Below are 56,950 nucleotides of genomic sequence, written 5' to 3' on the forward strand. Positions count from 1 at the left end.
AGCCGCGCCGCGTGCGCAGGGGCGGGGCTCGAAGCGGGCGCACCGGTGGGAGCCGGCGGCGTTCCGTCGGCGGGCGGCTCTGTTTCACGGATACCCTTGACAGGTGACCGACGCCCAAGAGACCGCAGCAGACCCGGACCTGCGCACCATGGGGGACCCGCGGCGAGAACCGTGGGAGTCGCAGCCCCCGGACGGTGTCACCCCGGCGCCGATCCCCTTGCTCGAACCGCGTGAGGGCATCCCGCCCGTCGTGGCGGACGAGGAGGCGCTCGCCGAGGTCGTGGCCGCGTTCGCCGCGGGCAGCGGCCCGGTCGCCGTCGACGCGGAGCGCGCCTCCGGCTACCGCTACGGGCAGCGCGCCTACCTGGTCCAGCTGCGGCGCGCGGGCGCGGGCACGGCGCTGATCGACCCGGTCGGCTGCCCCGACCTCACCGCGCTCGACAAGGCGATCGGCGACGCCGAGTGGATCCTGCACGCCGCCACCCAGGACCTGCCGTGCCTGCGGGAGATAGGCATGCGCCCCGCCCGGCTGTTCGACACCGAGCTGGCGGGCCGGCTCGCCGGCTACCCCCGCGTCGGGCTCGGCGCCATGGTCGAGACCGTGCTCGGCTACGCCCTGGAGAAGGGGCACTCCGCCGTCGACTGGTCGACCCGCCCGCTGCCCGAGCCCTGGCTGCGGTACGCGGCGCTCGACGTGGAGCTCCTCGTCGACCTGCGGGACGCGCTGGAGAAGGAGCTGGACCGGCAGGGCAAGCTCGACTGGGCCCTCCAGGAGTTCCACGCCATCGCCACCGCGCCGCCCGCCCCGCCGCGCAAGGACCCCTGGCGCCGTACCTCCGGCATGCACAAGGTGCGCAGACGCCGGCAGATGGCGGTCGTGCGCGAGCTGTGGACGGCCCGCGACCGTATCGCGCAGCGCCGCGACGTCTCCCCCGGCAAGGTGCTCGGCGACGCCGCGATCGTGGAGGCGGCGCTCGCGCTCCCGCCCAATGTGCACGCGCTCGGCGCGCTGCCCGGCTTCGGGCACCGCACGGGCAAGCGCCAGCTCGAACAGTGGCAGGCGGCCGTGGACCGCGCCCGCGCCCTGTCCGAGCGCGAGCTGCCGCAGCCGGGCCAGGCCCTCCAGGGCCCGCCTCCGCCGCGCTCCTGGGCCGACAAGGACCCGCAGGCCGCGGCGCGGCTCTCGGCCGCGCGGGCCGCGGTGACGGCCCTCGCGGATGAGCTGCACCTGCCGCAGGAGAACCTGATCACGCCGGACACCGTGCGCCGGCTGTGCTGGGAGCCGCCGGCGCCCGCCACCGCCGACGCGGTGGCCGAGGCCCTGCGCGGGTACGGTGCGCGGCCCTGGCAGGTGGAGCTGGTGACGCCGCTGCTGGTCGAGGCGGTGGCGGCGGACTGAGCCGCCCCGCACGCCGCGGCTCTGCCCGGTGCCCCGCGCCGCCCGGCGAAGCCGCGGCAGCGGTCTTTCCGCGGCCGTGCCGGGCGCGGTGCACCGGCCGGGCCCGCCGGTCGCGGATGTGAGGTTCGACGCTCGCCATGATGGGGGTGGGCAGGTTAATTACTCGCGAGTAGCATGAGCGGCGGCGTGCCACTGCGCGCGTCGCAGTCGTGCCACCCCGCACCCTGGAGGAGAGCCATCGTGCCTCGTACCGTCAGGGACGTCGTCTTCGTCGACGGCGTCCGCACCCCGTTCGGCAAGGCGGGCCCGAAGGGCATCTACCACGAGACCCGCGCCGACGATCTCGTCGTGAAGTCCATCCGGGAGCTGCTGCGGCGCAACCCGGACCTCGACCCCGCCCGTATCGACGAGGTCGCCGTCGCCGCCACCACCCAGATCGGCGACCAGGGCCTGACCATCGGCCGCACCGCGGCCATCCTCGCGGGCCTGCCGACCTCCGTGCCCGGCTACGCCATCGACCGCATGTGCGCGGGGGCGCTCACCGCCGTCACCACCACCGCGGGCTCCATCGCCTTCGGTGCGTACGACGTCGTCGTCGCCGGCGGCGTCGAGCACATGGGCAGGCACCCGATGGGCGAGGGCGTCGACCCCAACCCGCGGTTCGTCTCCGAGAAGCTCGTCGACGAGTCTGCCCTCTTCATGGGCATGACCGCAGAAAACCTGCACGACCGCTTCCCGCACCTGACGAAGGCGCGCAGCGACGAGTACGCCGTGCGCTCCCAGGAGAAGGCGGCCAAGGCGTACGCCAACGGCAGGATCCAGCAGGACCTGGTGCCGATCTCGGTGCGCCGCACCTCGCCCGAGGGCGGCGAGACCGGCTGGGGCCTCGCCACGGCCGACGAGCCGATGCGCCCCGGCACCACGCTGGAGATGCTCGCCGGGCTCAAGACCCCCTTCCGCCCGCACGGGCGCGTCACCGCGGGCAACGCGGCCGGCCTCAACGACGGCGCCACCGCCTCCCTGATCGCCGCCGAGGACTTCGCGCGCGAGCAGGGCCTCCCGGTGAAGATGCGCCTCGTCTCCTACGCCTTCGCCGGCGTCGAGCCCGAGGTCATGGGGTACGGGCCGATCCCGGCGACCGAGAAGGCCCTCGCCAAGGCGGGCCTGGCCATCTCCGACATCGGCCTCTTCGAGATCAACGAGGCCTTCGCCGTGCAGGTCCTCGCGTTCCTCGACCACTACGGCATCGCCGACGACGACGAGCGCGTCAACCAGTACGGCGGCGCCATCGCCTTCGGCCACCCCCTCGCCTCCTCCGGCGTCCGGCTGATGACGCAGCTGGCCCGGCAGTTCGAGGAGCACCCGCACGTACGCTACGGCCTGACGACGATGTGCGTCGGCTTCGGCATGGGCGCCACGGTCATCTGGGAGAACCCGCACTTCGACGGAGGCAGCAAGTGAGCGACATCGCCGAACTGCTGAAGGGCGCGGCCGAGGTCTTCCCCGACGAGGTCGTCACCGAGGCGCACGTACGCCACCTCGACCTGCCGGCGGGCGCCGGGCGCTTCGCGCTGATCACCCTGGACAACGGCTTCGACCACACGAAGCCCACCAGCTTCGGGCCGCAGTCGCTCGCCCGTATCGACGCGGCGATCGACCAGGTCGAGAAGGAGGCGGCGGAGGGCACGATCGTCGGTGTCGGCGTCACGGGCAAGCCGTTCGTGTTCGCCGTCGGCGCCGACCTCAAGGGCGTCGGGCTGCTCTCCAGCCGCGAGGAGGCCGCGGCCGTCGGACGGGCGGGCCACGACGTGTTCGCGCGGCTCGGCTCGCTCGCCGTGCCGACCTTCGCGTACTACAACGGCGCGGCCATGGGCGGCGGCGTCGAGATCGGCCTGCACTGCCAGTACCGCACGGTCTCCGCCTCCATCGCCGCGTTCTCCTTCCCCGAGGTCTTCCTCGGCCTTGTGCCCGGCTGGGGCGGCTGCGTGCTGCTGCCGAACCTGATCGGCGCGGGTCCCGCGGTCAACGTCGTCATCGAGAACGCGCTCAACCAGAACCGGCAGCTCAAGGGCGCCCAGGTGCTGGAACTCGGCATCGCGGACGCGCTGTTCGAGGCCGCGGACTTCCTGGAGCAGTCGCTCACCTGGACCGCCGCCGTCCTCAAGGGCGAACTGGAGGTGCGGCGCCCGGAGATCGACCGCGGCGAGGCGTGGGACCAGGCCGTCGAGTGGGGCAGGGCCGTCGCGGACTCCAAGGTGCACGGCGCGGCGCCCGCCGCCTACCGGGCCCTCGATATCATCGCCCGGGCCAAGGACGGCGACCTGCGCGCCGGGTTCGAGGCCGAGACCGAGGCGCTCGCCGACCTCGTGATGGGTGGCGAACTGCGCTCCGGCATCTACGCCTTCAACCTGGTGCAGGGCCGCGCGAAGCGGCCGGTCGGCGCGCCGGACAAGAACCTCGCACGGCCCGTCAACAAGGTCGGCGTGGTCGGCGCGGGCCTGATGGCCTCGCAGCTCGCGCTGTTGTTCGTGCGCCGCCTCCAGGTGCCCGTGGTCCTCACCGACATCGACCAGGAGCGCATCGACAAGGGCGTCGGCTACGTCCACGCCGAGGTCGACAAGCTCCTCGGCAAGGGCAGGATCGACCAGGACACCGCGAACCGGCTCAAGGGCCTGGTCACCGGCGTGCTCGACAAGGCCGAGGGGTTCGCCGACGCGGACTTCGTCATCGAGGCCGTGTTCGAGGAGATGGGCGTCAAGCAGCAGGTGTTCGCCGAGGTCGAGGCCGTCGTGCCGGAGACCGCGATCCTCGCGACCAACACCTCGTCCCTGTCGGTCGGCGAGATGGCATCCAAGCTCGCCCACCCCGAGCGGGTCGTCGGCTTCCACTTCTTCAACCCGGTCGCCGTGCTGCCGCTGCTCGAGGTCGTACGCGGCGCGGCGACCGACGACGCGTCGCTCGCGACCGCGTTCGCCGTGGCGAAGAAGCTGCGCAAGACGGCGGTGCTGGTGAAGGACGCCCCGGCGTTCGTCGTCAACCGCATCCTCACCCGCTTCATGGGCGAGATCCAGAACACCATCGACGAGGGCACCCCGGTGGAGGTCGCCGAGCGCGCCGTCGAGCCGCTCGGCCTGCCGATGTCCCCGCTGGTGCTGCTCGAACTCGTGGGCCCGGCCATCGGGCTGCACGTCTCCGAGACGCTGCACTCCGCCTTCCCCGAGCGCTTCACCGTGTCGGGGAACCTGCGCGCGGTCGTCGAGGCGGGCAAGCGCGGCTTCTACACGTACGACTCGGGGAAGCCGGAGCTCGACCCGGAGATCCTGGCCCTGATGACGCAGGGCGACACGGCCCTGACGGAGGACCAGGTGCGGGCGCGCGTGCTGGACGCGGTCGCGCAGGAGGTCGGGCTCATGCTCGACGAGGGCGTCGTCGCGGAGGCGCAGGACATCGACCTGTGCCTGATCACCGGCGCGGGCTGGCCCTTCCACCTGGGCGGCATCACGCCGTACCTGGACCGGGAGGGCGTCTCGGAGCGCGTCAACGGCCGCCGCTTCCTGGCGCCCGGCGTGGCGAGCGTCCCCGCGTAGGGGACGGGCCCCCGCGCCTGCGGCCGGCCGCCGCGTGCACCGCGCACGCGGCGGCCGCCGCGTCTCCGGCGGGGCCCGGCGCCCGGCCGGGGCTCAGGCGCGCAGCGCCGGGTGGTCGGCGACCACCGTCGCGCTGCCCGGGGCGATCTCGGTGAAGCCCGCGTCCTGGACGACCGGGAGGCCGGCGGCCGGCAGCGAGCGCCAGGCGGCGGGCGTCGCCACCCGCGCGGCCAGCGGGAAGCCCGCCTCGCGCCAGGCCTTGCGCTCCGCTTCCCGCAGGCCCCACCAGGCGAGTTGGGCGCCGTGGCCCGCCTGGGCGCACGCCTTGCCCGCCGACATCTCCAGATGCGGGTTGAGCCAGAGGACCGGGACGGACGGCGCGGGCGGCGCGGGGGGCTCGGGCTCGGCGAGTTCGGTGCCGGAGACCTGGAGCCGCGCCAGGTCCTTCGGCCAGCCGTCGAGCGGGACCGGCGGGAAGACGCGGACCTCGGCGGGGTCGGCGGTCCGCGTGCCGGTCACGGTGATGCCGGGCAGCGCCCCGGCCCTGCGCCACTCCGCGCCGCGCGCCCTGCGGACCACCTTGCGGATGCGGGCGTCCTGCCAGTCGCGCACGGCGGCGGCCCACTCGCCCTCGCCGAGCGAGCGGTCGTCGGACAGGAGCGTGAGGACGGCGCGCGCCGCGGTCTCCAGGGCGTCGGTGCGCGAGGGCGGTGCCGCGCGCTCGATGCGCAGCACCAGCGGCAGCACGAACTGGGGCGCCGCGTCCCGCGGATCTGTCTCCCCGCCGGGCTCGGTGTTCGGGTCAGTGGTCACCCGTCGATTCTCGCAGGTGCTTTCTTGGCGGAATCAATGCCTCCGGGTGAGTATGCCTCCATGAAAAGCGACCTCTTCGCCACCGAGCACCTCGTCCAGCCGGCCACCGCGCCCGGCATGACGCTCCAGAACGCCAAATCGGTCCGGTACGTCGTCAACGGCGAGATGCACGCACGGCAGGGGGCCATGGTCGCCTTCCGCGGCAACCTCCAGTTCGAGCGGAAGGGCCAGGGCGTCGGCGGGCTGCTCAAGCGGGCCCTGACCGGTGAGGGCCTGCCGCTCATGGCCGTCAGGGGCCAGGGCGAGGCGTGGTTCGCGCACGAGGCGGCCAACTGCTTCATCGTGGAGATCGAGCAGGGCGACGCGCTGACGATAAACGGCCGCAACGTCCTCTGCTTCGACCCGACCCTCAGCTACGAGATCAAGATGGTCAAGGGCGCGGGCATGACGGGCGGCGGCCTCTTCAACAGCCTCTTCACCGGCTACGGGAAGCTCGCGGTGATCTGCGAGGGCGACCCGATCGTGATCCCGGTCTCCGCGCAGCAGCCGGTCTACGTCGACACCGACGCGGTCGTCGGCTGGAGCGCCCAGCTGGCCACGTCCCTGCACCGCTCGCAGTCCTTCGGATCCATGATCACCGGCGGTTCTGGGGAGGCCGTGCAGCTGATGCTCCAGGGCGACGGCTTCGTGATCATCAGGCCGAGCGAGGCCACCCCCGCGCAGAGCGGCGCCCACTGAGGGGGCCTGCCCCCGGACGTACCCTGGGCGCATGGACGAGACGAAGGGCGCCGCGGTGTACGCGGACTGCGTGCAGTGCGGGGAGCCGACCGAGTACCCGGAGACGACGCGCGGCGCCACGCTCTGTCCGGTCTGCGAGTGGCAGGAGGGCCAGCGGTCGGCCTGCTCGGGCTGACCCGCGGGGTCCGAGCCGAGGCGCGCGTCAGCCGAGCGCGAGCAGCCTCTCCCGCGCCGCCGCCACGTCGAAGCCGGCCCGCGGACAGCGCGGGTCGAGTGCTTCGAGGTGCTCGCGCAGCAGCGTGGAGACCGCCCAGTCCCGGTACCACTTGCGGTCGGCCGGGACCAGGTACCAGGGTGCCGCCTCGGTGCCGCAGCGGGTCAGCGCCGTCTCGTAGGCCCGGTGGAACTCCGGCCACAGCGCCCGGTCGGCGAGGTCGCCCTCGCTGAACTTCCAGTGCTTCTCCGGGGTGTCGAGCCTGGCCAGCAGGCGCTCCTGCTGCTCCGCGCGGCTGATGTGCAGGAAGACCTTGACCACGGTCGTGCCGTGGTCGGCGAGGGACCGCTCGAACCGGTTGATCTGCCCGTACCTGCGGCGGATCTCCCGGTGGCCCACCAGGTCGTGCACCCGGGCCACCAGCACGTCCTCGTAGTGGGACCTGTTGAAGATCCCGATCTCGCCCGGCTGCGGCAGGGCGCGCCTGATGCGCCAGAGGAAGGAGTGGCTCAGCTCCTCGCGGGTCGGCTCCTTGAAGGACCTGATCCGGCAGCCCGCCGGGTTGAAGAGGCCGATCACATGCTTGACGGTGCCGTCCTTGCCGCTGGTGTCCATGCCCTGGAGCACCAGCAGCACCCGCCGGATGCCGCCCGCCGTGCTCGCCGCGTACAGCCGCTCCTGGAGGCTGCCGAGCGGCTCGGCGAGCGCCGCGGTCGCCGCCCGGCCCGCGGCCTTGCCCCGGGGCCCGCCGGGCGTCGCACGCGGGTCGTGGGCGGCGAGGTCGACCGCCTCGCCCGGCGGCAGCCGCAGCAGGTCCGAGAGCCGCGGCGCGCGGGCACCGCCGTCCTTGCCGCCCTTGTGCTTCCCGCCCATGGCGCGTCCTTCCTCCCGGTACCCGGCCTGCATCGAGGATGCGACGGGAGGGCCGGGCGCGCGAGCCGCGCGCCGGGCCCTCCCGCTTCGGGCGCGGGGCTCAGGCGAGCGACGCGCTCAGCGTGATCGTGGTGCCGGAGAGCGCCTGGCTCACCGGGCAGTTCGCCTTGGCGTCCTCGGCGGCCTTCACGAAGCCCGCCTCGTCGAGGCCGGGGACCTCGCCCTGCACCGTGAGGTGGATGCCGGTGATGCCGGTGCCGGGCTGGAAGGTGACCTCGGCCTGTGTGGTGAGCCGGGTCGGCGGCGTGCCCGCCTTGTCGAGGCCGTTGGACAGCGCCATGGAGAAGCAGCTGGAGTGGGCGGCCGCGATCAGCTCCTCGGGGCTGGTCCTGCCGTTCGCCGCCTCGGCGCGCGACGGCCAGGACACCGCCTGCTCGCCGATGCCGGAGGAGTCGAACGTGACGGTGCCGGCACCCTGGAGGAGGTTGCCCTCCCAGACGGTGTGTGCCTGGCGCGTGGTGGCCATGGTGGAACCCTTTCTCTGGTTGCGTACGGCTCCGGACGGTTACGTACGGCTTCAGAACCTACCCGGTGTCCGCTACCGTCCGGTGATCAGCTCCCCGGCTTCCCTGGCCAGGGCCGTGAGCCGGGAGATCGCACGGAAGTACTTCTTGCGGTAGCCGCCTGCCAGCATCTCCTCGCCGAACAGCCGGTCGAAGGGCACGCCCGAGGCGACGACCGGTATCTCCCGGTCGTAGAGCCGGTCGGCGAGCACCACGAGGCGCAGCGCCTTCGACTGGTCGGGCACCGGGCCGACCCCGGTCAGGCAGACGGCGCGCAGCCCGTCCGTCAGCGCCCCGTAGCGGCTCGGGTGGACGCTCGCGAGGTGGTCGAGGAGGTCGGGGAAGGCGTCGAGGCTCGCCCCGTCGGTGCGCCGGGCTGCGGCCGTGACCTGCTCGGGCGTCCACGGCTCCGGCGCCTTGGGCAGGCCGCGGTGGCGGTAGTCTTCGCCGTCGATGCGCACCGGCCTGAAGTGCGCGGACAGGCCCTGGATCTCGCGCAGGAAGTCCGCGGAGGCGAACCTGCCCTCGCCGAGCCTGCCCGGCAGCGTGTTGGAGGTGGCGGCGAGCGCCACGCCCGCCTCGACGAGGCGCGCGAGCAGGGTGGAGACGAGGACCGTGTCGCCGGGGTCGTCCAGCTCGAACTCGTCGATGCACAGCAGCCGGTGGCCGCTGAGCGTCCGCACGGTCTGCTGGAAGCCGAGCGCGCCCACCAGGTTGGTCAGCTCCACGAACGTGCCGAACGCCTTGCGGGCCGGCTCCGCGGGCGTCGCGTGCCACAGCGAGGCCAGCAGGTGGGTCTTGCCGACGCCGTACCCGCCGTCGAGGTAGACGCCGCGCGGGCCCGCGGGCGCCGCGTCCCTCCCGCGGCCGAACCAGCGCCGCCTGCCGCCCGCGCCCGCACCGTCGCCGCCGAGCCCGGCGGCGAAGCCGCGCAGCACCTCCACGGCCGCGGCCTGGCTCGGCTGCCCGGGGTCGGGCACGTACGTGTCGAACCGTACGGAGTCGAAGCGCGGCGGCGGCACCAGCTCGGCGACCAGCCGGTCGGCGGGCACGTGCGGGGAGCGGGCGCACAGGGAGAGCGGGGCAGCCTCGGTTGCGGGGGCACCGGAGGCGGCGGAGGAGGAGGTCACGTTGCTCAACTCTAGGAGTTTGACCAGACTGCTGCGCATGCGACGCCTGTTCCCTGTGACCGATCAGACATCCGAGGACCGGGAGCGGGGGGTGCGGCCGCCCGGCGGCGACCGGGAGTGGACGCTCGACGAGCTGGCCGAGGCCTACGCCTACCCCGGGCGGGAGGCGGGACGGGCCTGGCTGCGCGGGAACATGGTCACGACGCTGGACGGCGCCGCGCAGCACGAGGGGCGCTCGCACACGCTCTCGTCCGCCGCCGACATGCGGGTCTTCGGGGTGCTGAGGGCGCTGGCCGACGCGGTGGTCGTGGGTGCCGAGACCGTGCGGCAGGAGGGGTACAGGCCGGTCAGGGCGCGGGAGGCGTTCGCGGCGCGCCGCGCCGCGGCCGGGCAGGGCCCCGCGGCGGCCGTCGCCGTGGTCACGGCCGGGCTCGACCTGGACTTCTCGCTGCCGCTGTTCACCGCGCCCCTGGTGCCGACGCTGGTGCTGACGGGCGCGGCGGCACCCGGGGAGCGGGTGCGGGCCGCCGAGGCGGCGGGTGCCGAGGTGGTGGTCGCGGGCGAGGGGAGGGGCGTGGACCCGGCGCGCGCCGTGCGGGAGCTGGCCGCGCGCGGCCTGACGCGGCTGCTGACCGAGGGCGGGCCCAGGCTGCTCGGCCAGTTCGTGGCGGCCGGGGTGCTCGACGAGCTGTGCCTGACGGTGGCGCCACTGCTGGTGGCGGGTGGCGCGCAACGCATCGCCGCCGGTCCCGGCCTCGACCTGCCCGCCAGGTTCGAGCCGGTCTCGCTGCTGTCCGACGACGGCTTCCTGTTCTGCAGGTACGCGCGGACGGGCGCCCCGTGGATCTCCCGCGATCAGGGGTAGGGGAACCGCGGAACGGATTTTCGAGGCCGCGTGCCGGGCCAAGTAACGGAATATCACGTTCCGCTTAGCTCCGGCTGGGCAGACTAGAGGCCACCCCGCCGCGACGGCGGGGAAGGATGGTTTCAGCGGTGGGCCGCGGTCGCGGCCCGCCAGGACGGACGGAAGGGCGCCTGTCGTGTTCACGAGCGTACTGATGATCGAGAAGGCCCTGACGCCCCAGGACGTGGAGTTCGTGACGACCCTCCACGGCGACCAGAAGGTCTCCTTCGTGGTGCTCATGCAGCCGCGCGGGGACCAGGCAGACGTACTGCTGCGCGCCATCGACGACGTGGCCTACGGGGAACTGCGCGAGGCGGCGCAGGAGGGCGAGGAGCCCGAGGGCGGCGAGGCGAGACACCCCGCGGAGGTCGCGCTCGCCCGCACGCTGACCGCCCTGCGCGAGACCGGCTCCGAGGCGACAGGAGAGGTGGTCGAGGCGCACCCGCTCGACCGGCTCAAGGCCGTCGTGGACGTGGCGGCGGCCGACGAGGTGGTCGTGCTGACCGAGCCGCACTACGTCGAGGAGTTCTTCCACCGCGACTGGGCCTCCCGGGCGCGCCACCAGGTCGGCGTCCCGGTGCTGAAACTCTTCGCGCACAGCGAATAGGGTGAGGCGCGACCCACGGCCCGCCGCGGCAGGCCCTCGCGCGACCCCCTACTGGAGACACGTATGGCACCCGCTCCCGGCATCCCGGCCGCCATGGAACGGCCGCACTTCATCGGCATCGGCGGCGCGGGCATGTCGGGGATCGCGAAGATCCTCGCCCAGCGCGGTGCCAAGGTGGCCGGCAGCGACGCCAGGGAGTCGGCCACCGCCGACGCCCTGCGCGCGCTCGGCGCGACCGTGCACGTCGGGCACGACGCCGGGCACCTCGCGGACGACGCCACCTGCGTCGTCGTCTCCAGCGCGATCCGCGCGGACAACCCCGAGCTGGCACGGGCCGCCGAGCTCGCGGTGCCCGTCGTGCACCGGTCGGACGCGCTCGCCTCGCTGATGGCGGGCGGGCGCGGCCTGGCCGTCGCGGGCACCCACGGCAAGACCACCACCACCTCGATGCTGGCTGTCGCGCTCGGCCGGCTCGGCCTCGACCCGTCGTACGCGATCGGCGGCGACCTCGCGGGCCCCGGCACCAACGCCGGCCACGGCGACGGCGAGATCTTCGTCGCCGAGGCGGACGAGAGCGACCGCAGCTTCCAGAAGTACGACCCCGAGGTCGCCATCGTCCTCAACGTCGAACTCGACCACCACGCGAACTACGCGTCGATGGACGAGATCCACGAGTCGTTCCAGAAGTTCGCCGCCAAGATCGTCCCCGGCGGCACCCTCGTCGTCTCCGCCGACCAGGCGGGCGCCGTGGAGCTGACCCGGCGGGTGCGGCGCGACAGCGGCGCCGGCGCGCCGCGCATCGTCACCTACGGGCTCGCCGAGGACGCGGACGTGCGCGTCCTCGCCATCGAGCCCGACGGCCTGACCAGCCGCGTCACCGTCCTGCTCGACGGCGCCGAGCTGGCCTTCCGGATCTCCGTGCCCGGCCGCCACTACGCCACCAACGCGGTCGCGGCGCTGGTCGCGGGCGTCGCGCTCGGCATCCCCGCGGCCGAGCTCGCCGAGGCGCTCGGCGCGTACACCGGCGTGGGCCGCCGCCTCCAGCTCAAGGGCGAGGCGGGCGGGGTGCGCGTCGTCGACTCCTACGCCCACCACCCCACGGAGATGGCGGCCGACCTGGAGGCGATGCGCGCCGCGCTGCCCGCGGACGGCCGGCTCCTCGTGGTCTTCCAGCCCCACCTGTTCTCCCGCACCCAGGAGCTCGGCAGCGAGATGGGCCGGGCGCTCGCGCTCGCCGACGCCTCCGCCGTCCTCGACATCTACCCGGCACGCGAGGACCCGCTGCCCGGGGTCACGAGCGAGCTGGTCGTCGACGCGGCACGGGCGGCGGGGGCGCAGGCCACGGCCGTACACGACAAGGCGGCAGCGCCGGAGCTCATGGCGGGAATGTCGGAGCCCGGCGATCTCGTTCTCACCATGGGCGCGGGAGACGTCACGGACCTCGGCCCGCTGGTCCTCGCCCGCCTCAACGATCGGAGGGAGACCGCGTGACACCTGGAATCAAGAAGGCGTACGACGTCGTCAAGCCGGATGAGCAGTGGCGTGCCGAGCTCTCGGACAAGGAGTACGCGGTGCTGCGCGAGGCGGCCACCGAGCCCGCCTTCACCGGCGAGTACACCGACACCGAGACCGAGGGCGTCTACTCCTGCCGCGGCTGCGGGGCCGAGCTGTTCCGCTCCGACACGAAGTTCGCCTCCCACTGCGGCTGGCCGTCGTTCTTCGACCCGAAGGACAGCGACGCCGTCGAGCTGATCGAGGACCGCTCGTACGGCATGGTCCGCACCGAGGTGCGGTGCGCGTCCTGCGGCTCGCACCTGGGGCACGTGTTCAAGGGCGAGGGCTACCCGACCCCGACGGACCTGCGCTACTGCATCAACAGCGTCTCGCTGCGGCTCGACCCCGCGCAGAGCTGACGCCGCCGCGGGCCCGCCCGCAGCGGCCGACACGGGCCGTCCCGCAGCGCGGGGCGGCCCGCCGCCATGCGGCGCACCATCCGGTCAGGACCTGCGGCCGAGCCCGCCGAGCCGGCGCCCGAAGCGGCTGAGCGCCGACTCGCGCTGCCAGGCCCTGAACTCCTCGGCGCGGTGCGCGCCCGCCGCCTCAAGGCGGCGCTCCACCTCCGCGAGGCCCTGCGCGGGCAGCGCCCGCACGGCGGGCCGTGCCACCTTGTCGAGCAGCGCGGTCCGCGTCTCGTCCCACGCCCGGGTCGCGCCGGGCAGCGACGTCCAGGCGGCGAAGCAGTCCGCCGCGTACGCGGGCACGGACCGCAGCCGCTCGCCGACCCGCTCGCCGCGCGCGGCGGCCGCGTAGGCGGCGAGCAGCCCGGGGTCGCCGCCGTGGACCAACGCGTACAGCTCGCCGTCCGGCCGGTCCTCGGAGAGCAGGCCGTACGCGAGGGCCGAGGCGAGCCGGTCGAGCACCGCGGGCGGCACCGGACCGTGCCGCAGCGCCGCTTCGCGCAGCGACAGCGCGCGCTCCACCCACGGCGCCGGCGCGCGGCCGGCCGCGAGCGCGCCCGCGAACTCCAGCAGGGCCAGCGCGGAGCGCGGCCCGGGGCCGATGGCGTCGGGGAAGCACCGCAGCAGCTCGGGCGCGAGCGCGGGCGCCTCCTCGTCGTCGGCCGGCGCTTCGAGCGCGGCCCGCACCAGCACCCGCCAGGTCCCCGCGACCCGGTGCGCGTCCGAGCCGGTGCCGTCCAGCATCCGGCGCGCCTCACCGGCCCCCGGCAGCTCGTCGCCCCACACCAGGCGCACCGCTGTGCGCAGCACCAGCGGCTCGGCCAGCGGCGACACGCCCGAGGCGCGCAGCGCCGCGTGCAGCGCGCCGACCCGGCCGTCCCCGGGGCCAGGCGGCCAGGGCGCGCCCGCGCACATCCGCAGGTGCGGCAGCGCCTGCACCCCGGTCAGCGCGAGCGGCACCGCGGCGGTCAGCCGCGCGGCCGCCGCGGGGTCCTCGGCCGCCTTGGCGTCCAGCGAGCTCAGCAGCTCGGTCCGCAGTTCGAACTGCTCCTCCAGGACGGCCTCGACCGCCGGGCCCCAGGCGTGCCCGGGGCCCGCGAGCAGCGCGCCCGCGAGCTTCGCCGCCACGCCGGGGACCAGGTCCGCGCAGTCCACGCCGAGCACCCCTGCCACCCGCAGCAGCGTCGGCGTGCCCGCCACACCGTCGGCGCCGCCGCCCGCCACGCCCGCCCGCAGCTCCTCGGCGAGGTCGTCGGCGAGCCGCTGCCTGAGCGCGGCGGGCAGCCCGGCCAGCCGCGCCACCGGCAGCTCGGGCACCGCCGACGGCGTCCGCACGGCGAGCGTCAGCACCAGCGCGCCGAGCGGCGCCGTCGTCGCGGAATCCGCCGTCATGCCGAGCGCGCCGAGCAGCCTGGCCAGGGCGCCCGCCTCGGTGGCCGTGCGCGGGCCGTCCGCGGCGCACAGCGCGGCCACCACCCGTTCGAGCAGCGCGGGGTCGAGGGCGCGCGCGTGCAGCCTGGCCCAGGCCGCGGCCTCCGCGCGGCCGTCCGCGTCGAGTCCCACGCCGCCGGCGAGCGCCGCGCAGGCCAGGGCGCCCGCCGAGAGCCTGCCGTCGGGCAGCGCGTCCGCCGCCTCGAAGACGCCGGGCGCCCCGGCGAGCCAGACCCGGGCGGCCGCCGCCGCCCAGGTGCGGAGCGTGTCGGTGGGGTCCGCGCGCCCCGTGTCCTGAGGCGCGCGCTCGTCGGCGCCCGGCTGCCCGCCGAGCACCACATAGCCGTCCGCCTCGGGCCGTCTGCGGCCCGCGAGCGCCGCCACGTCCTCCGGCCGCACCCCGACGACCTGCTGCGGCGCCGAGCCCGGCCGCCTGGTGTACGTGGTGAACGTCAGCCGCGCCGCGTACCCGGGCGGCAGCGCGGCCGAGGCCAGTGCGAGCCAGCGCGCCACGTCCGTGCTGTCCCGCTCGACCAGGAACACCCGGGAGAGCCTGGCCGCCGCGCCGCCGCCGTGCGCGTGCCACCCCTCGCACACCTCGCGCACCGCGGCGAGGAACGGCGCGAGCCGCGCCGAGCGGGTCGTTGCGAACGCCGTCAGCGCGCTGGTGCCCAGCGGTCCTGCGGCGGCGGGCGGGGCGCCGAGCGCGTCGAGCGGCGCGATCCGCCCGTCCGCGGGAGCCGTACCGGCCCACTGCGGGTCCTCCCAGGCGGCGAACGGCAGCGTGCCGCCCGGCAGCCCTGCGCCAGGCGGGACGACCACGGCATGGGTGTGGAAGGCGCACCAGCGCCCGCTGTGGTCCACGCCCGTGCACACCGCGCGGGCCAGCAGACGGCTGCCGTCCGACAGCAGGGTGTGGCTCAAGGTCCTCGGGAGCGCGGCCAGTTCGGCGGTCGACGGGTGCGGGGGAGCGTCCCGGGGCGGCTCGTAGCCGAGGAGTGGCTCCGCCTCCTTGAGCAGGCCCTGCGGCAGCCCGGGCGACACGGCGGTGAACCGCGCCCCGGGCGCGTCCGAGCCGCCCTCGGGGGCCGAGGTGTAGTGCAGCTGCGCCAGGCTCATACCCGGGACCCTTCGTGCCTTCGTGCCTTCGTGCCCTGTCGGGGGGTGCGGACCCTGCCGCCGCCGCGCTCGCGCGGCGGCCCGGCCGGGCGCGCGGCACGGTTGCCGGGCGCAGGGGAGCGGGTCCTCGCGGAAAGCTTTTCAGATGGCGGTGCGCGGAGTCGAACAGGGCCCCGCGGCACGGCAGTACGCGGCCCGTCGGCCAGAATCGCCGGTATGGAATCGATCCCGGAAGGGCACGCGCACCGCTTCGACGCTCTCGTCGCCAGGGCCCGCGGCCTCGCCCCGGCGGGCGGCCGCGCGCTGCTCGGCATCGCGGGGCCGCCGGGCGCGGGGAAGTCGACCCTCGCGCTGCGCCTCGTGGAGCGGCTCGTGGAGACCGGGGGGCCCGGCGCTGCGGCGCTCGTGCCCATGGACGGCTTCCACCTGGCGCAGGCCGAGCTGGTGCGGCTCGGCAGGGCGGACCGCAAGGGCGCCCCCGACACCTTCGACGCGGCCGGGTACGCGGCGCTGCTCGCCCGGCTGCGCGCGCCCCGGGCGGGCGAGGTGGTGTACGCGCCGGCGTTCGACCGGTCGCTCGAGGAAGCGATCGTCGGCAGCGTCGCCGTGCCCGCGGCGGTGCGGCTTGTCATCACCGAGGGCAACTACCTGCTGCACGACGACGCGGCGTGGGTGCCGGTGCGCCCCCTCCTCGACGAGGTGTGGTTCCTCGCCCCCGACCCGGCGCTGCGCGTGGCCCGGCTGATCGAGCGCCATGTGCGCCACGGCAGGGACCGCGCCGCCGCCGAGCGCTGGGTGGCGCGGTCCGACGAGGCCAACGCCCGGCTGGTCGAGGCCGGCAGGGGCCGGGCGGACCTGGTGGTGGCGGGCGACCCGGTCCCGGGGGCGCGGGGCGGCGCGGATACCGATGGGGAAAAGGTTTCCGGCGGCCAGGAGGACTGGGCATAGCATCGAAGGACAGGGGTACGGCTCCGGCCGGTACGGGGCCGCCGCCCGCGACGCGGCGCAGGGGCCCGCGGCACACAGGCGGAAGGGCGCGGATGCACGACACGGCGCTGCGGCGGACGACGGCATGGACGGAGGCGAGAGGGCGTGCGGCTGTTCGGGCGAGGACCACGGCGTGACCCCCGCGACACCCCTCGCGACCCGGCCTTCCCGTTCTTCTCCGTGGACGAGGCCGCGTACTTCAGGGCGCAGGTCAGGGAGGCGTTCGCCGAGCACGGCCTCGAAGTGGCGCTCTACGAGTCCGCGGTCGTGGACGACGCCGGCCGGCAGTTCGGCCTCGGCAACCTCGCGGCGGTCTGCCACAACGACGACCGGGGGCAGCGGGCCTGGGGCGATCTTGCCAGGCGGCACGCGGCCATGGTGCTGCGCACGGTCGACGGCCCCTCGGCGCTCGACACGCTGGCGCCCGCGCAGATCAGGGCGCAGCTCTACCCGCGCGTGATCAACGGCGAGGGCCTCGACCCGGAGAACTTCGGCTACGCGCGCTCGGTCGCGCCGGGGCTCTACGAGCTGCTCGCGCTCGACCTGCCCGAGTCCGTGATGATGCTGACCGACGAGGCGCTCGGGCGGCTCGGCGAGACCGAGCAGCTGCGCAGGCGCGCCCTCGACAACCTCAGGGAGCTGCCGGTCGAGGGCCGCGAGACGGTCGAGGACGACCAGGGCATGCGCTTCGAGGTCGTCGTCGGCGACTCGTTCTACACGGCGAGCCGGGTGCTGGCCCTGGAGACGCTGATCCGGCAGACGACCGGGCAGCGGCTGACCGAGGACGGGGCGCTGGTGGCGCTGCCGTTCCGGCACCAGCTCGCCTTCCACGTGATCAGGGACGCGAGCGTGATCCCGTCGCTCACGGGCATGGCGATGTTCGCGGCGTCGGGGTACGAGGAGACGCCCGGCGCGATCAGCCCCTATGTCTACTGGTGGCGCGGCGGCACCATCACGCAGCTCAGTGAGCGCGACGAGGACGGCGGCGGGCTGCGGGTCGTGGTGGGCGAGGACTTCCAGGAGCTGCTGGAGCGCCTGGTCGCGAGGGGCCCGTCCGAGAGCTGATTCCGGCCGCCGTCTCCCGTGCCGGTTCTGGGGGCGCGCCTTCAGCCGCGTCGGCGCGCTCTCGCCCGACCCCGGCCACTTCGTGGCGGACGTCGGCCCGGTGGGGCGGGCGCATGACCCCGTACTCGCGCCGCGGCGGGCGGAGCCGCACCATGAGGGGATGTCCTCCACCGCAGCCGCGCCCGCGCCCTTCACCGCCGACGACTACCGCGCCCGCATCGCACGGGCCGCCGCCCACGCCGGCGGGGCCGGGCTCGCCGGCGTGCTCGTCGCGCCGGGACCCGACCTGGCCCACCTCACCGGCTACCGGCCCACCGCGCAGACCGAGCGCCTGACGCTGCTCGTCGTCCCCGCGCACGGCGCGCCGCACCTCGTGGTGCCCGCACTGGAAGCGGGGGACGCCGCGCGGGCGCCGGGCGCCGCGGCCCTCACCCTGCGCCCGTGGACCGACGCGGAGGACCCCTACGCGGCGGCCGCCGCGCTGCTCGACGCCGAGGGCGTCTTCGGCATCAGCGACAACGCCTGGTCGCTGCACCTGCTCGCGCTCCAGCGCGCGCTGCCGCGCACCGCCTACCGCGGCCTGTCCGACGTCCTGCCGATGCTGCGCGCCGTCAAGGACGACCGCGAGCTGGCGCGGCTCGCCGCGGCGGGCGCCGCGGCCGACGCCGCCTACGAGGAGATCCTGCGGGTGCGCTTCGCCGGGCGCAGGGAGTCGGAGATCGCCGCCGACCTCGCGGCGCTGCTGCGCGCGCACGGCCACGCGCAGGTCGACTTCACCGTCGTCGGCTCGGGGCCCAACGGGGCCGACCCGCACCACGAGGCGGGCGAACGCGTCGTCGCCGAGGGCGACATGGTGGTGCTCGACTTCGGCGGCCTCAAGGACGGCTACGGCTCCGACACCACCCGCACCGTGCACGTCGGCGAGCCCACGCCCGAGGAGCGGCGCGTCCACGACACCGTGCGCGCCGCGCAGGAGGCCGGGTTCGCCGCCGTGCGGCCGGGCGCCGCCTGCCAGGACGTGGACCGGGCGGCGCGCGCGGTCATCGAGGACGCGGGGTACGGCCCGTACTTCATCCACCGCACCGGGCACGGCATCGGCGTCACCACCCACGAACCCCCGTACATGATCGAGGGGGAGGAGCGCCCGCTCGTGCCGGGCATGTGCTTCTCCGTGGAGCCGGGGATCTACCTGCCGGGGCGGTTCGGGGTGCGGATCGAGGACATCGTGGCGGTCACCGCGACCGGCGGCCGCCGCCTCAACAACACCCCGAGGGAGCTGGCGCTCGTCGAGTAGCCGCCGCCGAGCGCGGCCCGGGCCCCGGCGCGCCGCCGCCGGGGCCCGGCTCCCCGCTCAGGCGCCGCGCAGGACCGCGGCGCAGGCTGCCGGGAGGTGCAGCACGCCGTCGTCGCCCGGCGGGTCGACGGGCGACCAGGAGGCCAGGACCGTGTGCGGACCGCCGCCCAGGGGGACGGCGCGCGGCGTGTCGGACAGGTTCACCGCCACCTCGACGTCGCCCCTGCGGAAGGCGAGCCAGCGCTCCGCCTCGTCGAAGGCGACGCTCAGCGCGGTCAGGTCCGGATCCGTCAGGTCGGGCTCGGCCGCGCGCAGCGCGATCAGCTCGCGGTGCCAGGCGAGCAGCCGCGCGTGCGGCTCGCGCCCCCGCTCCGCCCGGTCGAGGCAGGAGCGGTCGCGCGTCGCCGGGTCCTGCGGGTCGGGGATGTCCTCGGCCGCCCAGCCGTGCGCCGCGAACTCCCGCCGCCTGCCGGTGCGTACGGCCTCGGCGAGCTGGGGGTCCCGGTGGTCGGTGAAGAACTGCCAGGGCGTGCCCGCCCCCCACTCCTCGCCCATGAACAGCATCGGTGTGTGCGGCCCCGTCAGCACCAGCGCGGCGGCGCAGGCCAGCAGACCGGGGGAGAGCGTCGCCGAAAGCCGGTCGCCCTGTGCGCGGTTGCCGATCTGGTCGTGCGTCTGGGCGTAGCCGAGGAAGCGGTGCGCGGGGGTGCGCGCGCGGTCCACGGGCCTGCCGTGCGTCCTGCCGCGGAACGTGGAGTACGTGCCGTCGTGGAAGAACACCCGGCTGAGCGTCTTCGCGAGCGCGGCGAGCGGCGCCCGCGCGAAGTCCGCGTAGTAGCCCTGGGACTCGCCGGTCAGCGCCGTGTGCAGCGCGTGGTGGAAGTCGTCGTTCCACTGGGCGTGCAGGCCGAGGCCGCCCGCCGGGCGCGGCGCCGTCGTGCGCGGGTCGCACAGGTCCGACTCGGCGATCAGGAACAGCGGCCTGCCCGTCTCGGCCGCCAGCGAGTCCACCCGCGACGACAGCTCCTCCAAGAACGTCAGCGCCCGCGTGTCGGCGAGCGCGTGCACCGCGTCGAGCCGCAGCCCGTCGAGCCCGAAGTCCCGCAGCCAGCCGAGCGCGCTGCCCAGCAGGAACTCCCGCACCTCGTCGGAGCCCGGCGCGTCCAGGTTCACCGCGGCGCCCCACGGCGTGTGGTGCGTGTCGGTGAAGTACGGGCCGAACGCGGGCAGATGGTTGCCCGAGGGGCCCAGGTGGTTGTGCACCACGTCGAGCACCACGCCGAGCCCCTGCGCGTGCGCCGCGTCCACGAAGCGCGCCAGCGCCGCCGGCCCGCCGTAGGGCTCGTGCACCGCCCACAGCGACACCCCCTCGTACCCCCAGCCATGGGTGCCGGGGAAGGGGCACAGCGGCATCAACTCGACGTGACTGATGCCGAGTTCCGCCAGCTCGGCCAGATGCTCCGCCGCCGCGTCCAGGGTGCCGTCCCTGGTGTACGTGCCCACGTGGAGCTCGTACAGCACCGCGCCTGGCAGCGGCCTGCCCGCCCAGGGCACCCGCCGCTCGTACGCCCGGGGGCCGACCACCGCGCTCAGCCCTTCCGGGCCGTCCGGCTGGCGGCGCGAGCGCGGGTCGGGCAGGACGGGCCCGCCGTCCAGCGCGAACCCGTACCTGCTGCCGTCGCCCGCCGGCGCCTCGGCCGCCCACCAGCCGTCCCTCGCCGGGTCGCGCCGCATCGGCACGTCCCCGCCGTCGAGCCGCAGCACGACCTCGTCCGCCGCCTGCGGCGCCCACACCTCGAACCGCACGAATCCCCCTCGTCCCGCCGTTCCCATCACGTACCTCCATGGTGGCAAGCCGCACCGCTCCCTGCGGGTGCAGCGCGCCGGGCGGGGCCGGGGTTCCCGTGCCCGCCCCTCGGCGGGCACCGTCTGGACACCCGCGGCCCGCCGGCTGGACAATCCGGTGTGTGACGTCCTCCTTCGAAAGGCCCGTACACCCGGCGCGGCCCTCCGACGCCGAGCGCGACCGCGTCCTCACGGTGCTGCGGGAGGGCGTGGCGGCCGGACGGCTGTCCCAGGACACCTTCCTGCGCCGCATGGACCTCGTGCTCTCGGCGCGCCGCGCCGACGAGCTGAAACTCCTGACGGCCGATCTGGAGGACGAGGGCCGCCTGTCGCGGCGGGTGTTCGGCGCGGTCGGCCGCCTCTCGGCCTTCTCGCTCAGGCTCCGCACGGCGTGGCAGGCGGAGCGGTTGCCGAAGCTGCTGCTGCCGCAGCCCTCGCCGTACCCGCTGCGGATCGGCCGCGACCCCGCCAACGGGCTGCGCCTCACCCACGACACGGTCTCCAGGCACCACGCCGAACTGACGGCGCGGGACGGCGTGTGGGTGCTGCGCGACCTCGGCTCGACCAACGGCACGACCGTCAACGGCCGCCGTGTCGTGGGCGCGGCGGCCGTCGGCGACGGCGACCGCGTCTCCTTCGGACGGATGGCCTTCCGCCTCGCCATCCGCTGACCGCGCCCCGCTCACACCTCCTTGGCGAGCAGGGCGACCGGCCGGTCGGCGAACAGCTCGGCCAGCGGCACATCGCCGCCCTCGAAGACCCGGGGCGGCGCCGCGAGCACGTCACGCCAGGTGCCGGGCGGCAGCCGCAGCGCCGTGCCCGCCCAGCCGCCCGCCTCGGCGAGGCGCAGCGGCAGCCGGGTGACCGCCGTGACCACCTCGCCCGACCTGCCGAACGCCAGGCAGTGCTCCGCGGCGGGACCTGCGGCGTCGAGCCGCGCGTACGTCCCCGACTCGCCGAAGGCGGCGGGCCGTTCGCGGCGCAGCCGCAGCGCGGCCGTCGTCACGACCGTCTTCTCGTCCGGCGGCCCCGGGCGGAAGCGCGCCCGGTTGTCCGGGTCGACCAGCGCGTGATAGTCGCGCTCCGTGCCCTGGTACAGGTCGGGGACGCCCGGCATCGTCAGGTGCACCAGCGCCGCGCCGAGCGCGCCGGCGCGCACATACGGGTCGAGCGCCCGGGTGAAGTGGGCGACCGTACGTCGCGCTGCGCCCGCGGGGCCCGCGGCGACGAAGTCCTTCACCGCCTGCTCGAACCGCGGGTCGCCCTCGGTCCAGCTGGTGCGGAGACCGGCCTCGCGCACCGACTTGAGCAGCGCGCCCTCCATCCGCTCCCCGGCGGGCGCCGCGGTCAGCGCCGCGTCGACGTCCGCCGTGTCGCCCGCCGGGGTGAAGCCGAGCGCCGTCTGCCACGCCTGCCAGGCGACCAGCGGGTCGGGCGCCGCCACGCCCGCCACCTGCGCCAGCAGGTCGTCCCACCAGCGAGGGCACTGCGAGAGCACCGCGATGCCCGCCCGCACGTCCGCGCTGCGCTTGGTGTCGTGGGTGGTCAGCACCGTGCCGGTGGCCGGCCAGTCGCGGGCGATGCGCTCGCAGAACGCGTGGAAGGCGTCCGGGCTCACGGCGGGCGCGGCCGGCTCGCCGCCCACCTCGTTGGCCGAAAGCAGCGGCAGGAACCGGTAGAACGCCGTGTCCTCCACCGACTTGGCCCGCAGCGCCGACGAGGTCTGCGCGAACCGCGCGCAGAACGCCGCCTGGTCGGGGCCCGTGCCGAGCCCGCCGAGCGCCAGCTCCCGCACCACGTCGACGGCGGCCGCCTCCTCGGGGACCGCGAAAACCGCCTTCGCCTGCCGCACCGCCTCCTGCGGGATCGCCGCGGCCGCCGCCTCGGTGCGCGGCCCGCCGGGCACCACGTAGGGCCGGTACACCTCCATCCGCACGAGCAGCTCCCTGATCGCGGTCTCCAGCGCCCAGGGGGCGTGGTCGCGCAGGCCCGGGTCCGCGGCGCAGACCCGGCCCGCCGTACGCACCAAGAAGCCCGTCTCCGCGGCCAGTTCGTGCAGCAGCACCCGGTAGGCGGCCCTGCGGACCGTCGGCTCCCAGTAGCCGCCGCGGTCCTCGGCGGGGGCCACCACCTCGCGGAAGCGCCGCTCCAGCTGCCCGGCGCCCGCCGGGTCGGTGAACAGGCCGTCCACGCGGCGCAGCGCGTCGTACCCGGTGGTGCCCGCGACGGCCCACGCCGCGGGCAGCCGCTCCTCGTCGGAGAGGATCTTCTCCACGACCGTCCAGCAGCCGCCCGTCGCCTCGCTCAGCCGCCGCAGGTAGCCCTCGGGGTCGGCCAGCCCGTCGGGGTGGTCGATCCGCAGCCCGTCCACCACGCCGTCGCGCACCAGCTCCAGGATCTTCGCATGGCTCTCGGCGAACACCTCGGGGTCCTCCACGCGCACCCCGATGAGGTCGGAGATGGTGAAGAACCTGCGGTAGTTGAGCTCCGTGCGGGCCAGCCGCCACCAGGCGAGCCGGTAGTGCTGCGCGTCGAGCAGCCGGGGCAGCGGCAGGTCCCCGGTCCCCGGCGCCAGCGGGAAGCGCTGCTCTCCGTGGCACAGCTCGCCGTCCTCGACGCGCAGCTGCTCCAGCTCGCCGCCGAGCGGCCCCGGCAGGACCGGAAGCAGCACCTTGCCGCCGCCCGCCTCCCAGTCGATGTCGAACCAGCGGGCGTACGGGGACGCCTGCCCCTCCCGCAGCACCTCGCGCAGCACCCGGTTGTGGCGCGGCGACGTCGCCATGTGGTTCGGCACGATGTCGAGCACGATGCCGAGCCCGTGCTCACCGGCCCGCCGCGCCAGCTGCCGCAGCCCCTCCTCGCCGCCGAGTTCGGCGCGTACGGCGGCGTGGTCCGTCACGTCGTACCCGTGGGTGGAGCCGGGAACGGATTCGAGGACGGGGGACAGGTGCAGGTGCGAGACGCCGAGCGCGGCGAGGTAGGGCACGGCCTTCTCGGCCGCTGCGAACGGGAAGTCGGGCTGGAGCTGGAGCCGGTAGGTCGCGGTGGGCGTCATGGACACGTACGTACCCCGTGCGGCGGGTTCCGTGTCATGGGCGGCGGATTCGGTCACTCGTACGTCCGGGAGGTCGCGTAGGGGCTGCGGACAGGTGCGGGGCGTGCGGGGTGCCGCCGGGCGCTCAGGCGTCCGGGTCGTACACGTACGGCGTGGTCGTGGTGAGCCGGGCGAAGCCGAGCCGTTCGAGGATCGGACGGCTCCGGTCGGACGCGTCGACCTGGAGGTACCGGTAGCCGCGCCGCCCCGCGACCCGTGCGCGCCGCGCCACCAGCGCGCGGTAGACGCCGCGGCCGCGCCACGGGGGCAGCGTACCGCCGCCCCACAGGCTCGCGAACTCCTTGCCAGGCGGCAGCTCGGCGCGGGCGGCGCAGACCGGCGTGGCGCCCGCGAGCGCGACGGCCGCCCAGACCGTCTCCGGCGCTTCGGCGAGCTGCCGCTCCAGCGCGGCGGGGAAGGACGAGGGGCGGCCGAAGACCCGTGTGTGCACGTCCGCCATGAGCGCCACGCCCGCCGCGTCCGCGACCCGCTCGATCCGCACCCCGTCCGGCGGCGCCGCGTCGGCGGTGCGCGCGACGACCTCCGCCGTCGCTGCGACCATCAGCGACTCTGCGGGCTCGGGCACGAACCCGGCGGCGGCGAGCCGCGTGCCGAGGTCCTGCGGCCCGTCGTGCGCGTACAGCTTCCATTCGAAGGGGAGGCCGAGCCCGGCGAAGTGCGCCTTCTGCGCGGCGATCTCCGCGTCGGCGGAGGCCTCGTCCAGGTCCGACCAGAGCACTCCGTTCCAGTCGTCGGGCCCGCCGGTCTGCCGCGCGGCGCGCGCCGTGCGGTCCACGCGCGCGCCGCCGTCCGGCTCGGCCTCCCGCCGCATCCGCCGGTCGAACAGCGCGCGCACGGCGCGTACCTCCATGTCGTCCATGACCCGCACTGCACCACCGTGCGGGACCTCGGGCAACTCGTTTTGCCCCGGGGCGCGGTCCGCCCCCGGCGGGGCCGTCACGCCGGGCGCATCAGGACGACCATGCTGCGGCTCGTCAGGGTGGTCCGCTCCCCGCCGTCGACCGTCGGGCCCTGGCCGGAGGCCACGCCCTCGGGCCGCGCCGTGTCCACCACGACCCGCCACTGCCTGCCGTGGTTCACGGGCACGAGGAACTCCAGGTCGTCCGGGCTCGCGTTGAACATCAGCAGGAACGAGTCGTCGGAGATCCGCTCGCCGCGCGGTCCCGGCTCCGAGATCGCGTGCCCGTTGAGGAACACGGTCATCGCGCTCGCGCTCGCCGCCTGCCAGTCCTGCTGCTTCATCTCCTCGCCCTCGGGCGTGAACCACGCGATGTCGGACAGCTCGTCGTGGGTGCCCTCCACCGGCCTGCCGTGGAAGAAGCGGCGCCGCCTGAACACCGGGTGGTCGCGGCGCAGCCAGACCATCGCCCGGGTGAAGGCGAGCATCGACTCGCCCTCGGGCCCGGCCGGCGCCCCGTCCTCGGCCTTGGCGTCGGGGTCGGGCCAGCGCACCCAGGAGACCTCGTTGTCCTGGCAGTAGGCGTTGTTGTTGCCGCCCTGCGTCCTGGCGAACTCGTCGCCGTGGCTGAGCATCGGCACGCCCTGCGACAGCAGCAGCGTCGCCGTGAAGTTGCGCATCTGGCGGCGGCGCAGCTCCAGCACCTCCGGGTCGTCCGCCGCGCCCTCGACGCCGCAGTTCCAGGACCTGTTGTGGCTCTCGCCGTCCCGGTTGTCCTCGCCGTTGGCCTCGTTGTGCTTCTCGTTGTACGAGACGAGGTCGTGCAGCGTGAAGCCGTCGTGGCAGGTGGCGAAGTTGATCGAGGCGAGGGGCCGCCTGCCGTCGTCCTGGTAGAGGTCGGACGAACCGGTCAGCCGGGAAGCGAACTCCGCCAGGGTGCGCGGCTCGCCGCGCCACAAGTCCCGCACGGTGTCCCGGTACTTGCCGTTCCACTCGGTCCACAGGGGCGGGAAGTTGCCGACCTGGTAGCCGCCCTCGCCGACGTCCCACGGCTCGGCGATCAGCTTGACCTGGCTGACCACCGGGTCCTGCTGGACCAGGTCGAAGAACGAGGACAGCCGGTCGACCTCGTGGAACTGCCGGGCCAGGGTCGCCGCCAGGTCGAAGCGGAAGCCGTCGACGTGCATCTCGGTGACCCAGTACCGCAGCGAGTCCATGATCAGCTGGAGCACGTGGGGCGAGCGCATCAGCAGCGAGTTGCCGGTGCCCGTGGTGTCCATGTAGTAGCGCGGGTCGTCCGTGAGCCGGTAGTACTGTGGGTTGTCCAGGCCGCGGAAGGAGAGCGTCGGGCCCAGGTGGTTGCCCTCGGCCGTGTGGTTGTAGACCACGTCGAGGATGACCTCGATGCCCGCCTCGTGCAGCGCCTTGACGGCCTGCTTGAACTCCAGCACCTGCTCGCCCCGGTCGCCCCAGGAGGCGTAGGCGTTGTGCGGCGCGAAGAAGCCGATGGTGTTGTAGCCCCAGTAGTTCGCGAGCCCGGCGTCCGCCAGCCGGTGGTCGTTGACGAACTGGTGTACGGGCATCAGCTCCAGCGCCGTCACGCCGAGCTCCGTCAGGTGCTCGATCACCGCCGGGTGGGCGAGCCCCGCGTAGGTGCCCCGCAGCTCGTCGGGGAGCGCGGGGTGCAGCATCGTCAGGCCCTTCACATGGGCCTCGTAGATCACCGTGCGGTGGTAGTCGGTGCGCGGCGGGCGGTCGTTGCCCCAGTCGAAGTACGGGTTGACGACGACCGACGACATCGTGTGCGGCGCCGAGTCCATGTCGTTGCGGGAGTCGGGCCTGCCGAAGTGGTAGCCGTACACCGCCTCGCCCCACTCGACGCTGCCGCTGACGGCGCGCGCGTACGGGTCGAGCAGCAGCTTCGCGGAGTTGCACCGCAGGCCCTTCTCGGGCGCGTACGGGCCGTGCACGCGGAAGCCGTAGCGCTGGCCCGGCATCACCCCCGGCAGGTACGCGTGCCGGACGAACGCGTCGGTCTCCCGCAGCTCGACCGCGGTCTCGGACCCGTCGTCGTGCAGCAGGCACAACTCGATCCGGTCCGCCGCCTCGGAGTAGACCGCGAAGTTGGTGCCTGCGCCGTCGTACGTGGCGCCGAGGGGATACCTGTGCCCCGGCCAGATCTGCATAGACGAAACTCTTCCATTTCTGATCCGGGTGGTGCCGGTCTCTTCCCGCAGATCTTCCCCGAAAGTCGGGTCAGTACCTAGCACCCCCGTTCCCTGGAGATGCCTGCGCCATGTGCCCAGGGCCCTGCGGGAGGGCGCGTACGCCTCCCCCCGCGCGGCACGCGCCGGGGCGCACCACCCGTGCAAAGCGGGTTTCCTTGATGTAAAGGTGCATATAGGAACCGAAGAACATCGGCCACGAGTGCGGGAGTTGGGAATCGGGACGGCCGTTCCTGATGCGTCGCGAGCGGTCGTCGGAGTAATCTTCGTTGATCACTGGGATCACTGGAAGGTCTCCTGGCGGCGGGGAAGGGGCGGTGCGCGGGTGAGCTCGGGAGGGCTGGAGCTACCCCCCGGTGGCCCAGGTCACGAGGGGGAGCCAGGCGGCATCCCGGCGGGCGCGGTGTCCGTCGCGCGCCCGGTGGAGATCGGCGCGGAGCTGGACTGGGGCGCGGAGGCCTGGACCGAGGTGCGCACCCGGGCCCGCAGGGCAGGCCGCGCCTACATCTGGCTGAATCTCGTCGAACAGCGGATGCGGGCCGTCGTCGCCGCGGTCCTGCGGCCCGTCTACGAGCCCCACCACGGCGACGACTGGGTCATCGCCGCCGCCGGGCCGGCGGGCCAGGAGTGGGTGCAGCGCGCCGCCGCCGTGCGCGAGGTCTCCCGCCGCAAGGGCTATCTGCTCGACCCCGCGGACGACGACGTGCTCTGCTTCCTCACCCTGCCCCAGCTGCGCGAGCTGACGGTGCAGCACTGGCCCTGCTTCGAACCGTACGTGCGCGACCGGCGCGAGCTGGAACTCGTCCTCGACGAGCTGGAGGTCGCCCGCAACGCCGTCTCCCGCAACCGCGCCCTGTCCGAGACGGTCCTCGCCCAGGCCGAGCGGGCCTGCGCCCGGCTGCTCGCCCTGCTCGGCACCACCGGCGGCGAGCCCGCGGAGGACGCCAGGCTGCCGGTCGACGCGGTCGAGGACCTGGTCGGCGACCGGTACGCGGACGTGGTCTCCGTCCACCCCGACCGGGTCAGGCTCCAGCGCGAGTTCCCCGCAGAGGACCTCTTCGGCGGCGCCCGCAGGGTCGACGCGATCGGCATCGGCCTCAACCTGCTGGCGCAGAACTTCTCCGGCAGGCGGCTGATCCGGCTCGCCGAGTCGGGCTGCCGGGTGCGGCTCCTCTTCCTCAACCCGGCGAGCAGCGCGGCCAAACGCCGCGAGCGCGAGCTCGGGCTGCGCAAGGGCGAGCTGAGCCGCTCCGTCGAGATGAACATCCTGCACATGCGCCGCGTGCGCGCCAAGCTCCGCGACCCCGGCGCCTTCGAGATACACGTCTTCGACGAGACGCCCCGCTTCACCGCCTACCTCGTCGACGGCGACGGCCCCGGCGGGCTTGCTGTCGTCCAGTCGTACCTGCGCACCGCGCGCGGCATCGAGACCCCGGTGCTGGTGCTGCGCGGCGGCGGGCGCGCGGTGGTGCGCGCGGGACGGGACGCCGAGCACGGCCTCTTCGAGGTCTACCGCGAGGAGTTCGAGACGTTCTGGGCCGACTCGCGTCCGGTCTCCTGAGCGCGGGCCCCGCGCCGCTGTCAGTGCCGCGTGCGAGGGTGTGGGGAGTACGGGGGCACAACGGCGCGGCGGGGCCGCACGGTGAGGGGAAGTCAGGATGACGTGGCACGGGGGACCGCTGGCCGGGTTCGACCTGGAGACGACGGGCACGGAGCCGCTGGAGGCGAGGATCGTCTCCGCCGCCGTGGTGGAGGCCGACGCGGGCGAGGTGGTGGCGAGCCGCACCTGGCTCGCCGACCCCGGCGTGCTGATCCCCGCCCAGGCGTCCGCCGTGCACGGCATCAGCAGCGAGCGCGCCGCCGCCGACGGCAGGCCGGCAGGCGAGGTGGCCGCCGAGGTCGCGGACGCGCTGCGCGGCGCCTGGGCGCGTGGCGTGCCCGTCGTCGCCTACAACGCCGCCTTCGACCTGACGCTGCTCTGCGCCGAGCTCGAACGGCACGGCCTGCCGCCGCTCGGGCCGCTCGGCCCGGTCGTCGACCCGTACACCATCGACCGGGCCGTCGACCGCTACCGCAAGGGCAAGCGCACCCTGGAGGCCGTCTGCGGGGAGTACGGCGTGGTGCTCGAAGCGGCGCACGAGGCGGTCGCCGACGCCCTCGCGGCCGTCCGGGTCGCGACCGCGATAGCTGCCAGGCACCCGAAGGTCGCCGCGCTCGGCGCCCGCGAGCTGCACGAGCGGCAGGTCGCCTGGTACGCGGCCTGGGCCGAGGACTTCGAGGGCTTCCTGCGCCGCAAGGGCGACGCGGAGGCGAGCGTGGACCGCGACTGGCCGCTGCGGGCCCGGTTCGCCGTGCCCGCAGCGGACACCGGCGCCGCGCGCCGCGGCTGAGCGCGGCCGCCGGCGGCCCCGCGGCTCAGAACGGGTACCAGCGCACCTCCGGGTCGCCGGCGCGCAGCGAGGCGACCCGCCGTGCGAACTCCGCGCGCGCCGCCGGGTTCGCCGGGGCGTGCTGCGCCACCCACGCGCAGCTCGCGGTCTCCCGCGCGCCCCGCAGCACGGCGCACCCCTCCCACGCGCGCACGTCCCAGCCGTAGGCGGCGGTGAACGCGTCGTACGCGGCCGGGTCGAGGCCGTACCGGTCGAGGGAGAGCGCGAGGACCACCAGGTCGTGCTCCCGCAGGTCGCAGGAGAAGGTCTCCAGGTCCACCAGGACGGGCCCGTCCGCGGTCACCTGCACATTGCGCGGCAGCGCGTCCCCGTGGATCGGGCCGGGCGGCAGCAGCGGCGTCAGGGCGGCCGCGCGCTGCGCGAAGCCGTCCCTGCGCTCCCGCAGATAGGCCGCGTCCGCCGGGTCGATCGCGTCGCCTGCGAGCCGCAGCCAGCGCTCCACCCCGCCGAGCAGCTCGCGCCGCGGCAGCGCCAGGTCCTCGGGCACCGGCAGCGCGTGCACTCGCAGCAGCGGCTCCGCGAGGTCGGCGGGCTCCGCGGGGCGCACCGCGGCGGGCAGCCGGTGCCACAGCGTCACCGGATGGCCCGCCACCCGGCGCGCCCGCGGCTCGGCCGCGCGCACCGCGGGCACCCCGGCGCCCGCCAGCCACCCGGCGAGCGCCACCTCGCGCTCGGCGCGCTCCCACAGCTCGGGCGCGCGCGCCGCGTCCCTGCCCACCTTCACCACGAGCTCTCCCGCGGCGAACACCGCGTTCTCGCCGAGCGCGATCAGCTCGGCGGACCGCGGCAGCCCCGCGGCCCTGAGGATGTCTCTGGCCTGAGCCTCGTCCATGGGGAAGTCCACTCGCTCACGTGCGCCGCGGGATATGCCTGTCGGCGCACCACCCTCTCACCCCGCGCGGCGCCGCCTTCCACCGCGTCAGCGGCCGCTCGCGCCTTGCCTCGGAGGCCGCCGCGCCGCCCTATCGTGTCCCGCATGACCACGTCGTACGCCGTCCTGCTGCGCGGGATCAACGTCAGCGGCAGCACGCAGGTCCCCATGGCCGACCTGCGCGAGACCCTCGGCGGCCTCGGCCTCGAAGCGGTCCGCACCCATCTGCGCAGCGGCAACGCGGTCTTCCGCGCCCCCGGCGGCGGCCGGCAGGGCGACGACGCGCTGCGCGCCCGCATCGAGGCGGCGCTCGGTGAGCGCTTCGGCAGCGCGATCGGCTGCGTCGTGCGCGACGCCGCGTACCTCGAAACGGTCGTCGCCCGCTGCCCGTTCGACGCGGAAGCGCTGGAGGGCAGGCAGCTGCACGTCACGTACTTCTCCGCGCCGGTGGACCCCGCCCGCCTCGCCGACCTCGACCCCGGCGCGTACCTCCCCGAGGCGTTCCGGCTCGGCGACCGCGCTCTCTACCTGCTGGCACCCGACGGCGTGGGGCGCTCGAAGCTCGCCGCCGCGCTCGGCAGGCCGGGGCGCTACCCGGGCGTGGTCGCCACCAGCCGCAACTGGAACACCGCCGTCCGACTGATGGAGCTCACCCATGGCTGACCCCTCGCCCGCCACGGCCGCCGTCATCGAGGCGGAGCTGCGCTTCCTCGACCCCGCGGTGCAGGGCTCGCCCGCCCGGCTCGCCGCCCTGCTCCACCCGGAGTTCCTGTCCTTCGGCTCGTCGGGCCGCTGCTGGAACCGGGAGACCCTCGTCGCCGAACTGCGGGCCAGGGGACCCGCGGGCCCGCCGCCGACCGTCTCGCGCCTCGACGCGGTGGAACTCGCCGACGGCGTGGTGCACGTGACCTTCGACGTGGAGGCCGGCGGGCGCCGCGCACACCGCAGTTCGGTGTGGCGGCACACCGGCGGCGAGTGGCTGCTCTACTTCCACCAGGGCACGGCGTTCACTCCTGGGGAAGTGCCTCCGCAGGGCTGATCCGGTCGGCCCGCGCCGTCCACCTGCCGTCCGTGCGGGAGATGCGCACCGGGTGGTCGAAGCACTTGCTGACCCGGTCGGTCGTGAGTACCTCGGCGGCCGGGCCCGACCCCACGCACCGCCCCTCGCGCAGCAGCATCGCGTGCGTCGTGGAGGCGGGCAGCTCCTCCAGGTGGTGCGTGACCAGTACGGTGGCCAGCTCGGGGTGGGCGAGCCGCAGCGCGTCCAGCGCGCTCAGCAGCTGCTCGCGCGCCGCCAGGTCGAGGCCGGTCGCCGGCTCGTCGAGCAGCAGCAGCCGGGGGCGCGCCATCAGCGCGCGGGCGATGAGCGTACGGCCGCGCTCGCCCTGCGACAGCGTCGGCCAGCGCGCCTCCGCCTTGCCGCCCATGCCCAGCATGGCGAGCAGCCGCAGCGCGCGCTCCGGCTCCCCGGCGGCCGGAGCCCAGCGCGGCACCGGCTCCACGGAGTTGGTCAGCCCGGTCAGCACCACGTCGAGGACCCGCAGCGGCGAGCGCAGCGGATGGCGCGGGTTCACATGGCCGATGGACGTGCGCAGCTCCCGCAGGTCGACCCGGCCCAGGGTCCTGCCGAGCACCTCCACCCGGCCGCGCGTCGGGTGCGTCAGCGCGCCGACCATGCCGAGCAGGGTCGACTTGCCTGCCCCGTTGGAGCCGAGCAGCGCCCAGTGCTCGCCGCCGCGCACGGTCATCGAGACCGAGTCGAGCAGCAGTCTGCCCTGGCGGACCACATCGATATCGGTCACTTCCACGACGGCGGGCGGCACGGTCGCCGGATCCTCGACGGTCATCAGGGTGGTGCTCCTCGGTCAGCTCGCGGCGGACGCGCGGGGGCGCGCCCGGGTCATCCCCGTAGGCCGGTGTCTCCGGCGCGTGCCCTGCCGGGGTCTCGTGCCCCGGCCTGGCGAGTGCGGGTACGGCGCCACCGCGGCGCTGTGGACGCCGCCGCGCCACGGTCGGCCCCGCCGCCCCCCTGGTCGGGGGCGCCCCGCTCCTGCCGTCGTGGCTCGCGGATCCTGGAGCCGACCCTCCCCGCGATCGTACCGGCACCCGCCCCGCGCCCTCAGGGCGGTCGGAACCCGCGGCCCAGGGGCCGCGAGGCCCCGGCCCTGGACGCGGGTGGTGCGGGCGGTCCGGCCCGGGCCCCGCCCGTGGCCGTTCGGCGACATCGCGTGGCCTGTGGGCGTACGGGGCGGGGTGCCGGGCGTCCCGGAACGGGGCCGTACCTCCCCTGCGGCGGTGATGCGTACGGGCTCCGCGGACGTCTTCCGGGGGACGGGGCCCGCGCGTACAGTCGGTGATCTTGATTCGGCGGCGGGCGCTCGCGGGCGGCCCGCCCGCTTCGACCCCCGGAGGGCGGGACCACGATGACATCGGAACTCCGCAGCGCCCAGTGGTACGGCGGCGACGACCGCGACGGCTACATCCACCGGGCCTGGATGCGCAGGGGCCTGCCGTCGGACGCGTTCTCCGGGCGGCCGCACATCGCGATCGCCAACACCGCGTCCGACCTCACGCCCTGCAACGCGCACCTGGACGAGGTCGCGTCCTCGGTGCGCGACGGCATCCACGAGGCGGGCGGCATTCCGCTCAACCTGCCGGTGGTCTCCCTCGGCGAGACCCTGCTGCGGCCGACCGCGATGCTCTGGCGGAACATGGCGGCGATGGCCACGGAGGAGATGCTCCGCGGCAACCCCGTCGACGGGGTGGTGCTGCTCGGCGGCTGCGACAAGACCATCCCCTCCCTGCTGATGGCCGCGGCCTCCGTCGACCTGCCCGCCGTCGTCGTGCCCGGCGGGCCGATGCTGACGGGCACGTTCCGCGGCAAGCCGCTCGGCTGCGGCACCGACGTGTGGCGGCTCAGCGAGGAGGTGCGCGGCGGCACCCTCAGCCGCGAGGACTTCATCCGCTCCGAGTCCGCGATGATCCGCAGCCGCGGCCACTGCAACACCATGGGCACCGCCTCCACCATGGGGCTGCTCGCCGAGGCGCTCGGCACGGTCCTGCCGGGCGTCGCGGGCACCCCGGCGCCCGACAGCAGGCTGCTGGAGTCCGCGCACGCCACCGGGAGGCTCGCGGTGGAGCTGGTGCGTGAGGACCGCACCCCGAGCACGCTGCTGACCCGTGCCTCCTTCCACAACGCGATCGTCGCGCTCGCCGCGATCGGCGGCTCGACCAACGCCGTCGTCCACCTGCTGGCGATCGCCGGCCGGCTCGGCATCGGCCTCACCCTCGACGACTTCGACCGCATCGGCTCCCGGGTGCCGCTGCTCGTGGACCTCCAGCCCGCGGGCCGCTTCCTCATGGACGACCTGCACAGGGCCGGCGGCCTGCTCGCCGTCCTGCGCGAGGTGCGCGACCTGCTCGACCCGGCGGCGCTCACCGTCACGGGACGGCCCCTCGTGGACCACCTGGACGACGCGCGGATCTGGGACCGCGAGGTCATCAGAGCACGCGACGAGCCCCTGCGGGACGACGCGGGCATCGCCGTGCTGCGCGGCAACCTCGCGCCCGACGGCGCGATCGTCAAGCCCGCCGCGGCCTCAGGGAACCTGCTGCGCCACCGCGGGCGCGCCGTCGTCTTCGACAGCGTCGAGGACTTCCACGCCCGCGTCGACGACCCCGGCCTGGACGTGGACGCCGACTCGGTGCTCGTGCTCCGCGGCTGCGGGCCCCGCGGCTACCCGGGCATGCCCGAGGTGTCCAACATGCCCCTGCCGAAGAAGCTCCTCGAACAGGGCGTGCGCGACATGGTCAGGGTCTGCGACGGGCGGATGAGCGGCACCGCGTACGGGACGGTGGTGCTGCACGTCGCGCCGGAGGCCGCCGCGGGCGGCCCGCTCGCGCTCGTCCGCACCGGCGACGTCATCGAACTCGACGTGCCGGCGCGGACCCTGACCCTGGACGTGCCGGACGCCGAGCTGGCCGCCCGCACCCCGGACCGCGCCACCACCGACCGGTACGCGGCGCCCGCGCGCGGCTGGGAGCGCCTCTACGTCGACCATGTCACCCAGGCCGACACCGGCGCCGACCTGGACTTCCTGACCGGCGCCACCGGGCCCGCGGTGGGCCGCGAGTCGCACTGAGGCGGGGCACGCCGTACGCCAGGCCGCCCGGCGTGCGCGGCGTGCGGGGGAGGCCCCGGTCCGGTCCAGGGCCCCGGTCGGCCCCGCGGCTTGAGGCCCCGCCGCGCCGGGCCCTGGCGCCCGGCGCGCACCGCGCCCGGCCGGGGGAGCGGGACCGTCCGGCTACGCGGGCCCTGCGCCGCTCGCCACCGCTGCCGTGTCCGGCGCCGCGCGGCCAGGCCCGTACCCGCCGCCGCGCGGCAGCGAAGGCCACGGTGCCGCGCACGCCTCGGCGTGGCGCAGCAGGACCAGGCGCGCCACTGCCTCGTGCGCGGCAAGCGGCTCCGCCGTACGGGTCGCCGCCGTGCGCGCTGCCGCGCGGGCGAAGAACCCGGGCCCCAGCAGGTAGGGGGCGACGGTGACCTCACGGTGGCCCGCCGCGCGCAGCCGGTCGACGGCCTGCGCGGGCGTCGGCTCCGCCGCGCTCAGGTACGCGGCGACCACCGGCGCCCGCAGCCGCTCGGCCAGCAGCGCGGCCATGGCGCGCGTGCCGTCGCCCGCCGCGGGATCACCGGAACCCGCGGCCGCGAGCACCACGGGCCCGCCCTCGCGGCCGCAGCGGGCGAGCCGGCGGGCGAGCGCCTCCGCGAGCAGCGGGTGGGGGCCGAGGGGCGCCGCCACGCGGGCCCTCAGGTGCGGCGCGCCGGCCAGCGCGCGCGGCAGGTCGACCCGTACGTGGTAACCCGTGCCGAGCAGCAGCGGCACCAGCACGGCGTCGCCCCGCAGCCCAGCGAGCACCTCGGGCAGGGCGGGCGCCGCCAGATCGAGATAGCAGGCGACGACCCGCAGGCCGGGGCGCAGCGCGCGCACCCGGTCGAGCAGCGCCTCGGTCACCGCGCAGCCCGCCGGGTCCCTGGTGCCGTGGGCGGCGGCCACCAGCGTCGGCGCCCTCATCCCGCGGCCAGCCGGTAGCCGCGCTTGGGCACCGTGCGCACCAGGCCGCCGTGGGCGCCGAGCGACGCCCGCAGCCGGGCGACGGCGGCCTCCACCGCGTGCTCGTCGGCCGACGAGTCCTGCCACACCCGCCGCAGCAGCTCCGCCCTGCTCACCACCCAGCCAGGACGCACCGCGAGCGCCCGCAGCAGCGCGGCCGACTTCGGGGACACCCGCAGGCTCTCGCCGCCCACCAGCACCGCGTTGCCCTGGAGCACCAGCGGCCCGTCCGCCGACTCCACGGTCCTGCGGGCCCGTTCCGGCAGCACCTGGGTGACCGTGCGCACCAGCGCGCCGAGCCTGCCGCGCCCCGGCCACACCACGGGAAGGCCCAGGTCGAGCAGCGGCCGCCCGCACACCGGGCCCACGGCGACCGGCAGCACGTCCTCCCGCAGCGCCGCCCGCACGGCGTCCCGCAGTCCGTCCGCCTCCGCCGTCGTCAGGAACGCCGTGATGGCGGGGGCGCTGGTGAACGTCACGGCGTGCACCTCGCGCCTGGCCGTCTGCTCCACCAGGCGGCGCAGCGGCGCGGGATCCTCCGGCGGCGCCCACCGGTACACCGGGACGGTCACCACCTCCGCGCCCCGCTCGCGCAGCGCGGCGGCGAACCCGTCGAGCGGCACACCGTGTTCCTGCACCGCGATCCGCCGCCCGGCGAGCGGCCTCGCAAGCAGCCAGGTCAGCAGCTCGCCGGTGGCCTCGGACGCCGGTGACCAGCCCTCGCCGAGGCCGCTCGCCCGCACCGCGCCCGTCGCCTTCGGGCCGCGGGTCAGCACCACCGCGCCCCTGCAGGCGTCCGCGAGCGCGGCGCCGAGCCCCCAGCCGTCCGCGGCGCTCATCCAGCCGCGCCAGCCGACGCCCGTGGTGGCGACCACGTAGTCGAGCGGTGCGGCGAGGCACCGCCGGGTCGCCTCGCGCAGCGCCGCGTCGTCGTCGAGCGGCAGGATGCGCAGGGCGGGCGCCTCCACGACCTGCGCGCCGCTGCGCGTCAGCAGCGCGACCAGCTCGGCGCGCCGGCGCGCGGCGGTCACCCCCACGGTGAATCCCGCGAGGGGACCTTCGGCGAATGGCCCACCGGGGGCGGTGGCTGCGGCGGTTTTCATGATCCCGAGGCTGAGCGGCCCCGGTTTCCTGCGCATTGCCCCGCGGTCTCGCCCAAGTAAGCGAAACAGCCGGGGGCGTTACGGCGGATGACGTCCTCCCCACCCCGGTCCCGTACGCCCGTGAGGGAGGCGTACCGCGCGGGCAACACGGCCGACCCGGCCGCGAAACGGCCGCCGACCACGCTCGGAGCCCCGGGGCACGAAGCCCTCACGAGAGCGCGGAGCCCCGAGGAAGCGGCCGCAGGCGCCCACGCCCCCAGCCAAGGAGCACCCGATGACGACACCCCCGGCGCCCGAGGCGCCACCGCAGGACCCCGCGGCCGGGACCCGCCCCGGCCATGTGGTCCTCGTCGGCCACGGCATGGTCGGCCAGCGCTTCCTCGAAGCCCTGGTGGCGCTGCCCGAGGCGGCGGGGACGCGCATCACGGTCCTCGCCGAGGAGACCAGGCCCGCCTACGACCGGGTCCACCTGACGTCCTGGTTCTCCGGCACGAGCGCCGAGGAACTCTCCCTGTGCCCGCCGGGGTTCCTCGCCGGGCACGGCATCGACCTCAGGCTCGGCGACCCGGCCGTCGCCCTCGACCGCGGCGCCCGCACGGTCACCACGGCGAGCGGCGCGCGCGTCCGCTACGACACGCTGGTGCTCGCCACCGGCTCGGCGCCGTTCGTGCCGCCCGTGCCGGGCCGCGACGCCGCAGGCTGCCACGTGTACCGGACCGTCGAGGACCTGGAGGCGATCAGCGCCGACGCGGGCAGGGCGGCGGCGGGCGCGGTCGTCGGCGGCGGGCTGCTCGGGCTCGAAGCTGCCGGCGCGCTCACCGCGCTCGGACTGCCCACGCACGTCGTGGAGTTCGCGCCCCGCCTGATGGCGCTCCAGGTCGACGAGGGCGGCGGCGCGCTGCTGCGCCGCAAGGTCGAGGACCTCGGGGTGCGGGTGCACACCGGGGCAGGCACCCAGGCCGTGCTGACAGGACCCGACGGGCGGGTCCGCGCGATGGAACTCTCCGACGGCAGCGAACTCGCCGTCGACCTCGTGGTGTTCTCCGCGGGTGTCCGCCCGCGCGACTCCCTCGCGCGCGCCGCGGGCCTGCCCGTGGGCGAGCGCGGCGGCGTCGCCGTGGACGGCAGCTGCCGCACCCCCGACCCGCGTGTCTACGCGATCGGCGAGTGTGCGCGCGCCGCCGACGGCCGGGTCCACGGGCTCGTCGCACCCGGCTACGCGATGGCCGAGGCCGCGGCCCGCGCCGTCGCGGGCGCCGCGCCCGCCCCCTTCACCGGCGCCGACACCTCGACCAAGCTCAAACTGCTCGGCGTGGACGTCGCCAGCTTCGGCGACGCGCACGGCGCGTCGGACGGCGCCCTTGACGTCCTCTACAGCGACGGCAGGGCCGGGATCTACCGGAAGCTCGTCATCGGGCCCGACGGGGCGCTGCGCGGCGGCGTCCTCGTCGGCGACACCGAGGCGTACGGGGTGCTGCGGCCGCTCGCGGCGGCCGGCACCCCGCTGACCACCCCGCCGGAGCAGCTCGTCCTGCCTGCCGGACTCGCGGCGGCGGGCGGCGGGCAGGCGGAACTGCCGGACGAGGCTGTCGTCTGCTCCTGCCACAACGTCACCAAGGCCGCCGTCAGGGCCGCCGTCACCGAGCAGGGCTGCGGCAGCGCCGCCGAGGTCGGCACGTGCACCAGGGCGGGCACCGGCTGCGGCTCCTGCGCGAAACTGCTGGGCACCCTCGTCGCGGGCGAACTCGCCGCGAGCGGCGTCGCCGTCGCCACCGGCCTGTGCGAGCACTTCGCCCACACCCGCGCCGAGCTCTACGAGATCGTCCGGGTCAGGGGCCTCACCACGTTCTCCGCGCTGCTCGCCGAGCACGGCACCGGCGAGGGCTGCGACATCTGCAAACCCACCGTCGCCTCCATCCTCGCCTCCCTCGGCGGCGGCCACATCCTCGACGGCGAACAGGCCGCGCTCCAGGACACCAACGACCACTTCCTCGCCAACCTCCAGCGCAACGGCTCCTATTCGGTCGTGCCGCGCGTACCGGGCGGCGAGATCACCCCGGAAGGGCTCGTCACCATCGGCGAGATCGCCCGCGACCACGGCCTCTACACGAAGATCACCGGAGCCCAGCGCATCGACCTGTTCGGCGCGCGCGTCGACCAGCTGCCCGCCATCTGGGGCCGACTCGTCGACGCGGGCTTCGAGTCGGGACACGCGTACGGCAAGGCGCTGCGCACCGTGAAGTCCTGCGTCGGGCAGACCTGGTGCCGCTACGGCGTGCAGGACTCGGTCGCCCTCGCCATCGAACTCGAACTGCGCTACCGGGGCCTTCGCTCCCCGCACAAGCTCAAGTCCGCGGTCTCCGGCTGCGCCAGGGAGTGCGCCGAGGCACGCGGCAAGGACTTCGGCGTCATCGCCACCGCCGCCGGCTGGAACCTCTACGTCGGCGGCAACGGCGGCATGACCCCGCGCCACGCCGACCTGCTCGCCAAGGACCTGGACCGGGACACCCTGATCAAGGTGGTCGACCGCTTCCTGATGTTCTACATCCGCACCGCCGACCGCCTCGAACGCACTTCGGCGTGGCTGGAGCGCATCGACGGCGGCCTCGACCACGTGCGCGACGTGGTGGTCGCCGACTCCCTGGGGCTCTGCGCGGAACTGGAGCGGCTGATGGCGCGCCATGTGGCGGCCTACGAGGACGAGTGGGCCGCCACCCTCGCCGACCCGGAGCGGCTGCGCCGCTTCGCGTCGTTCGTCAACGCGCCCGGCACGCCGGACCCGGCCGTCACCTTCGTCCCCGAGCGCGGCCAGATCAGGCCGGCGAGGCCGGGCGAGCGTGGAGAGCCGCTGCCGTCGCCCGTCGTGATCGGCGGCCCGCGCCTCGAGGTGAGGGGCGCGTGAGCGGGGGAGTCGTCCGGATCGAGATCCACGACGGCGAGCGGTGGCGGGCCGTCTGCGCCGAGCGCGACCTGACGCCCGGCAGGGGCGCGGCCGTCCTGCTCGGCACCGAGCAGATCGCCGTGTTCCGCGACCGCTCCGGCGCCCTGTGGGCGGTGGCGAACCGCGACCCGTTCAGCGGCGCCACGGTGATCGCCCGGGGCCTGCTCGGCAGCCGCGGCGGCGTCCCGACCGTCATCTCGCCCATGTACAAGCAGGCCTGGGACCTGCGCGACGGCCGCTGCCTCGACGAGGACACGGCCCCCGACGGCACACCGGCCGCGCTGCGCGTCTGGCCGATCCGCCGCACGGGCGCGGACCCGGCCGCCGACGGCCGCGCGCACGCCGCGCCCCCGGGGCCGTGCGCGGCGCCGCGGCCGGGCGCCGCGCTCCCGGCCGGGGCGCCCGAGGCGCGTCCCCTCGTACCGCCACGCCATCCGTCCGGCACGCCCGCCACCGCAGGGGGAACACCATGACCACGCTCACGGACCGCCGCGACCCGGCCGCCGCCCGGCCGGGCCGCCGCTCGCACACGCTCACCGAATGGCGGCCCGAGGACCCGGAGTTCTGGGCCGCGACCGGCGCGCGCACCGCCGCGCGCAACCTCGTGCACTCGGTGCTCACCGAGCACATCGGCTTCTCCGTGTGGAGCCTGTGGTCCGTGCTCGTCCTCTTCCTCGGACCCGAGTACGGGCTCGACCCGGCGCGCAAGTTCACCCTCACCGCGCTGCCGACCGCGCTCGGCGCCGTGCTGCGGCTGCCCTACACCTTCGCCGTGGCCCGCTTCGGCGGCCGCAACTGGACCGTCTTCAGCGCCCTGCTGCTGCTCCTGCCCACCGGCCTCGCAGGGGTGCTGCTCCACCCCGGCGCCTCCTACGGGACCCTGCTCGTCCTCGCCTGCGTCTCCGGCGTCGGCGGCGGCAACTTCGCCTCGTCCATGGCCAACATCAACGCCTTCTACCCGCAGCGCCTCAAGGGCTGGGCGCTCGGCGTCAACGCGGGCGGCGGCAACCTGGGCGTGCCCGTCGTGCAGCTCGTCGGGCTGCTGGTGCTCGCGACGGCGGGCGCGGCGCACCCCCGGGTGCTGCTCCTCGTCTACCTGCCGCTGATCGTCGCCTCGGCGCTCGCCGCGTGGCTGCGCATGGACAACCTGCGCGTCGGCGGGGCCGCCACCGCGGGCGACGGGTGGCGCGACCTCGGCGAGGTGGCGCGCCACGGGCACAGCTGGGCGCTCTCCGCGCTCTACACCGGCACGTTCGGCTCGTTCATCGGCTTCGGGTTCGCCTTCGGGCAGGTGCTCCAGGTGCAGTTCGCCGACCGCTTCGACACCCCGGTCAGGGCCGCGTACCTGACCTTCCTCGGGCCGCTGCTCGGCTCGCTCACCCGGCCCGTGGGCGGCCGGCTCGCCGACCGGTGGGGCGGGGCGCGGGTGACCCTCGGGACGTTCCTCGCGATGGCCGCGGGCGCGGCCCTCGTGCTGACGGCGTCGAGGAGCGGGTCGCTGCCCCTGTTCATGGTGGGCTTCGTCGCGCTGTTCCTGTTCAGCGGGGTCGGCAACGGCTCCACGTACAAGATGATCCCCGCCGTGCAGCAGGCCGCGGCCCGCGCCGCCGTCGCCGCCGGCGCCCTCGCGCCCGGCGCCGCGGAGGAGACGGCGCGGCGCAGGACCACCGCGCTCATCGGACTCGCCGGTGCGATCGGGGCGTTCGGCGGCGTCCTCGTCAACGCCGCCTTCCGTCAGTCGTTCCTCACCGCGGGCACCGGCGACCTCGCGTACGCCGCCTTCCTCGCCGCGTACGCCGTCTGCGCGGCCCTGACCTGGGCGCTCTACGTACGCCGCCGCTGACCCCGCCCCGGGCGGACCCGCCGTACGGCCGCGCGGCGGCCGGGTACGCCGTGGAGCGGTCCGCGGTGTGGCAGGTTGGGCGGTGTGAGAGCGCATGTGAACGTGACCGCCTGGCTGGTCGAGGGGACCTGGCCCGCCTGTGTGGACGCCCTGCGGGCCCACGCGCCCGACGGGGCGGCCCTGACCCTGCTGCACGTCAGCGATCCTGACGTGCCGGGCGTCGCGCACGGCGCGTTCGCCGGGCTGCTCGGCAGGGCCAGGGCGGGCCACGACCCCGGCAGCGCGGTCGAGGGCATGGAGGCCGAGTCCGCCGCGGGGCTGCTCGCCGAGGCGGCGGAGCGCCTGGGCCTGCCGTGCGAGCGGCGGGCCGTCACGGGCCGTGCGGAGCGCGCGGTGGTCGCCGCCTGCCGCGACGCTGACCTGCTGGTGCTCGCCCGCGACGGGGAGCGCGACCGGCTCGGCCCGCGCAGCCTCGGCCCGGCGAGCCGCTTCGTCGTCGACCACGCGCCCTGCCAGGTGCTGCTTGTCTGGCCGGAGCGCGCCCCTGACGTCACGACCCTCCCGCCGGAGCCGCCCGAGCCGCCGCAGCGGCGGTGAGCCGCGGGGCCCGGGGGCGTGCCGCTCCCCAGGACCCGGCCCGCGGCACCGCCCTCACTTCACGGATCGCGCGCTCGCCGGCGGTGCACCGTGGGCTGTGCGCCGCGGGCGCGCCGCCAGGTAGTCCTTGGCCTCCTGGGACGCCTTGGCGTAGGAGCCGGAGTCGAAGGGCGGCTGGGGGTCGTACTCGATGAGGAGCTGGAACGCCTCGGCGGCCACTCGCCCCGCGATGAGTTCGGCGAGCCGCAGCGCCATGTCGATGCCCGAGGAGACCCCGGCTGCGGTGACGATGCCGCCGGGCTGCTCCACGACGCGCCGCGCCGTGTAGACGGCGCCGTACGACTCCAGGGCGTCGACGGCCCTCCAGTGGGTGGTGGCCTCAAGCCCGTCGAGCAGGCCTGCCGCACCGAGCAGGAGAGAGCCGGTGCACACCGAGGTCGTCCATGTGGTCGTGGCGTGGATGCGGCGGATCCAGTCGAGCAGCCGTTCGTCGGCGGTGTGGGCGTCCACACCCGGGCCGCCCGGCACCACCAGGACATCCGCCTCGGCGACGTCCTCGAAGGAGTGCGTGGCAAGGAGCCCGAGACGGCCCTGGCTGTCCGTGCAGGGGCCCGGGGCGCCGGCGGCGAAGACGACGTCGGATTCCGGCAGCATGCGAAGGACCTCGTACGGGCCGACGGCGTCCAGTGCGGTGAATCCGTCGAAGATCGGGATGACGATACGCATGAGCGAGCCTTTCTGAGGTGGCTGGCGTTGATCAGACAGCGGGGACGCGGGCGGAGAAGCGCTTGCGGTACTCGCCGGGGGTCACCAGGAGCGTTCGCTTGAAACTGCGGTGCAGGGTCTCGACGGTTCCGAAGCCGCAGGCGCGTGCCACCGATTCCAAGGTGGCGGTGGTGGTCTCCAGGAGCCGCCTTGCGGCCTCGATGCGGGCGATCTCGACGTACGCGGCGGGAGTCCTGCCGGTCTCCGCGCGGAAGACGCGGGTGAAGTTCCGTTCGCTCATCGCGGCCCGGGCCGCGAGGGCGGGCACGCCGAGGTCGTGTTCCGGGTGGTCGGCGATCTCGGCGAGGACATCCCGCAAGGGCGCACGCTCCGGACGCTGGGCGGCGAGCTGCGCACTGAACTGCGCCTGGCCTCCGGGGCGTTGGACGAACATCACCAGCCGGCGGGCAATGGCGCGGGAGACTTCGGGCCCGTGATCGTCTTCGGTCATGGCGAGCGCGAGGTCCATGCCCGCGGTGACACCGGCCGAGGTCCACACGTCGCCGTCACGGACGAAGATCGAGTCGGGATCGACGGTGACCCGCGGATACCGCTCGGCCAGCCGGGCGCAGTGGTCCCAGTGGGTGGCCGCCCGCCGCCCGTCCAGGAGTCCGGCGGCACCCAGCAGGAAGGCGCCGCTGCACACCGACGCCGTACGGCGGGCGTGCCGGGCACTCCGGGCGAACCAGTCGACGAAGGCCCTGTCTTCGCAGGCCCGGTCGATGCCCCGGCCGCCCACGGCGATCAGGGTGTCCACCGGGCCCGTGTCCTCCCCTGTGGTCAGGGTCGGGGAGACCGCGAGGCCGCCGCTGGAGACGACAGGACCTGGCGCGGCGGCCACCGTTTCGAGGACGACGCCCCCGGTGAGACGCCCCGCTTGGGTGAACACCTCGTGAGGTCCGGTCAGGTCGAGGATCTGGAAACCGGGAAAGACGGCGAAGACGATGCGTCGGTTGCTCACCCGTCCATCGTGATCAGATCCCCCGATGGCGGCAAGGACACGGATATGACGATTTCCGCCACCGCCCGCCGGAGCCGCCGGAGTCCCCACAACCGCCGGGGCCGCCGCACCGGCGGTGAGCCGCGCGGCCCGCGCGCGTACAGACCGGTGCCGTACGCGCCCGGGGCCGCCGCCTCACCGACCCTCTTCCTGTACCAGCCGAAGGCCAAGTCGCCCTGCGGCTGGAGCGTCACCGAGGAGCGCGCCGACCTGCTGGCCGGCGTCCTCGCCGCGGTGCCCGCCGTGGTGCTCGTGGAGGACGACGGCGCGGGACCGTTCACGGCGCGCCCGGCGGCGAGCCTCGCCGCGCGGTTGCCCGAGCGCTCGGTGCTCGTCCGCTCGTACTCCAAGCCGCACGGCCCCGACCTGCGGGTCGCCGTGCTCGGCGGGCGGCGCGACGTGGTCGACAAGGTGCGCGTCCTGCGCACCTACGGCACCGGCTGGACCAGCCGCATCCTCCAGAACGTGCTCGCCCACCTGCTGACCGACCCGGCCGCCGCCGAGCTCGTCGAGGGTGCGGCGGCCCGGTACGCCCACCGCAGGGCGGCGATGGCCCGGCGGCTCGCCGAGCGCGGCGTGCCCACCCGCCCATGTCCGGGTCGCGGTCAGCCGGCTGACGGAGGACCCGGCGGCGCTCGACGAGATCGCCGACCTGCTCGCGCACGCGGCGCACGCCGGGGACGGGATGCGCTGACGGCCGGCCCGCCGGGCCCCGCGCGAGGGGCGCCGGTGCTGGTCGGACCCGCGTGTCGCGGTGCGCCGGGCCCCGCGACACGCCGTACGGCACGCCGTTCTGCCGCGCCCTGCGGCGGCGAAGGAGGCGCGCAGAAAGTCGTGTTGATGGCGTTGACACGCAATCACCATCCACGTTTCACTCGTCACTCGTGCAGAGTGGCAACGTTGTCAGACTATCGGTCCGCGACCGCGCCGCCCTCTTCCAGGACCCCGGTGGCGCCCCCGCGCCGCCCCGGTCCACCGGCACGTCCTGTGCGTAGCACGACCGCTGCGGAGGCAATCGAATGGTCAACAGCAGCCCCTCATCGCCCACCCCCGACCGCAGATATCGCAGACGCCTGGCCCTGGTGTCCGTCCTCGGCCTCGCCGTCCTGCCGCTCCAGGCCCTGACGTCCAGCGCCTCGGCCGCCACGCCCACGCTGGTCAAGGACCCCGCGTCGCTGGTCAACCCGATCGTCGGCACCTCGGGCGCCGTGGACGACTTCCCCGGCCCCGACATGCCGTTCGGCATGATGCAGTGGGGCCCCGACACCACCCCCGACCGGCCGTCGGGCGGCGGCTACGAGTACGACGACAAGAAGCTCTCCGGCTTCAGCCTGACCCATGTCTCGGGCCCCGGCTGCGGCGTCGCGGGCGACCTGCCGTTCCTGCCCACCACGGGCGCGCTCTCCGGCAGCCTCGGCAGCACGTCGGTCGGCTTCAGCCACGACGACGAGCAGGCGTCGGCCGGCTACTACGGCGTCACCGACGCGAACGGCGTCAAGACCGAGCTGACCGACACCACGCGGGCCGGCCTCGGGCGGTTCACCTTCCCCGCGGGGCAGCAGTCGAACCTGCTGCTCAAGCTGAACGGCGGCGCCACCCAGGTCGACGGCACCCGCGTGCAGGTGGTGAACAAGAAGGAGATCAGCGGGTCGGTCGACAGCGGCCACTTCTGCGGCGCGAGCAACAAGTACACGCTGCACTTCGACATCAAGTTCGACCACCCCTTCGCCGGCAGCGGCACCTGGGTCGGCTCCACGATCAACAAGAACGCCACCTCCCTCACACAGGGCAGGGCGAAGCAGAGCCTCCAGCAGCACCCCGAGGCCGCGCAGCGCGAGCGGCACTTCACCGTGCCCGCCGCGCCCTCCCCGAGCGTGCACACCGCGCAGGGCGCGAAGGCCGGCGGCTCCTCCGCCGCCACCCGGGACGCCAAGGCCGCCCAGCCGCCGACCACGGGCGCAGGCGGGATGTACCTGACGTTCGACACGAGCAAGGACCCGTCGGTCACCGCCGCGGTCGGCATCTCGTACACCAGTGACGCCAACGCGGCCGCCAACCTCAAGGCCGAGGTCAAGGGCTGGGACTTCGACGGCATGCGCCGGGCCAACCACGACGCGTGGAACGACGTCCTCGGCAGGATCGCGGTCGGCGGCGGCAGCACGGACCAGCAGACGCAGTTCTACACCGCGCTCTACCACTCCCTGCTGCACCCGAACGTCTTCTCCGACGACAACGGCCAGTACATGGGCATGGACAACCAGGTCCACAAGCTGGCCAAGGGCCAGAAGGCCCAGTACGCCAACTACTCGGCCTGGGACACCTACCGCTCCCAGACCCAGCTGATGGCGACCATCGAGCCCAAGGTCACCAGCGACATCGTCACCTCGATGCTCAACGGCTACGACCAGACGGGCCTGCTGCCCAAGTGGGCGTCGAACAACGCCGAGAGCTACGTCATGGTCGGTGATCCAGCCGCGGCGATCATCGCCGACGCCTACGCCTTCGGGGCCCGCGGCTTCGACACCGCGCACGCGCTCTCCGCGATGGAGCACGAGGCGACCGTCCCCAACAACGACCGCCCCGGCGAGTCCGTGCGGGACGCCAAGGGCTATCTGCCGCTCGACGAGGACGACTACGGCTGCTGCAACTTCTACGGCCCGGTCTCCACGCAGCTCGAGTACGACAGCGCCGACTACGCGCTCGCGTCCTACGCCAAGTCGCTGGGCAAGACGGCCGTCTACAAGAAGTTCGCCACCCGCGCCCAGGACTGGATGAACGTCTTCAACCCGCAGACGGGCTACATCCAGGGCCGCGACAAGGACGGCCGGTTCGCGAGCGGCTTCACCCCCGGCACCTCCAACGGCTTCGTGGAGGGCACCTCGGCGCAGTACACGCCGATGGTCCCGTTCAACCTCAAGCAGCTGATCCAGGCGCGCGGCGGCAAGCAGGCGTACTCCTCGTACCTCGACAGCCTGCTCGACGACATCACCGACCCGGGCAGTACCGACGCCAACCTCAGCAACGAGCCGAGCGTCGAGATCCCCTGGGAGTACGACTACCTGGGCCGGCCCTGGAAGACGCAGGCCGCGGTCCGCGAGGCGCAGCAGAAGCTGTACTTCAACGCCCCGGTCGGCTCCTTCGGCAATGACGACCTCGGCGCGATGAGCTCCTGGTACGTCTGGTCCGAGCTCGGCATGTACCCGGAGACCCCGGGCACCGACACGCTGGCCCTCGGCAGCCCCGCCTTCCCGGTCGCGCAGATCACCTTCGGGAACGGCAAGAAGCTCGCGATCAACGCGCCGAAGGCCGCGCCCAAGGCGCCGTACGTGCAGGCGCTCGCCGTCAAGGGCAAGGAGTGGAAGCAGTCCTGGCTGACCTTCGGGCAGCTGAAGAAGGCCGGCACGATGGACTGGGCGCTCGGCACCACGCCCGACAAGTCCTGGGCGTCCTCGGCCGGTTCCGTGCCCCCGTCCGACACCACGGGCGGCGGCAAGGTCCTCGCGGCGACCGGCCCCGCCGACGGGCTGATCCTGGCGCCCGGCGCCTCCGGTGACAGCACGCTCGACCTGACCAACCTCGGCTCCAAGGCCGCCACCGTCGACTGGAAGGCCACCGCGCCCTCGGGCGTGGCGCTGTCCGCGGACTCCGGCTCGCTCACCGTGCCGGCGTCGGGCACCGCCAAGGCCGCCCTCAAGGTCACGGCGCCCGCGGCCGAGGGAGACTACTCCGTCACGTTCGCGCTCACCGACCACGCGACCGGGGCGAGTAGCGGCACCGCGGCCCTGCGGGTCGCCGTCGCCAAGCCGGGCGAACTGTGGCCCTACTCCACGAACGAGGGGATCTACCCGGACGGCGCGAGCTTCAACGGGGGCTTCGACGGCGGCGGCTGGGCATACTCCCAGGACGCCCTCGCGGCCGCGGGAGCCACCAGCGGTGCCACGGTCAGCGCCGACGGGATCGACTACACCTTCCCCGACGTGAAGTCAGGACAGCCCGACAACATCGAGATGGCGGGGCAGACCGTCCCGATGGTCCCGGGCTCCACCGGCGCCACGCTCGGCCTGCTGGGCTCGGCGACCAACGCGCCGACCGACGGCAGCGGCGTCACCGGCACCCTGACCGTCACCTACACCGACGGCAGCACGGCGAAGGCGCCGGTCACCTTCTCCGACTGGACGCTCGGCGCCGGCGGCTCCACGCCGGTGCCCGGCGACACCGAGGCCGTCACGACCGCCTACCGCGACACCGGAAGCGGCGGCAAGGACACGGTCAAGGCGTACGTCTTCTCCACCACGGTCCCGCTCGACGCCTCGAAGGAGGTGGCATCGGTGACCCTGCCGGACTCGGGCGCGCACGTCTTCGCCTTCGGCTTCGGCACGTGACACCCGCGGCCCGCCGAGGCGGGCCGCCCTGCGCGGGGCCGGTGCCCCGGGAGCCCCCGGCTCCCGGGGCACCGGCCCCGCGTTCCTGCCACCGGGGCCTCTCGCGGGTAGTTTCGACGGACATGTCCTGCCTGTCGCCGTGTCCGGCCTGCCGCAGAGAGGTGCCGCATGCAGCCGTCGCTTTTCGCCACCCTGCTCCGCCGGCTCTTGGGGGTGCGCCGCCGCGGCACGCACGTGCGCGCTTCCCTGTGGGCGGCGCTGGCCACCCTGGTCGTCCTGCTCGTCGGGTCCTGGCTCGTCGTCCCTGCGGAGCGCGGCGCGCCGAACGCCAGCATCACCTCCTACCCCCGCGCCCTGTGGTGGGCGCTGGAGACGGCCACGACGGTCGGCTACGGCGACCTCTACCCGGTCACGCTCTGGGGCCGGGTCATCGCCTGCGTGGTGATGTTCGTCGGCATCTCGCTGTTCGGCGTCCTGACGGCCGCGCTCGCCACCTGGTTCGTCTCCGGTGCGACCCGGGAGCTGCGGGCGGCGGGCGCCGCGCTGCGGCAGGCGGGGCACCGGGGCCGGGCGGACGCCGCCGCCGACGCGGCGGCGCTGCACCGCCGCTTCGACCGGCTGGAGGAGCTGGTGCGGGAGGGCCGGGGCCCGTGTCCGTGAGGCGGCGGACATCTGATGCTGCAAGGATGCACTTGCGCATGATGTGCAATAAGGTGGAGGGAGCTCGCCGCACCTTCCCGTGATCGTCTTCTCGGTGCCGTGCGCGGGCCGAAGGGCGGAGGGCCCCCGCGAGGACGTGACTCGCGGGGGCCCTCCGATTCTCCTGCGGGGTCGCAGGCAGGGTGCGTGCGGGGTCAGGAGACGTGCGGGCGCGTGCCCGGCTCCTGGCGCGGCATGCTCTGCGTCGCCGGCGGGGTCGCGGGCTTCGGCAGCTGGCTGACCTCGTACTGCGCCAGGTTGTACTGGCCGCTCGTGTCGGGCAGCGCGGGGGACTTCCTCCTGGTGTCGCCGAAGCGGAAGGCAGACGTCAGGTCGCCGACCTTGCGCCGCCGCCAGGAGCTGATGTTGGGCTCCCTGACACCGGTGATCTTCTCGAGGAAGCGCAGCTGGGAGGTGTGGTCCGCCAGCTCCGAGCTGACCCAGCCGCCCACCGTCCACGGGGAGACGATGATGCAGGGCACCCGGAAGCCGAGGCCGACGGGCAGGCCCGCGCCCTTCACACCGGTCGGGGAGGTCTTGGTGACGATCTCGTCCGCCGTGCCCGCCGGCGGGGTCGGCGGCACCACGTGGTCGAACAGGCCGTCGTTCTCGTCGTACGACAGGATGAACACGGTCTTCGCCCACACGTCGGGGTTGGCCGCGATCGCGTCGACGATGCCCGCCACGAACTGGGCGCCCGCCGCGGGCAGGTTGGCCGGGTGCTCGTCGAGGCCGCCGGGCGGGAACATCCAGCTGACGGTGGGCAGCCTGTCGTTCATCGCGTCGTACTGGAACTGGCCGAGCGGCGACGTCGCCACGGTCTGCCGGTAGAGCTGCGAGTCGGGCGAGAGCGCCATGTACTGCGCCATGTGGTGGATCTGGTCGGTGCCCGTGCCGTCCGCGTTCGAGTGGTAGAACTTGAAGCTCACCCCGGCCTTCAGCAGCCGCTCCGGGTAGGTCGTCCAGGAGTACGTGCCGGGCGCCGCGCCGTTGTCAAGGGCCGGACCGCCGTGCTCGCCGTTCGGGTCGACGGTGCCGCTCATCCACATGTAGCGGTTCGGGTGGGTCGGGCCCATCACCGAGCAGTGGTAGTGGTCGAGGACCGTGAAGTTCTCCGCGAGGGCGAACTGGAAGGGGATGTCCTCGCGGGTGTAGTAGCCCATCGTGTAGGGGCCGTTGGTGTTGCCGTCCGCGGCCCGGTGCGCCGGCAGCCAGTTGTCCATCCTGCCGCCGTTCCAGGCCGCGTGCTGCACCTCCCACGCGTGGCTCGTCGACGGGATGGCCTGCGCGGACGTGGTCTTCGTCCGGAGGTGGAAGGGGAGCATGTAGCCCTGCGCCCCTGTGGGGTCGGGCTGCTTGAACACCGGGTCGCCGTTCGGCAGCCGCACGGCCTTCTTGTCGCTGAAGCCGCGCACGCCCGACAGCGTGCCGAAGTAGTGGTCGAAGGAGCGGTTCTCCTGCATCAGCAGCACCACGTGCTGGATGTCCGAGAGCTTCCCGCCCCGCGCGGCACCGGCGGCCACCGCCTTGCGCACATTGCCGGGCAGCGCGGCGTCGACGGCCGCGAGGGCGCCGACGGTGGCGGTGGAGCCGAGGAGTCTGCGGCGGGTCAGGCCGGTGCGGGGGGACGAACTCTCCACAGCGTCGTCGTTCATTCCGGAGTTCCTTTCCACTCGGCGATGAGCCGACTTCTGGGGCCCGCAAAGAATCGCCGCGCCCGGCACAGGGCCGCGGCGGCCCACATGGCGCGCACGGGAACAACCGCGGAAGAGATCCGTGACCTGTTCGACAACCCGCTCCAGGACACCCGCCGTTGGGGCGGCAGGCGGCCCCTGGCCACCCGCGGGGCCGCCGGCGGGAGCCGCCGGGGCCGTACGCCGCGCCCCGGGGCGCGGCCTCGCAGCACGCGCCCCGCCCTGGCAGGATGGCCGTGTCCGGGGCCCGGCACGGCCCCCTACCTGCGCAGCACCGGCACACACGCGGAAGGGACCGGCATGCGGTACATCATCATCGGGGCGGGCGCGGTCGGCGGCAGCATCGGCGCCCGGCTCGCCGAGGCGGGCACGGACGTCGTCCTCGTCGCCCGCGGCGCCCACTACGAGGCGTTGCGCGACCGTGGCCTGGAGTTCACCACACCCGAGGGCACCGGGGTGCACCGCGTGCCCGTGGCCGACGGCCCGGAGAACGTCGAACTGCGCCCGGACGACGTGCTGGTGCTCGCCGTGAAGACCCAGGACGCGCCGGCCGCGCTCGGCGCCTGGGCGGGCCGCCCGGTGGCAGGCGGCGGCACGGCGGGAGAGGAGCTGCCGCTGGTGTGCGCGCAGAACGGCGTCGAGGGCGAACGCCTCGCCCTGCGCAGGTTCAGGCGCGTGTACGCGATGTGCGTCTGGCTGCCCGCCACCCACGTCGAGCCAGGCGCCGTGCTCGCGCCGAGCACCCCGTACACCGGGATCCTGCACCTCGGCCGCTACCCCTCGGGGACGGACGACACCGTCCGCGCGATCGCCGCCGACCTGGAGAAGGCCCGGCTGCTCGCGCCCGTCGTCGCCGACCCCATGCGGTGGAAGTACGCCAAGCTGCTCGGCAACCTCGCCAACGCCGTCGAGGCGCTTTCCGGCCTCGCGGACGACGATGCGCGCGCCGTCTACCAGCGGGCGCTCGCCGAGGGGTGGGCGGTGCTCTCGGCCGCGGGGGTGGACTGCGCGACCCAGCAGGAGCAGGACGAGGCGCGCGCCCTGTTCAGCCTCGATGCGGCCACGTCGGCGCGGCGCGGCGGCGGCTCCTCCTGGCAGTCGCTCGCCCGCGGCGCGGGCAGCATCGAGACCGACTACCTCAACGGCGAGATCGTCCTGCTCGGCCGCCTGCACGGGGTCGCCACGCCGGTCAACGAGACCCTCCAGCGGCTCGCCGACGCGTTCGCCGCGCAGGGCCGCGCCGCCGGCTCCCTGCCGGCGGCCGAGCTGCGCGCGGCGGCCGACCGCTCGGCAGCGCCCGCCGCGCCGCGGCCCTGACGCTGCCCGGCGCGGGCGCCGGGGCTCAGGCGGAGCGCGGCGCGGGGACGGGCGCGCGCCAGAACGGCGCGGCGGCCAGGTGTGCGGCGGCCTCCTCGTAGCGCGCGAGCAGCAGCCGCGCCACCTCGGGCGCGGGCCCGAGCACCGGCGCGAGGACGTCGGCACCCCCGGCCAGCGCGCCCTCGGCGATCCGGTCGGGCAGCCGGCCGGGCGCGAGCACGTACGGCGCCACGGCGACCCGCCGCGCACCCGCGGCCCGCAGCTCCCGCACCGCGTCCTCGGTGCGGGGAAGGGACGCGGAGGCGAAAGCGGGCCGCACCGTGAGCCAGCCGGCCCGCCGCCACTCCCGCGCGACCCCGGCGACCACCTCGCCTGCCGCCGGGTCGGAGGAGCCGGCCGACGCCAGGACCACCCCCGTCGACGTGCGGTCGGCCGCGGCGACGCCCGCCTCGGCGAGCCGCCGCTCCAGTGCCCGCAGCAGCAGCGGCGCGGGTCCGAGCACCGGGGCCTGGAGGATGTGCAGCAGCGGGTGGCGCGCCGACGCCTCCCGCAGCACGGCAGGCAGGTCCTTCTTGGCGTGGAACGCCCGCGTCAGCAGCAGCGGCGCCGCCACCACGGCGCGCGGCGCGCCGCGCTCGCGCGCCCCGGCGGCGAGCCGGTCGACGAGCCCGGGCACCGAGGGCGCGTTGAAGTCGAGGAAGGCCGTCTCCACCCGCAGCTCGGGCCGCAGCGACCTGACGCGCTCGGCGAGCGCGTGCACGGTCGCGGCGTGTCGCGGATCGCGGCTGCCGTGGGCGACGAGGAGGAGGACGGGGCGCGGGTGGTACACGGCGGCGGTCACCCCTTGACGGCGAGGCCGCGGCTGCGGAGCACCCACCGCTCCAGCGGGCTGAAGACCAGCAGGTCCACCGCGATCCCGACGATCAGGATCAGGAAGATCGCCAGGAACACCATCGACATGCTGCTGTTGGTGCGGCCGTTCTCCAGCAGCTGGCCGAGGCCGATGCCGAGGTCGGGGGAGGACGCGATGATCTCCGCGGCCATCAGGGACCGCCAGGAGAACGCCCAGCCCTGCTTCAGCCCCGCCAGATAGCCGGGCAGCGCGGCGGGCAGCACGATGTGCCAGGTGCCCCGCAGGCCGGTCGCGCCGAGCGTCCGCCCTGCGCGCAGGTACAGCGGCGGCACCTGGTCCACGCCGGAGACCAGGCCGTTCGCGATCGAGGGGACCGCGCCGAGCAGGATCACCGCGTACATCATGCGGTCGTCGAGGCCCAGCCAGATCACCGCGGGCGGCACCCACGCCACCGAAGGCAGCGACTGGAGGCCGGACAGGATCGGGCCGACCGCCGCGCGCACCGGCCTGACCCGGGCGACCACGAGGCCCAGCGGAGTGCCGATGACCAGCGCGAGCAGGAAGCCGAGCAGGCCGCGCTCCACGCTCGTCCAGATGTAGCCGAGCAGGGTGCCCTGCTCCCAGGCGTCGGTCACCTCGCCCCACACGGCGCCCGGCGAGGGCAGCTTGTAGCTCGGCGCGACATGCGCGACGACCAGCAGCTCCCACACCACGAGCACCAGGACGACCGCGATGGCGGGCGGCAGCACCTTGTCCACCAGGGTGCGGCGCAGCGGCGCCCCGGCGGGTCCCGTGCTGCCGAGTGCGTCGAGGCCCGCTTCGAGGCCCGCCAGGTCCTGCCCCGCGGGGGCGGGGCCCGCCGGGTCGGGCCGTGTCGTGTCAGTGCTGGCCATGGCGGCGGATCTCCCCACGGAGTTGTTCGGTGATCTCGACGGACAGGGCGGCCACGTCCGGGTCCTCGATGCGGCGCGGGTGCGGGATGCCGACCTGCCACTCGCGGGCCACCCGGCCGGGCCGCGACGACAGCAGCACGACCCGCTGCGCGAGCCGCACCGCCTCGCGCACGTTGTGCGTGACGAACAGGACCGACACCTCGGTCTCCTGCCAGATCCTCGTCAGCTCGTCGTGCAGCACGTCCCTGGTGATGGCGTCGAGCGCGGCGAACGGCTCGTCCATCAGCAGCAGCCTGCTGTCCTGGGCGAGCGCACGCGCCAGCGCGACGCGCTGGCGCATGCCGCCGGACAGCTCGTGGACGCGCTTGCCGTACGAGCCGCCGAGGCGCACCAGTTCGAGCAGCCGCTCCGCCTCGGGGCGCCGCTCCGCGCGCGGCACCCCGCGCAGCCTGAGCGCGAGCTCGATGTTCTTGCCCGCGGTCAGCCAGGGGAAGAGGGCGTGCTCCTGGAACATCAGGGCGGGCCTGCCCCCGGTGGACACGGACCCGGCCGAGGGCTCGTCGAGCCCCGCGACGAGGCCGAGCAGGGTGGACTTGCCGCACCCGGAAGCCCCCAGGAGGGTGACGAACTCGCCGGGCGCGACGTCGAGCGTGATGTCGTCCAGGACGAGCTGGCGGCCTGCGGCCGTGCCGAAGGCCTTCGAGACGTGGTCGAGCCGTGCGGCGGGCTCCACCGCCGTGGTCTCGTCGGCGGCCTTGACGAGCGGGGACGCCATGGTCGTCACCTCCTGGGAGCGGATGCGTGGAAGGGGCTGGGTGCTTGGGGCGGGGGCCGGGGCCCTTGGCTAGGGGGCGCCGAGCCCCGCGTCGGACACGGCGGGCCGCCCCTCGGACGCGAGGACCTTGTTCAGCGGGTCCAGGTCGTAGATGCCCTTGAGGTCAGGCTTCTTCAGCAGGCCCGCCTTGACGGCGTGGTCCGCCTCCGCCTGGAGCGTGGAGGCCAGCGGGTCGTCGGTGATCCTGATGGACGGCCAGGCCGAGTCCAGCACCGAGGGCTTGAGCGCCTTGCCGGAGAGCGACTTCAGCGCGGCGTTCGCCGACGCCTTCGCCCGGTCCGGGTTGGCGTTGATCCACTTGTTGGTGTCGACCGAGCCCTTGAGCACGGCCTGGACCACGTCGGGGTGTGCCCTGAGGAACGACTGCGACACCACGATGTTGGTGATCACGAACTTCTTGTCCGGCCACAGGTCCGACTCGTCGATCAGGGTCTTGCCGCCTTCGTCGAGGAGCTGCGACGCGGTCGGCTCCGGTACCCAGGCGCCGTCGATCTGCCCGGTCCTGAAGGCGTCCACGGTCACGCTGTTGTCCTCGCGCACCACCGACACGTCGCCCTTGCCCGACTGCGGGTCGACCTTCCAGCCCTTGCCGCCGAGCCAGTTGAGGAACGCCACGTCCTGCGTGTTGCCGAGCTGCGGCGTGGCTATCTTCCTGCCCTTCAGCGCGGCGACCGACGCGACCTTCTTGGGGTTCACCACGAGCTTCACCCCGCCGGAGGCAGAACCGCCGACGATGCGCAGGCTCTTGCCGCCGGACTGGGTGTAGCCGTTGATCGCGGGGGAGGGGCCGATGAAGCCGATGTCGACGCTGCCCGCGTTGAGCGCCTCGATCTCCGAGGGCCCCGCGTTGAACGTGGTGGTCTTCACCTGGGTGCCGCCCAGGTCCTTCTGGAAGATCCCGCGCTCCACCCCCACAAGGGCGGTCGCGTGGGTCAGGTTCGGGAAGTAGCCGATCCTGACCTGGTCGGCGGAGAGCTTCTTGCCGCCCGCGCTCGAAGCGGGCGCCGCCGAGGCGCCCTTGTCGGCCTTGGAGCCGTAGCCGCACGACGCGAGCAGCAGCGCGGTCAGGGGCAGGGCGGCGGCGACGGCGGTGCGGCGGCGCGCGGAGGTACGGAGAACGGACATCGGGAGGCTGGTCCTCTCGGTGGCCCGGAACGCGCGCCGTCCGTCAGTGCGGAGGGCGCGGCCGGTACGGCGGCGGATGGAGGTCGGTCGGTACGGCAAGGGCGCGCATGCGGTGCGCGTACGTCAGCGCACACATCGGGCCACGCCGCCGGTGCCGGAGCCGAGCGTGCCGCTGCCCACCCGGCCGCCCTCCTTCGCGAACGTCCCGAAGACGTCGCGCGCCGCCTGCCCCATCAGAAGTCCCAGCCCTCGTCGGCCGCTCCCGCGGCGCCCTCCGCCGCCCCCGCGGCACGCTCGGCGAAGGCGGAGCCCGCCATGCCGGCCGTGAGCGTGGTGCCGTCCGCCGGGTCGATCAGCAGGAAGGAGCCGGTACGGCGCGAGTCGGCGTACGCGTCGAGCGCGAGCGGCTCCGCGGTGCGCACCACGACCCGGCCGATGTCGTTCGCCACCAGCTTCCCGGGCCCGGGGTGCTGGGAGAGGTCGGCCAGGGTCAGCCGCGACGGGATGTCCTTGACGATCGCCTTCACCGTGCGCGTGGTGTGCTTGAGCAGCACGCGCTGCCCCACCACCAGCGGCCGGTCCGCGACATGGCACACCGTCGCCGCCACGTCCCTGGTGGTCGCGGGCGCGTCGGCGCTCGGCGCGATCAGGTCGCCGCGCGACACGTCGATGTCGTCGGCGAGCCGCACCGTCACCGACTGCGGGGCCCAGGCCACCGGCACGCTCTCGCCGAGCGCGTCGATGCCCTCGACCACCGAGGTGCGGCCGGACGGCAGCACCGTCACGGCGTCCCCGACGCGCAGCACGCCGGAGGCGATCTGGCCCGCGTAGCCGCGGTAGTCGGGGTGCTCGGCCGACTGCGGCCTGATCACGTACTGCACGGGCAGGCGGGCGGGGCAGTCGGCGAGGTCGTGGCTGACCGGGACGGTCTCCAGGTGTTCGAGGACCGTGGGGCCGCCGTACCAGTCCATGTGCGCGGACGGCTCGACCACGTTGTCCCCGGCGAGCGCGGAGATCGGGATCGCCGTCACCTCGGGCACGCCGAGCGACTCGGCGTACGCGGTGAACTCGGCGGCGATCCGCGCGAAGACGGGCTCGGCGTACTCCACCAGGTCCATCTTGTTGACGGCGAGCACCACGTGCGGCACCCGCAGCAGCGCGGCGACAGCGGCGTGCCTGCGGGTCTGCTCCACCACGCCGTTGCGCGCGTCCACCAGGACCACGGCGAGCTCCGCGGTCGAGGCGCCCGTCACCATGTTGCGGGTGTACTGCACGTGCCCCGGCGTGTCGGCGAGGATGAACCGCCGCCGCGCGGTGGCGAAGTAGCGGTACGCCACGTCGATGGTGATGCCCTGCTCGCGCTCGGCGCGCAGGCCGTCGGTGAGCAGCGCCAGGTCGGGCGCGTCCTTGCCGCGGCTGCGGGAGGCGTGCTCCACCGCCTCAAGCTGGTCGGTCAGCACGGACTTGGAGTCGTGCAGCAGCCGGCCCACGAGCGTGGACTTGCCGTCGTCCACGGAGCCCGCGGTGGCGAAGCGCAGCAGTGTCGTCGCCGACAGCTGCTCGGTAGCGGTCGTCATGGCTAGAAGTACCCCTCGCGCTTGCGGTCTTCCATGGCCGCCTCGGACAGCTTGTCGTCGGCGCGTGTCGCGCCACGCTCGGTCAGCCGGGCGGTCGCGATCTCGGCGATCACCGCGTCGAGCGTG

The 56,950-nt window shown here is 74.8% G+C and carries 48 protein-coding genes (1 of these 48 cut by a window edge); 26 read left to right on the plus strand and 22 right to left on the minus strand.

What is annotated here, in order from left to right; translation table 11 throughout:
- Positions 1-103: 103 nt before the first annotated feature.
- The 3 genes from AB0910_RS21980 to AB0910_RS21990 all read left to right on the plus strand — a co-directional run bounded on the left by AB0910_RS21980 (position 104) and on the right by AB0910_RS21990 (position 4,986).
- Positions 104-1,399 (plus strand): ribonuclease D, encoded by a 1,296-nt coding sequence (locus AB0910_RS21980; protein WP_366746304.1) that lies wholly within the window; start codon positions 104-106, stop codon positions 1,397-1,399.
- A 240-nt stretch (positions 1,400-1,639) separates the two neighbouring features.
- Entirely contained in the window at positions 1,640-2,860 is a 1,221-nt protein-coding gene (locus AB0910_RS21985) for an acetyl-CoA C-acyltransferase (protein WP_366746305.1), read from the plus strand.
- Positions 2,857-4,986 (plus strand): 3-hydroxyacyl-CoA dehydrogenase NAD-binding domain-containing protein, encoded by a 2,130-nt coding sequence (locus AB0910_RS21990; protein ID WP_366746306.1) that lies wholly within the window; start codon positions 2,857-2,859, stop codon positions 4,984-4,986. The genes AB0910_RS21985 and AB0910_RS21990 overlap by 4 nt, the downstream gene beginning before the upstream one ends.
- Before the next feature lie 93 nt (positions 4,987-5,079).
- Here AB0910_RS21990 and AB0910_RS21995 read toward each other — a convergent pair whose 3' ends face one another.
- Positions 5,080-5,799, minus strand: coding sequence for a peptidyl-tRNA hydrolase (locus AB0910_RS21995; RefSeq protein WP_366746307.1), 720 nt, complete (start codon positions 5,797-5,799; stop codon positions 5,080-5,082).
- Positions 5,800-5,859: 60 nt separating this feature from the next.
- On the opposite strand from AB0910_RS21995, the gene AB0910_RS22000 reads away from it, so the two are divergent.
- Together AB0910_RS22000 and AB0910_RS22005 are read left to right on the plus strand one after the other, a co-directional pair.
- Positions 5,860-6,537 (plus strand): AIM24 family protein, encoded by a 678-nt coding sequence (locus AB0910_RS22000; RefSeq protein WP_366746308.1) that lies wholly within the window; start codon positions 5,860-5,862, stop codon positions 6,535-6,537.
- 31 nt (positions 6,538-6,568) lie between these two features.
- A complete protein-coding gene (locus tag AB0910_RS22005; RefSeq protein ID WP_366746309.1) occupies positions 6,569-6,712 on the plus strand; it encodes a hypothetical protein in 144 nt (47 codons plus the stop codon).
- 27 nt (positions 6,713-6,739) lie between these two features.
- Here AB0910_RS22005 and AB0910_RS22010 read toward each other — a convergent pair whose 3' ends face one another.
- From AB0910_RS22010 to zapE, 3 genes are all read right to left on the minus strand, one after another.
- The gene (locus AB0910_RS22010; RefSeq protein ID WP_366746310.1) at positions 6,740-7,624 is read right to left on the minus strand and encodes a PPK2 family polyphosphate kinase; all 885 of its coding nucleotides are present in this window, start codon (positions 7,622-7,624) and stop codon (positions 6,740-6,742) included.
- A 100-nt stretch (positions 7,625-7,724) separates the two neighbouring features.
- On the minus strand, positions 7,725-8,150 hold the full coding sequence (locus tag AB0910_RS22015) for an OsmC family protein (RefSeq protein WP_366746311.1): 426 nt from the start codon (positions 8,148-8,150) through the stop codon (positions 7,725-7,727).
- A 72-nt stretch (positions 8,151-8,222) separates the two neighbouring features.
- Positions 8,223-9,356 (minus strand): cell division protein ZapE, encoded by a 1,134-nt coding sequence (gene zapE, locus AB0910_RS22020; protein WP_366746312.1) that lies wholly within the window; start codon positions 9,354-9,356, stop codon positions 8,223-8,225.
- Here zapE and AB0910_RS22025 point away from each other — a divergent pair.
- The 4 genes from AB0910_RS22025 (at position 9,355) to msrB (ending at position 12,741) form a co-directional block, all read left to right on the plus strand.
- Positions 9,355-10,182 carry a pyrimidine reductase family protein gene (locus AB0910_RS22025; RefSeq protein WP_366746313.1) on the plus strand — a complete coding sequence of 276 codons (828 nt, stop codon included), beginning with the start codon at positions 9,355-9,357 and terminating at the stop codon, positions 10,180-10,182. The two genes, zapE and AB0910_RS22025, sit on opposite strands and share 2 nt — an antisense overlap.
- 193 nt (positions 10,183-10,375) lie before the next feature.
- Positions 10,376-10,828 (plus strand): indole-3-glycerol phosphate synthase, encoded by a 453-nt coding sequence (locus tag AB0910_RS22030; RefSeq protein WP_366746382.1) that lies wholly within the window; start codon positions 10,376-10,378, stop codon positions 10,826-10,828.
- Positions 10,829-10,891: 63 nt separating this feature from the next.
- On the plus strand, positions 10,892-12,319 hold the full coding sequence (gene murC / locus AB0910_RS22035) for a UDP-N-acetylmuramate--L-alanine ligase (protein ID WP_366746314.1): 1,428 nt from the start codon (positions 10,892-10,894) through the stop codon (positions 12,317-12,319).
- Positions 12,316-12,741 (plus strand): peptide-methionine (R)-S-oxide reductase MsrB, encoded by a 426-nt coding sequence (msrB, locus tag AB0910_RS22040; protein ID WP_366746315.1) that lies wholly within the window; start codon positions 12,316-12,318, stop codon positions 12,739-12,741. The genes murC and msrB overlap by 4 nt, the downstream gene beginning before the upstream one ends.
- A gap of 84 nt (positions 12,742-12,825) precedes the next feature.
- Here msrB and AB0910_RS22045 read toward each other — a convergent pair whose 3' ends face one another.
- Entirely contained in the window at positions 12,826-15,336 is a 2,511-nt protein-coding gene (locus AB0910_RS22045; RefSeq protein ID WP_366746316.1) for a GTPase-associated protein 1-related protein, read from the minus strand.
- 216 nt (positions 15,337-15,552) lie between these two features.
- On the opposite strand from AB0910_RS22045, the gene AB0910_RS22050 reads away from it, so the two are divergent.
- The 3 genes from AB0910_RS22050 (at position 15,553) to AB0910_RS22060 (ending at position 18,682) form a co-directional block, all read left to right on the plus strand.
- A complete protein-coding gene (locus tag AB0910_RS22050) occupies positions 15,553-16,284 on the plus strand; it encodes a nucleoside/nucleotide kinase family protein (RefSeq protein ID WP_366746317.1) in 732 nt (243 codons plus the stop codon).
- Positions 16,285-16,428: 144 nt separating this feature from the next.
- Positions 16,429-17,388 (plus strand): hypothetical protein, encoded by a 960-nt coding sequence (locus AB0910_RS22055; RefSeq protein WP_366746318.1) that lies wholly within the window; start codon positions 16,429-16,431, stop codon positions 17,386-17,388.
- 160 nt (positions 17,389-17,548) lie between these two features.
- Complete coding sequence (locus AB0910_RS22060; RefSeq protein WP_366746319.1) at positions 17,549-18,682, plus strand: aminopeptidase P family protein; 1,134 nt, start codon at positions 17,549-17,551, stop codon at positions 18,680-18,682.
- A 57-nt stretch (positions 18,683-18,739) separates the two neighbouring features.
- Here the strand turns inward: AB0910_RS22060 and treZ are convergent, their stop codons facing one another.
- Positions 18,740-20,488, minus strand: a complete 1,749-nt coding sequence (gene treZ / locus AB0910_RS22065) for a malto-oligosyltrehalose trehalohydrolase (protein WP_366746320.1) — start codon at positions 20,486-20,488, stop codon at positions 18,740-18,742.
- Positions 20,489-20,649: 161 nt separating this feature from the next.
- Here treZ and AB0910_RS22070 point away from each other — a divergent pair, with 161 nt between their 5' ends.
- On the plus strand, positions 20,650-21,198 hold the full coding sequence (locus AB0910_RS22070; RefSeq protein ID WP_366746321.1) for a DUF1707 and FHA domain-containing protein: 549 nt from the start codon (positions 20,650-20,652) through the stop codon (positions 21,196-21,198).
- Between the two features lie 11 nt (positions 21,199-21,209).
- Here the strand turns inward: AB0910_RS22070 and treY are convergent, their stop codons facing one another.
- The 3 genes from treY to glgX form a co-directional block, all read right to left on the minus strand.
- Positions 21,210-23,582 carry a malto-oligosyltrehalose synthase gene (gene treY, locus AB0910_RS22075; RefSeq protein WP_366746322.1) on the minus strand — a complete coding sequence of 791 codons (2,373 nt, stop codon included), beginning with the start codon at positions 23,580-23,582 and terminating at the stop codon, positions 21,210-21,212.
- A gap of 124 nt (positions 23,583-23,706) precedes the next feature.
- Positions 23,707-24,492 (minus strand): GNAT family N-acetyltransferase, encoded by a 786-nt coding sequence (locus AB0910_RS22080; RefSeq protein ID WP_366746383.1) that lies wholly within the window; start codon positions 24,490-24,492, stop codon positions 23,707-23,709.
- Positions 24,493-24,578: 86 nt separating this feature from the next.
- Positions 24,579-26,726, minus strand: coding sequence for a glycogen debranching protein GlgX (gene glgX, locus AB0910_RS22085; RefSeq protein WP_366746323.1), 2,148 nt, complete (start codon positions 26,724-26,726; stop codon positions 24,579-24,581).
- Between the two features lie 364 nt (positions 26,727-27,090).
- Between glgX and AB0910_RS22090 the strand changes: the two genes are divergently transcribed.
- Positions 27,091-28,326: an SAV2148 family HEPN domain-containing protein gene (locus tag AB0910_RS22090; protein ID WP_366746324.1), complete on the plus strand. Its 1,236-nt coding sequence runs from the start codon at positions 27,091-27,093 to the stop codon at positions 28,324-28,326.
- A gap of 97 nt (positions 28,327-28,423) precedes the next feature.
- A complete protein-coding gene (locus AB0910_RS22095; RefSeq protein WP_366746325.1) occupies positions 28,424-29,155 on the plus strand; it encodes a 3'-5' exonuclease in 732 nt (243 codons plus the stop codon).
- A gap of 25 nt (positions 29,156-29,180) precedes the next feature.
- On the opposite strand, the gene AB0910_RS22100 is transcribed toward AB0910_RS22095, so the two are convergent.
- Positions 29,181-30,047, minus strand: coding sequence for an aminoglycoside phosphotransferase family protein (locus AB0910_RS22100; protein WP_366746326.1), 867 nt, complete (start codon positions 30,045-30,047; stop codon positions 29,181-29,183).
- 144 nt (positions 30,048-30,191) lie between these two features.
- On the opposite strand from AB0910_RS22100, the gene AB0910_RS22105 reads away from it, so the two are divergent.
- Entirely contained in the window at positions 30,192-30,749 is a 558-nt protein-coding gene (locus AB0910_RS22105; protein WP_366746327.1) for a DUF1697 domain-containing protein, read from the plus strand.
- Positions 30,742-31,125, plus strand: coding sequence for a nuclear transport factor 2 family protein (locus tag AB0910_RS22110; protein ID WP_366746328.1), 384 nt, complete (start codon positions 30,742-30,744; stop codon positions 31,123-31,125). Before AB0910_RS22105 ends, AB0910_RS22110 begins: the two co-directional genes overlap by 8 nt.
- Here the strand turns inward: AB0910_RS22110 and AB0910_RS22115 are convergent.
- A complete protein-coding gene (locus AB0910_RS22115) occupies positions 31,094-31,933 on the minus strand; it encodes an ATP-binding cassette domain-containing protein (protein WP_366746329.1) in 840 nt (279 codons plus the stop codon). The genes AB0910_RS22110 and AB0910_RS22115 overlap by 32 nt on opposite strands.
- A 576-nt stretch (positions 31,934-32,509) precedes the next feature.
- Here AB0910_RS22115 and AB0910_RS22120 point away from each other — a divergent pair.
- Entirely contained in the window at positions 32,510-34,228 is a 1,719-nt protein-coding gene (locus AB0910_RS22120; RefSeq protein WP_366746330.1) for an IlvD/Edd family dehydratase, read from the plus strand.
- A 162-nt stretch (positions 34,229-34,390) separates the two neighbouring features.
- Here the strand turns inward: AB0910_RS22120 and AB0910_RS22125 are convergent, their stop codons facing one another.
- Positions 34,391-35,161: a CbiX/SirB N-terminal domain-containing protein gene (locus AB0910_RS22125; protein WP_366746331.1), complete on the minus strand. Its 771-nt coding sequence runs from the start codon at positions 35,159-35,161 to the stop codon at positions 34,391-34,393.
- Positions 35,158-36,303, minus strand: a complete 1,146-nt coding sequence (locus AB0910_RS22130; RefSeq protein ID WP_366746332.1) for a uroporphyrinogen-III synthase — start codon at positions 36,301-36,303, stop codon at positions 35,158-35,160. The genes AB0910_RS22125 and AB0910_RS22130 overlap by 4 nt, the downstream gene beginning before the upstream one ends.
- Positions 36,304-36,664: 361 nt before the next feature.
- Here AB0910_RS22130 and nirB point away from each other — a divergent pair, with 361 nt between their 5' ends.
- From nirB to AB0910_RS22150, 4 genes are all read left to right on the plus strand, one after another.
- Entirely contained in the window at positions 36,665-39,205 is a 2,541-nt protein-coding gene (gene nirB, locus AB0910_RS22135) for a nitrite reductase large subunit NirB (protein WP_366746384.1), read from the plus strand.
- On the plus strand, positions 39,202-39,717 hold the full coding sequence (gene nirD, locus AB0910_RS22140; RefSeq protein ID WP_366746333.1) for a nitrite reductase small subunit NirD: 516 nt from the start codon (positions 39,202-39,204) through the stop codon (positions 39,715-39,717). Before nirB ends, nirD begins: the two co-directional genes overlap by 4 nt.
- Complete coding sequence (locus AB0910_RS22145) at positions 39,714-41,087, plus strand: MFS transporter (RefSeq protein WP_366746334.1); 1,374 nt, start codon at positions 39,714-39,716, stop codon at positions 41,085-41,087. The genes nirD and AB0910_RS22145 overlap by 4 nt, the downstream gene beginning before the upstream one ends.
- A gap of 96 nt (positions 41,088-41,183) precedes the next feature.
- Positions 41,184-41,684: a universal stress protein gene (locus AB0910_RS22150; protein ID WP_366746385.1), complete on the plus strand. Its 501-nt coding sequence runs from the start codon at positions 41,184-41,186 to the stop codon at positions 41,682-41,684.
- A 54-nt stretch (positions 41,685-41,738) separates the two neighbouring features.
- Here AB0910_RS22150 and AB0910_RS22155 read toward each other — a convergent pair whose 3' ends face one another.
- Together AB0910_RS22155 and AB0910_RS22160 are read right to left on the minus strand one after the other, a co-directional pair.
- On the minus strand, positions 41,739-42,410 hold the full coding sequence (locus tag AB0910_RS22155; RefSeq protein ID WP_366746335.1) for a DJ-1/PfpI family protein: 672 nt from the start codon (positions 42,408-42,410) through the stop codon (positions 41,739-41,741).
- Between the two features lie 31 nt (positions 42,411-42,441).
- Positions 42,442-43,410 carry a GlxA family transcriptional regulator gene (locus tag AB0910_RS22160; RefSeq protein WP_366746336.1) on the minus strand — a complete coding sequence of 323 codons (969 nt, stop codon included), beginning with the start codon at positions 43,408-43,410 and terminating at the stop codon, positions 42,442-42,444.
- 553 nt (positions 43,411-43,963) lie between these two features.
- Here AB0910_RS22160 and AB0910_RS22165 point away from each other — a divergent pair.
- The 3 genes from AB0910_RS22165 (at position 43,964) to AB0910_RS22175 (ending at position 48,491) form a co-directional block, all read left to right on the plus strand.
- Positions 43,964-44,143 carry a hypothetical protein gene (locus AB0910_RS22165; protein ID WP_366746337.1) on the plus strand — a complete coding sequence of 60 codons (180 nt, stop codon included), beginning with the start codon at positions 43,964-43,966 and terminating at the stop codon, positions 44,141-44,143.
- Between the two features lie 325 nt (positions 44,144-44,468).
- On the plus strand, positions 44,469-47,831 hold the full coding sequence (locus AB0910_RS22170; RefSeq protein WP_366746338.1) for a lectin: 3,363 nt from the start codon (positions 44,469-44,471) through the stop codon (positions 47,829-47,831).
- A 168-nt stretch (positions 47,832-47,999) separates the two neighbouring features.
- Positions 48,000-48,491, plus strand: coding sequence for a potassium channel family protein (locus AB0910_RS22175; protein WP_366746339.1), 492 nt, complete (start codon positions 48,000-48,002; stop codon positions 48,489-48,491).
- 194 nt (positions 48,492-48,685) lie between these two features.
- Here the strand turns inward: AB0910_RS22175 and AB0910_RS22180 are convergent, their stop codons facing one another.
- The gene (locus AB0910_RS22180; protein ID WP_366746340.1) at positions 48,686-50,185 is read right to left on the minus strand and encodes an alkaline phosphatase family protein; all 1,500 of its coding nucleotides are present in this window, start codon (positions 50,183-50,185) and stop codon (positions 48,686-48,688) included.
- Positions 50,186-50,524: 339 nt separating this feature from the next.
- On the opposite strand from AB0910_RS22180, the gene AB0910_RS22185 reads away from it, so the two are divergent.
- Positions 50,525-51,541, plus strand: coding sequence for a 2-dehydropantoate 2-reductase N-terminal domain-containing protein (locus tag AB0910_RS22185; RefSeq protein ID WP_366746341.1), 1,017 nt, complete (start codon positions 50,525-50,527; stop codon positions 51,539-51,541).
- A gap of 25 nt (positions 51,542-51,566) precedes the next feature.
- Here AB0910_RS22185 and AB0910_RS22190 read toward each other — a convergent pair whose 3' ends face one another.
- The 6 genes from AB0910_RS22190 to cysD all read right to left on the minus strand — a co-directional run.
- Positions 51,567-52,382: a CbiX/SirB N-terminal domain-containing protein gene (locus AB0910_RS22190; RefSeq protein WP_366746342.1), complete on the minus strand. Its 816-nt coding sequence runs from the start codon at positions 52,380-52,382 to the stop codon at positions 51,567-51,569.
- Positions 52,379-53,287 carry an ABC transporter permease gene (locus tag AB0910_RS22195; protein ID WP_366746343.1) on the minus strand — a complete coding sequence of 303 codons (909 nt, stop codon included), beginning with the start codon at positions 53,285-53,287 and terminating at the stop codon, positions 52,379-52,381. Before AB0910_RS22195 ends, AB0910_RS22190 begins: the two co-directional genes overlap by 4 nt.
- Positions 53,274-54,062 carry an ABC transporter ATP-binding protein gene (locus AB0910_RS22200; protein WP_366746344.1) on the minus strand — a complete coding sequence of 263 codons (789 nt, stop codon included), beginning with the start codon at positions 54,060-54,062 and terminating at the stop codon, positions 53,274-53,276. Before AB0910_RS22200 ends, AB0910_RS22195 begins: the two co-directional genes overlap by 14 nt.
- A 69-nt stretch (positions 54,063-54,131) precedes the next feature.
- Positions 54,132-55,247: an aliphatic sulfonate ABC transporter substrate-binding protein gene (locus AB0910_RS22205; RefSeq protein WP_366746345.1), complete on the minus strand. Its 1,116-nt coding sequence runs from the start codon at positions 55,245-55,247 to the stop codon at positions 54,132-54,134.
- Positions 55,248-55,480: 233 nt separating this feature from the next.
- Entirely contained in the window at positions 55,481-56,824 is a 1,344-nt protein-coding gene (locus AB0910_RS22210) for a GTP-binding protein (RefSeq protein ID WP_366746346.1), read from the minus strand.
- A gap of 2 nt (positions 56,825-56,826) precedes the next feature.
- Positions 56,827-56,950, minus strand: the final stretch of a protein-coding gene (gene cysD / locus AB0910_RS22215; protein ID WP_366746347.1) for a sulfate adenylyltransferase subunit CysD. Its footprint extends 815 nt past the window's final position; only the last 124 of its 939 coding nucleotides appear in the window; its start codon lies beyond the right edge, outside the window; the stop codon is at positions 56,827-56,829.

Origin of the sequence: Streptomyces sp. NPDC047002, from assembly GCF_040704505.1 — a bacterium.
Classification (GTDB): Bacteria; Actinomycetota; Actinomycetes; order Streptomycetales; family Streptomycetaceae; genus Streptomyces.

Bases quoted from the DNA above. Each gene is read 5' to 3' on its own strand.
- AB0910_RS22000 (WP_366746308.1), top strand. From the start codon at position 5,860: ATGAAAAGCGACCTCTTCGCCACCGAGCACCTCGTCCAGCCGGCCACC.
- AB0910_RS22005 (WP_366746309.1), top strand. From the start codon at position 6,569: ATGGACGAGACGAAGGGCGCCGCGGTGTACGCGGACTGCGTGCAGTGC.
- AB0910_RS22010 (WP_366746310.1), bottom strand. From the start codon at position 7,624: ATGGGCGGGAAGCACAAGGGCGGCAAGGACGGCGGTGCCCGCGCGCCG.
- AB0910_RS22015 (WP_366746311.1), bottom strand. From the start codon at position 8,150: ATGGCCACCACGCGCCAGGCACACACCGTCTGGGAGGGCAACCTCCTC.
- AB0910_RS22025 (WP_366746313.1), top strand. From the start codon at position 9,355: ATGCGACGCCTGTTCCCTGTGACCGATCAGACATCCGAGGACCGGGAG.
- zapE (WP_366746312.1), bottom strand. From the start codon at position 9,356: ATGCGCAGCAGTCTGGTCAAACTCCTAGAGTTGAGCAACGTGACCTCC.
- AB0910_RS22030 (WP_366746382.1), top strand. From the start codon at position 10,376: ATGATCGAGAAGGCCCTGACGCCCCAGGACGTGGAGTTCGTGACGACC.
- murC (WP_366746314.1), top strand. From the start codon at position 10,892: ATGGCACCCGCTCCCGGCATCCCGGCCGCCATGGAACGGCCGCACTTC.
- AB0910_RS22045 (WP_366746316.1), bottom strand. From the start codon at position 15,336: ATGAGCCTGGCGCAGCTGCACTACACCTCGGCCCCCGAGGGCGGCTCG.
- AB0910_RS22050 (WP_366746317.1), top strand. From the start codon at position 15,553: ATGGAATCGATCCCGGAAGGGCACGCGCACCGCTTCGACGCTCTCGTC.
- AB0910_RS22060 (WP_366746319.1), top strand. From the start codon at position 17,549: ATGTCCTCCACCGCAGCCGCGCCCGCGCCCTTCACCGCCGACGACTAC.
- treY (WP_366746322.1), bottom strand. From the start codon at position 23,582: ATGACGCCCACCGCGACCTACCGGCTCCAGCTCCAGCCCGACTTCCCG.
- AB0910_RS22080 (WP_366746383.1), bottom strand. From the start codon at position 24,492: ATGGAGGTACGCGCCGTGCGCGCGCTGTTCGACCGGCGGATGCGGCGG.
- glgX (WP_366746323.1), bottom strand. From the start codon at position 26,726: ATGCAGATCTGGCCGGGGCACAGGTATCCCCTCGGCGCCACGTACGAC.
- AB0910_RS22095 (WP_366746325.1), top strand. From the start codon at position 28,424: ATGACGTGGCACGGGGGACCGCTGGCCGGGTTCGACCTGGAGACGACG.
- AB0910_RS22100 (WP_366746326.1), bottom strand. From the start codon at position 30,047: ATGGACGAGGCTCAGGCCAGAGACATCCTCAGGGCCGCGGGGCTGCCG.
- AB0910_RS22105 (WP_366746327.1), top strand. From the start codon at position 30,192: ATGACCACGTCGTACGCCGTCCTGCTGCGCGGGATCAACGTCAGCGGC.
- AB0910_RS22110 (WP_366746328.1), top strand. From the start codon at position 30,742: ATGGCTGACCCCTCGCCCGCCACGGCCGCCGTCATCGAGGCGGAGCTG.
- AB0910_RS22115 (WP_366746329.1), bottom strand. From the start codon at position 31,933: ATGACCGTCGAGGATCCGGCGACCGTGCCGCCCGCCGTCGTGGAAGTG.
- AB0910_RS22120 (WP_366746330.1), top strand. From the start codon at position 32,510: ATGACATCGGAACTCCGCAGCGCCCAGTGGTACGGCGGCGACGACCGC.
- AB0910_RS22125 (WP_366746331.1), bottom strand. From the start codon at position 35,161: ATGAGGGCGCCGACGCTGGTGGCCGCCGCCCACGGCACCAGGGACCCG.
- AB0910_RS22130 (WP_366746332.1), bottom strand. From the start codon at position 36,303: ATGAAAACCGCCGCAGCCACCGCCCCCGGTGGGCCATTCGCCGAAGGT.
- nirB (WP_366746384.1), top strand. From the start codon at position 36,665: ATGGTCGGCCAGCGCTTCCTCGAAGCCCTGGTGGCGCTGCCCGAGGCG.
- AB0910_RS22145 (WP_366746334.1), top strand. From the start codon at position 39,714: ATGACCACGCTCACGGACCGCCGCGACCCGGCCGCCGCCCGGCCGGGC.
- AB0910_RS22155 (WP_366746335.1), bottom strand. From the start codon at position 42,410: ATGCGTATCGTCATCCCGATCTTCGACGGATTCACCGCACTGGACGCC.
- AB0910_RS22170 (WP_366746338.1), top strand. From the start codon at position 44,469: ATGGTCAACAGCAGCCCCTCATCGCCCACCCCCGACCGCAGATATCGC.
- AB0910_RS22175 (WP_366746339.1), top strand. From the start codon at position 48,000: ATGCAGCCGTCGCTTTTCGCCACCCTGCTCCGCCGGCTCTTGGGGGTG.
- AB0910_RS22180 (WP_366746340.1), bottom strand. From the start codon at position 50,185: ATGAACGACGACGCTGTGGAGAGTTCGTCCCCCCGCACCGGCCTGACC.
- AB0910_RS22185 (WP_366746341.1), top strand. From the start codon at position 50,525: ATGCGGTACATCATCATCGGGGCGGGCGCGGTCGGCGGCAGCATCGGC.
- AB0910_RS22195 (WP_366746343.1), bottom strand. From the start codon at position 53,287: ATGGCCAGCACTGACACGACACGGCCCGACCCGGCGGGCCCCGCCCCC.
- AB0910_RS22200 (WP_366746344.1), bottom strand. From the start codon at position 54,062: ATGGCGTCCCCGCTCGTCAAGGCCGCCGACGAGACCACGGCGGTGGAG.
- AB0910_RS22205 (WP_366746345.1), bottom strand. From the start codon at position 55,247: ATGTCCGTTCTCCGTACCTCCGCGCGCCGCCGCACCGCCGTCGCCGCC.
- AB0910_RS22210 (WP_366746346.1), bottom strand. From the start codon at position 56,824: ATGACGACCGCTACCGAGCAGCTGTCGGCGACGACACTGCTGCGCTTC.